This is a genomic window from Tessaracoccus caeni (assembly GCF_029211185.1).
GTDB lineage: Bacteria > Actinomycetota > Actinomycetes > Propionibacteriales > Propionibacteriaceae > Arachnia > Arachnia caeni.
The window spans coordinates 230,141-286,316 of the sequence record NZ_JARGDO010000002.1 but is presented as its reverse complement, the minus strand read 5'-3'; the positions used below and the strand labels follow the sequence as shown (position 1 = coordinate 286,316).

The following is a 56,176-nucleotide window of genomic DNA, read 5'->3' as shown; positions in this document are numbered from 1 at the left end:
ACCTCGGCTAGAACACGTTTGCCTACCTCAGCGACCAAGTCGTCGAACCGGATGCTCTCCCCGAAGCGGTCGAGCGCCTCGGTGCGGGCACCGACCCGCGTGACCCAGCTGTGGCTCGGCAGGTCGCCAAATGCAGAGTCGACGGCGAAAGCATAGGACGCGAGTGCCTCACAGGACGATGTCACGTACCCGTCCTCAGGCCGTACCGCTTCCTCAAAGGCCCCCACAAGGTTCACCGGTCGATCAGGCCGGGCGAGAACTACGACGGCATCGGGTGCAGTTCTGTTGGCGAAAGTGTTCTGCTTGCCGGTCGGCATGCTCGTTGCGAATGACCGAACAAAGGCCTCAGCTGCCCGCGCGGTGGCCGCGTCGTCCCCGAGGTTCTCGCGGAGCGTCTGGACGTTGATCGTCGCGTATCGGTACAGCGTGGCTGAGTCGAACTCAATCGTGCCGATCATGCCAGCTCCGGTGTCCTCATCTGCGTTCTCGTCGTCCACGGCCGTGTAGTAGTCGAACTCGGTCGCGACGGCATGGGTGCTGAGCGCGTGTGCCACCTGACATGCGGCATCCACGTTCAGCTCGGCATCGTTGGCAACCATCCGTCCGAAGAGCGAGACGTCAACGCTGTGCGCCTGGTCGAGGGCCTCCTTGGCTTCCTTTGCGCCGACCTTGCCGTCTTCGGAGGTCGCGGCCAGTGCCGCAAGACGGTCGAGCTGGATGTTGCTGAAGAACATGAGGTACTCCGTGAGTGGTTGGTCCCCCTCCTTCGGCTTGCGCCCGGCCTTCACCTTCAGCTTCGCGGCCTCCAAAGCGGCGATGGCGCGCGTGGTAGCGACCTCGGTTTCGAGATCCGGTGCGAGAGCCATGATGCGCTCCGTCAGCAACTTGACTGCGTGTTTTGTGCGCACGCCAAGCTCATTGGCGTCGAGATGGCTGTTGAAGTCGCGTCGTGTCGCGCGCTTCCAGGCCTGCGAACTCACCCGTGCCCGGCGTACGCCGCCGTAGACGGCAGTCTTCGGACTTCCCGTGTCGTCGCGGTTGATGTTGCTCGGCGGTACCGTCTGCAGGACGTGGATGTCGATGTAAAGGGTCATTTCGTCTCCTCGGTGGTGGTTGTCGTGGGGGCGGCGCTTCTGCGGCGCTCGTGGAGATCGCGTCCCCAAGCTGCTAGTACCCAACGGGACTCCAACCGGGGGCTGGCCAACTGCCAAAGGTCAGTGGCCAAGCGTGCGTAGTCGAAACCGATCGTGGGCTTCTCCGACCTCATCATCTGGACCAACCCGCGCAGATAGTGCACGTGTCCGTCGAACGTTTCTGCTAGCGCTGCTTGATGCAACCGAGAAACGGTTGCCTTGTCGAACTCCTCATCCTGTTCGGCTCTTGCTCGGGCGAGGGTACCTACTGCTTGGCCGAACCGGACACCGGGACGATGGACTCCTTCATCTTTGCTTTGCTGGTGCAGGGCGTAGAGGACGAGAGTCGCATGGAGGGCCTGCTCGGCTGGCGTCGGTTTGTCGGACTTCTTGTTCCCAATATGTGTAAGGGAATCGGGCAGATCGCCAAGGGTTACCTCCCACACGAGCGGCTCGGCACCGACGTCCGCCGGATCGCAACGACGGAGGCGGGCCAGCGTTGCAACAGCAGTCGACTCATCTTTGAGGACCCGCTCCTGCAAACCCAGTACTCGAGCGTTCGCGGTTTGAAAGAGCGCCTGCCTGGTGCTCTTAACAGATGAGTCACTCATGGTTGTACCTCGTCGTCTTTGTATGGGAGAGCTTTGTTCAATCCGTTTCGGAACCAGATCTGTGCACGGCTAGCGTCGAGCCAGATCGTCTCGCCATTCTGCTGGGTGACGTCGCGCCCGATGATCGCCGCTCTGCTCGCGTCCGTTAGGAGGTTGTTGCCAGCCCTCAGGAGGGTATGGAAGGCAGCCTTATCCCACAGGGTCTCGTAGTTTGCTGTCTGATCCTCATCGAGGAGCGAACGAACCCAGCTCCTGAATGGGGCATCCAGGAGCGAGTAGCCACGCTCGAAGGCGGCCTCACGGGCATTGCCATCCCCGCCCGCCGCACGATCGAGGTTGCCGGCGAGATTCGCCAGGGCAATCACACCTTGGGCCGCGCGTCGAGCGGAGTCGATTGCTGTCTGCACCAAGATCGGGCTGGTAAGCGCCGCGACTGGGGCGGTCAAGCGGTCATCTACCGCTCCGTCGATGACCGAGTTCTGGGTGCCGTACTCGAAGCCGACGATGCGAAGGTCAACGAGGAACGCGTCATCCAGGATCTCGTTGTCGCGGAGGCTGGCGAGCCACTCGACGACGAACGCCGGTTTGGTTGCTCCTTCCGGCGTCGCTTGGCTGAGGAGAGGGTCAAGGCCTTGCCATACCCGTCTAGATGGCTGATGTGTGACCGGCATGTAGACCTTTTGTGAGCCCTTTGACTGGTTCTTGCTGTGGCGCCATGCGCTCATCGGCTCGTGAAGGAAGCGATCTTGTGGCGTGAGTTTGTCGCCGTTGGAGATCTGGACGTCCACCACGCGATCGCCGTCGAGGAACAGGCGCAGTCGTCGTGACGGCCAGGTGAACAGGTCAGCGGGGCCCTGCGGGTGATGTTCTGGATCCTCGACGCCGGGCCCCAGTGCTGGACGTTCCCACGCTGGAAGATCATCAGGGCCGGACAGCAGCCAGGGAAGATTGAGCATGAGAGTCTCGAAGAGATTGGCCCCCTCCGCGATCACCAGCCCTAGGTTGCCTGCCCAGGCTGGGTAACCGAACGGATAGCCCTTCCCGCCCTTCACCCGCGGATCTCCCAGCGCTCCCGACTTGATCCCGGAAGGGTCGAATGCCTGGCAGTGGATCAGCCAACGAGCGGCCTCCGGCAGGGACAGTGAGGAAGTTTCGAAGCCCCCGCGCGTCGTGAAGAACGGGTGTCCGTCCGGAAAATCGGCGATCAGTTTTGTTAGCCCTGAGTGCTTGCCACTCGACGTGGTGAGCTTGGCAACCTGATAGAAGGGGGCCGTTTCGTGAAGTAGGTCGAAACGGGAGTGCATGAGGTCGAGGTAGTGGTTCAGGAGATCCATGGGGAAAGCTCCATGCCTCCACCAGGCCTCCCAGAGGTCTAGCGTCTCGTTCGGGTTTCTGGGTACGTTGGGTCGGCTGGCTCCCAGGATCGATGCTTCGAGGACACGAAGGATCGAGAGATCTTGAGTGGGCAGTTCTCCCGCTAGCCTGCGGATCTCGGGCGCTCTTGACAGGACTTCGCGCAGCGAGAATTCCCTTACCTCCCCGCCCTGCATCAATGCTCGGATCCAAGGCTCGTCGATCAGATTGAACGAATCAGGCGAACTCATTCCGCACTCTCCGAACGCGTGATGAGGAGGCCTTCGGCGGCGTCGTACTGCAAATCAAACCCCCCAAGAGTTACCTTGTCCACGTCGTCGAAGACGAGGATGAGCTGGCCCGCCACCCATGGTGACCTTTGCCAACCCGAAGCATCGACTTGTCGTTCCAACTCGTCGATCACTTGGTCAATGAGCTTATCGTTGGTCAGCTGTATCGGCAGGGAAAGGGTGCAACTCGCCATTGCTTTCGCTATGGATAGCTCTGTACCGGTGGTACCCCAAGGCAAGCCCTCCGGAACAAGTGCCCCGGCGTGGGATCTTGCGTAGGAGGGGACACGCAGCTGGCCGCTTGAGTCTCGCCAGAGAACAAGCACCTCAAGCGAGTCCTCGGAGTCTCGCACCTGCGAGCGGCCCTTCTCTTCTGCCCGCTCCGGATCTGACTCTGCGACATCGAGCCAGCCTGTCAGGCTGCTGAGGGACTCCGGTGAGGCGAGCATGTAGGTCTGAGCACGGCTACGGGCTTGCGCGCTCTTGCTAGCTGCTGCTGCCTCGGCTTCGTTCCAGCGCTCCTCCCATCCGGCGGGTGCAACGAGCGTGGGGTCGTAGGCAGTCCTCACGAGGGTGGGGATGTCCTTCGGCAGATGGATGCTCGTGCGCGAATCGAGGACCGCAGCAGAGCGAAGCAGAGGAGCCTCTCCATAGACAGACCGTGAACTGCGGACAGATACGGGGGGCTGCTCAGCCCAGTCGATGACTCCCCGGATGTACAGTGCGGGACTTGTCAGCAGGGGAGGTCGGCGGCGAGTCGTATGCCGATGGAGCCGCCCCACTCGTTGTAGGAGAAGGTCGATCGGTGCAAGGTCGCTGATCATGACATCGAAGTCGATGTCCAGTGATTGCTCCAGAACCTGAGTTCCGACGACGATCAGTCGCTGTGGGCGCTGGCTGTCTCGGCCGAGTTGGTTGACCAGGGTAGCCTCCTTCGCCGCACGATGCGGTGCTAGGAAGCGGCTGTGCAGAAGAACGACATCCTTGCCGAAGTGCTCCTGGAGCGTGTGATAGATGTCCTGGGCCCGCCGTACGGTGTTGCAGATGATGCCGGCGCATCCGCCGTCGGCGAGAAGGTCGTCCAGTAGCGCGATGGTGGTGATCGGGTCGTCCGCGATCCGCTCGAGCTGCACCGGTGTGTGGCTCGTAGTAGTCACAACGGGAACGTTTGACCTGCTGCCGTCGTAGCGGGTGATCCGCGGGTAGGCATCAGTGCGATCCGTAGGCGGTACGTTCTGATCCCCTCGACCTGTCGCGTAGGCTGCGACGTACTCGTCGCGCTGATCAGGCGGCAGAGTGGCCGACATCAGGATCACGGGGGTGTGGTGCGCGCTCAGCCAGGTCAGTACCCGCTTCAGATACTGGCGCATGTAGGTGTCGGCCGCGTGAACCTCGTCGATGACCACCACCTTCGCGGCCAGGCCGAGATGACGCAGGACGACGTGCTTCGCCTTGAGGCCAAGGAACAGGGCTTGGTCGATCGTGCCAACGACGAAGCTCGAGAGGCCTGCTTTGCGGCGGCCTCGTAACCAGGCGTTGACGACGGCTTGACCCCTGCTGCCATCCGTGTCGTCGTCGTAGACTTCACCAAATCTACTTGAGCGCAGCATTCCGGTGTACTGCTCGTTCAAGGCAGCCTTACCGTGTGCGAGTGCGACGCTAGCGTCCTCTGTCCCTACCGCGGTGCTGAGCCACTCAAGGGTGCGGGTGAACATGGGGTTGGCCGTCGCCATCGTCGGCAAACCGAAGAAAACCCCACCCAGACCGAATCGAGCGGCGAGCACTTCGGCGGCGAGGTAGGCGGCTTCTGTCTTGCCTTGCCCCATGGCCTCCTCGACGATCAGGAGCGGAGGGGCTTTGCAGGAGAGCGCCGCCTCGACGAGCCCGACTTGAATGGCTCGAGGTGCCGAACCACGAAGTGTCGGGAAACGCTGGTCAAACAGGGCGGTCACATCTGTGGACTGCTTGGGTCGCCAGGGTCCAGGGAGCGCGAGTCGCTCGTAGGCATCCTCTGCCCGCTCTCGCGTGTCGAACTCGTCTTGGTAGGGGAAATAGTCCTGATTCGAAGCGATCCAGTCGGCCACGATGACGATTGAGGTGAGTAACGTCTGTGCAGGGACAGGGAGGTAGTTCTGTGTCCAGACGGCGAGGTTGAGATGCGGTCCTGACAGCGACGCCATCGCATCCAGAATCTCGTCACGAACGTCGCTCCAGCGGCCCGTTCCGATGGAGTTTGGAGTATTCGCTGCTGCACGAACATCGAGGTCGGAGGGGTTTCGGCCGTGATGACCGCCGACCACACTGGCCCAGGTTGTCCCTACCCTGATCGGTGTCCCGTACTTGTCCTTGAGCCAGGTGCGCAGCACGGCCTGCCCGACGGTGGCATGCCCGATCTTCGTGTCCGCGTGGTGTATGAATAGCCCGGCGTCCCGCATCCGATCGAGTACGGCGGGTGAGCCAGCGGCTTCGGCCTTGAAGGCGAACGCCGGTGACGCTTTCCCGATGTCATGGACTCCTGTGAGCCAGGACACAAGTGCTCGGCCCTCGTCGTGCGAGAGCCCCATCGAGGTGCAGATAGCTGACTTGATGGAGTCAGCAAGGAAGTTGTCCCACAACAGCCCGGCGACGGCGTGTGCGTCCGTGAGGTGGGTGGTCAGAGGTAGCCACGAACTGCTCTCGCGGTCGAGCTTCCCCCATATAGATCGTGCTGCTTCTGACCACATCTTCGGCGCCCCTCGCGGTTCTGTCAGTGCTACGCGGTTGCATTGACTGATAGGAGCAGGATAAAAGCCGCCTCAAGGGCGTTCGGTACTTTGCCCAACAGCTATACGGCTTAGGGCCCCCGTTCGTGGATTGTGCATGCCACCGTCGGTGTGGGGCGGGAGCAAACGGAGCCGCATCCCCGCGCCGGCAGGGAAGAAGGTCTCGGGTAACGAGACGCATCACACTGTAGTGCGGTTCATCCCGGCGTGGCCCGACGGTGGCTTGCGGTCGAGAGCTTATCATTGAGGTATGCACATATTCGTACGACCCGCATTACACTATAGAGGTTATGAAAAAACCTGGCGGTGTTTGATTGGGTGGCAGGAAGCGCAACCGGGGGGATCGCGAAGCGGAGGCAGCGCAGCTTTCCCGAGAAGCTCTGCGCAGTCTGGTCTTCGAGTAAGCATGCTGGGGGTTGCGTGGAGTCCGGCTCACGGCTTCGGGCTTGGGAAAGCTATTGCTACTTGCCTTTGTAGGGCAAGAGGGGGTGTCGTACGATGATGGTCAAGCCGCAGAAGTACCGAGATGTAACCAGGTTTTTGAGTTCTCAAGGGTGGAGGCTCCTTCGCTCTGGCAAGGGGTCGCACGAGATCTGGGGCGACACCGAGAGTGGGGCATGCATCAGCGTTCCTGCTCACGGCGAGGTCAGTGCGGGCGTCATCCGGCAGATCGTGAGGGAGTTTCCCGATGCTCCGAAGGGATGGAGGTAGTGACGATGAGCACCAGCTATGACGTCGTCGCCTATCGCGATGGGAAGTGGTGGGGGTTTGAGATACCAGCTCTCACGTCTCCCTCGCCACGCGGTGGTGACCATCGGATCGTCGCGATGGGGCAGGCTCGGGCGGTCGCTGAGATACCGGACGAGGCGCGACGTCTCGTGGCCTTGTGGCTGGATGTCGACGAGGCCGACGTTGACGTCGAGGTGGCTTTCCGTCTTCCTGATGATGTGAACGCAGATCTCGCTCGGGCTCGGGAGCTAGACGCTGCCGGCCGGGCAGCCCTTGAGGAAGCAGCTGCTCTGCGGCGCCGTGCGGTCCACCAACTGCGCACCGCCGGTGGGCTGAGCCAGGCCGATTCGGCCGCAGTCCTCGGCGTTTCCCGCCAGCGCGTGCAGCAGTTGGAGCGCGCGGGCTGATGCCTGTGGGCTATCACCAACCACCGGTCTATGTTGACGACCGCCCCTAGCGTGAGCACTCCCTCGCCAATACCGATCCACAGGCGGCCGTGCTGCGGTCATTAGGGGGAGTGGTTGCTTTCGAGATGCGCCACTTTTCCACAGAAGCGGCTGTCGCCGGGAAAACGAGGCCCCTGGCTTCTATCACGTGGCATGGGTTGGCAGGCGGAAGAACATGAGGAACCAGTTGTGTATGACACAACTGGTGTAGCATGGTCTGGAGAAGTGCGGGTTACGAGTACCGCGAGGAAACATCAGTTGTCGAGCGGCCGGATCCGGGAGGCGTTGGTGTCGGCGGTTTTCGTCGAGATGGATGGAGATGTCGCGATCTACGTCGGGACGGATCTCCGTGGTCTGGAGATCGAGTCGGGGATCGTCCGCGATGACCGTGGGGTTGGTTTGCAGTGATACACGCGATACCGAGAGGGTGGAGACGATGAGTGGGAAGCAGTGTCCTGACGGGTTCCCGGGCGCTTTCGCTCCTGACGTGTCGCTGCGTGACATTGATCTGGATGCCGAGGAGTTCGTCATCGGAGGTAAACCGCTCACCGAGTCGCATGCTGCGGAGATTGCTGAGCGGCTGGAACGCAGGGTCGGGCGTCCGGCGCTGGGGGAGCCGGGTAAGCGGTCGCCGGCGTTGAGCCTGCGGATTGCGCGGGCTGACAAGGATCAGCTGGAGGTGTTGGCGCGTCAGCAGGGCAGGCGGACATCCGATCTGGTGCGTGACGCCCTGCGGGAGTATCTGGACCGGCACGCGTCGTAAGCCGAACGTGCCGTGTCAGTGAGCTGACGGACAAGTGCGGCCAGAACGACTTCTTGGTGCCCTAAATCGCGGACTCTCGTTCTGGCCGCACTTTTCCGGCAGCGGGATCAGCCAAGGGCGATGTCCAGGGCCTTCCAGTCCACACCCGACGGCGCCAGGGACAGCACCGCGGCGAGCAGGCCGTGGCGGGCGGCGCGCACGTCGGCGTCCTCAGCGTTGACCAGGATCTCGTCGAAGAAGGTCGAGGCCTTGGCGACGACGTCGGCGGTGCGATCGAGGATCGTGGCGATGGGCTCGTCGGCAGTGCCGGCGGGGAGCGCGTCCACGGCCGCGGCCAGAGCGAGTTCGGCGGGCTCGGCCAGTCCCTTTCGAGGCTCCGGCTTCTCCTTTCGAGGCTCCGCTTCGCTCCGCACCTCAAGGAGCGCGGAGGCCGGCAGGATGCGGGTGATGCGAACCAGGGTGGCGACGAGGTCGCGGAGACGCTGGTCGTCGGACGACGCCGACAGTTCCGACAGCAGGCGTGAGGCGCGGCCCGGGGCGTTGGCGGCCGGCAGGATGGCGTTCACCAGATCGGCCGAGGTGCCCTCGTCGCGGAGCAGCTGGGCGAAGCGGCCGATGGTGAACTCCAGAGCGGCGTCCACCGCGTCGGCGGCCACGTCCACTCCCTGCTCGGCGAGGCGCGCGACGGCGTCCTCGAGGCCGGCGCGGATGGTCAGCGACTCCAGCGGGGTGCCCGCCGACTCGCGCAGGATCCGCACCACGCCGAGGGCCGCGCGGCGCAGGCCGAACGGGTCGGACGAGCCGGTGGGCTTGGCGCCCAGCGCGAACATCGCGGCCAGCAGGTCGAAGCGGTCGCCGAGGGCCAACAGGGCGCCCGGCACGGAGGCGGGCACGGGATCGGCGGAGGTGTGCGGCTGCTCCATCTCGAACAGCGCGTCGGCCACAGCCTGGGTCTCGCCCATGCGGACGGCGTACTCGCGGGCGATGAAGCCGGCCAGCGAGCTCATCTCCACGACCATCTGGGTGGCCAGGTCGAACTTGGCCAGCTCGCCGGCCCTCGTCAAGGTGACCAGCTCCTCACCGGAGACCCCGACGCGCTCGCCCAGCCGCAGCGCCACGTCGGCGATGCGACGGGCACGCATCCCGACGGAACCGAGGCGGTCCTCAAAGGTCAGCTGGTCGAGCCCGGGCACGAATTCGTCGGCCTTCGGGGTCTGCAGGTCGGCGTTCCAGAAGAACAGCGCGTCCTCGTAGCGGGCGCGGATCACCGACTCGTTGCCGGCGCGCACCGTGTCGTCATCGCAGAGGCCGTTGGCCATGGTGACGAAGTGCGGCGCCAGCTTCCCGTCGCGGTACACCGGCAGGTAGCGCTGGTGCTTGCGCATCACGGTGGTCAGGATGCGCTCGGGCAGGTCGAGGTAGCGCTCGTCGAAGTTGCCCAGCACGCCGTGCGGATCCTCGACCAGGTTGGTGATCTCGTCGACGACGGCCGCCTCGGCCTCGAACGCGATCGTGCCGCCCACGCCGGCGGCCAGAGCGGTGGCCTGCTCGACGACGCTCGCCCGGCGCTGCTCGGTGAACAGCTCGATCGAGCCGGCGGCGATGGTCGGCAGCAGCTCGGCGGCGGACGGCACCTCGACATGGCCGACGAGGGCCCCGTCGGAGCGACGACCCGACTCCTCACCCGCAACCGGACGCTGCAGGTAGGTGGTGCGGCCGGCGTTCAGGCCGGATACGGTCACGGGCACCACGGCCTCGCCCCACAGCGCCAGCAGCCAGCGGATGGCCCGCGAGAACGACAGGTTGGCGTCGTTCCAGCGCATGTTCTTCTCGGCGCGCAGCCCGGCCACGACGGAGGCGAAGATCTCGCCCGCCACGTCCAGCACGTGCCTGCCCTCGACCTTCACTTCGACGGCCGCGTGCTCGTTGCCGCCGATGGTGGCCTTGACCACCTGCTCGACGGTCGCGCCCTGGCCGCGCATGAAGCCCTGCAGCGGTTTGGTGGGGTTGCCGTCGGCGTCGAAGGCCGCAGCCCACTTGGGGCCCTTGCGCAGCTGGGTGGCGTCGGGCTCGCCGACCGCCACGTCCTCGATCACCGCGACGATGCGTCGTGGGGTGCCGTCGACGGTGATCGCGCCGTGGGCCAGGCGGGTGGCGCCCAGCTTCTCGGTGAGGGCGGCGCGCACGGCCTCGACGGTCTGCGGCACGACGTGAGGGGGCAGTTCCTCGACGCCGATCTCCAGGGCGAGGGTCTGGGGGTCGGCGGGCAGCGCGGAACGATCCGACACCTCGACGTCAGCCTGGGAGACGACGGGCTCCCGGTTCAGCGGGAAGCCCAGCTCCTCGCGTCGCTCGATCCAGAGGGCGGCGGTGTCGCGCATCAGACGGCGCATCGTCGCGAAGGCCTTGGCGCGCTCGGTGGTGGAGATGGCGCCGCGCGCGTCCATCACGTTGAACGCATGGCTCGACTTCAGGATGTACTGGTGAGCCGGCACGGGCAGGCGCTGCTCCACCATCCGCGTCGCCTCGCCGACGTAGGTCTCGTAGAGCCGACGGTTGGCGTCGACGTCGGCGTCGTCCAGGTAATAGCGGCTCATCTCGTACTCCTGCTGGCCGAAGGCCTCGCCATAGGTGACGGGGCGACCGTCGGAGGCGATGGAGTAGACGATGTCCTTGAAGTGCGTCACGCCCTGCTGTGCCATCAGGATGCGCTCGACGCCGTAGGTGAGCTCGACGGGGATCGGGTCGAGGTTCTGCCCGCCCACCTGCTGGAAGTAGGTGAACTGGGTGATCTCCATGCCGTCCAGCCACACCTCCCAGCCGAGGCCCCAGGCGCCGATGGCCGGCTGCTGCCAGTTGTCCTCGACGAAGCGCACGTCGTGCTTGGACAGGTCGATACCGAGCGCCTCGAGCGAGCCGAGATACAGCTCCTGCGGGTCGCCGGGCTCGGGCTTCAGGATCACCTGGAACTGGGTGTGCGTCTGCAGACGGTTGGGGTTCTCGCCGTAGCGGGAGTCGTCGGGGCGCACCGACGGCTCGACGTAGGCCACGTCCCACGGCTCCGGACCGAGCACCCGCAGCACCGTGGCGGGGTTCATCGTTCCCGCGCCCACCTCCGTGTTGAACGGTTGCCAGGTGAGGCAGCCCTTGGAGGTCCAGTAGTCGGAGAGTCGTCGCAGAGCGTCTTGCATGGTCAGCACCCGGGCATTCTAGCCCGGCTGATCACATGCTTCTGCGTCCCCTCTGGTTCCGAAAATCGGCCATTGGCCGATTTTCCTGGATTGGCCGGGACGGGGAAGTGGCAGGGAAGGTGAGCGGGGGCTACAGGCGGTCGCGGAGCCAGGCCAGGTCGGCCAGGCGTTCGTCGACGCCGCCGGGGGTTTCCAGCATCACCGGGGCGCCGGCGGTCTTCACCAACTCGACGATGGCCTCGCCGTCGGCGAAGCCCTGGCCCAGGTTGGCGTGACGGTCGCGACCGCTGTCAGCGGCGTCGCGCGAATCGTTGCAGTGGATCAGGTCGATACGGCCGGTGATGGCCTTGATCCGGTCGGCGATTCCGGCCAGCTCCAGGCCCGCGGCATGGGCGTGGCAGGTGTCCAGGCAGAAACCCACCTGGTCGATGTTGGGCGAACCTGACAGCGCGTCCCAAAGCCGAGCGATCGACTCCTCGTAGCGAGCCATCGCCTTATTGCCACCCGCCGTGTTCTCGATCAGCAGCGGCACCTCGATCTTCAGACCGTCGATGCACTTGCGCCAGTTCTCGACGCCCTTTTCCGGGTCGTCGTTGGCGGTGACGTGCCCGCCGTGCACGACGACGCCCCGAGCGCCCACCGCGGCGGCCTCGTCGAGGGTCTGCTGCAGGATCTTGCGCGACGGAATCCGGATGCGGTTGTTCGTCGACGCCACGTTGATGATGTACGGCGAGTGGATGAAGATGCCGACGCCGGCCTCCTCGGCTGCGGTCTTCAGAGCCGCCGCGCCCCCCGGGTAGAGCGTGCCGGGCTTCTTCCAACTCTGCGGGTCTCCCAGGAAGAACTGGACGATGTCGGCCCCGATGGCCGCAGCTTCTCCCAGCGGATCGACGGAATCGACGTGTGCGCCCAGTTCATATGCCATGCGGCCAGCCTATCCGTCCGGCCCGACAGCGAGGCGGAGCTATGGATAGGCGATCGAAGTATGAGGTCGATCGGAGAGGGCTCAGGCAGCCAGGCCGAAGACGACGTTGACCGTGCAGGCGAGCGCGACGGTGCCGAGGAAGTAGGACAGCAGGGCGTGCCCGAGTTGGGTCTTGCGCAGCAGGCTGGTGTGCAGGTCGGTATCGGAGATTGCGTATGAGATGCCGACGCAGAACGCCATGTAGGCGAAGTCGGAGTAGACCGGCCGGTCGTCGCCGAACTTGATGGGCGGCTTCGGCGCGGAGAAGTACAGGTCGGCGTAGCGGATGCCGTAGATGGTGTGCACCAGCAGCCAGGAGGCCAGCACGCTGGTGGCGCCCAGGCCCGCTGCGACGATGTCCGAGCGTTGGCTCGCGGCCAGCACGAACCCCACTCCCACCACGCTGCCGACGGCGGCGAGGAGCAGGACCGCGTCGCTCGTCGCCCGGCCGGGATCCTCGGCCAAGGCATGGGAGGCGGTCTCATCCGCGTCGAGCCGCCAGAGCAGGGCCCACGTCCAGAGGCAGTAGACGAACACGCCGACGGTCCAGGCCAGGGCGATGGCCACGTCGATGCGCGTGAGCATGGCAGCCCCGGCGCCGACGATGACGGCCAGCATCAGGCTGATCAGCAGCCTGGCGCTGCGATGCTTGGCTCGCGTTGTGCGCATGGCCTCAGGCTAGACCTGGCTGGCCCACCCCGTCACCACGTCGACGCGTGCATAGATCTGCGTATACGCCACGACCTTCCCTATAGGCGAGGTCTCGACGCATACGCAGATTTATGCACGCGAGCGGCGGCCTGCCGGGGGAGCGGCCAGGAGAACCGAATACACTTGGCCTCGCTCACGACCTAAGGGGGGCCCAATGTCGGACCACATCGCGCAGCGCATCCGCGAGACCATCGCCCAGCACGGCCATCGCCCGGCCACTCGCATCCGGGAGGGCGAAGGCTGGCGCACCCAGACCTACGCCCAGTTCGGCACGCGGATCGACGGCTTCGCGCAAGGCTTGATCGACCTTGGCCTCGAGCCCGGCGACCGGATCGGCCTGTTCGCCAACAACTGCCCGGAATGGTCGGAGATCGACCTCGCCGCCGCCACCGTGCGCGTGGTGCCCGTCCCGCTCTACGCCACCTCGACGCCCGAGCAGATCGAGCACATCGTCAACGATTCCGGCCTGCGAGTGATGTTCGTCGGCAGCAGGTCCGAGGCCGAGCGCGTCTACGAGGCGCGCCCGAACATGCCCGGCCTCGAGGTCGTCGTCATCATGAGCCCCTACGACGGGCAGCCCTCCGACGCGCTCAGCCTCAAGGATCTGCAGAAGATCCCCGGCCCCGACGTGGCCAAGCGGCTGTCCGAGGTGCGTGGCGACGACCTGGCGTCGATCATCTACACCTCCGGCACCACCGGCAACCCCAAGGGTGTGATGATCACCCACGGCGCGCTCACCTACCAGAGCGACGCCCTCGACCAGTTCTTCGAGATCACCCCCGACGACTCGTCGCTCTGCTTCCTGCCGCTCTCGCACGCGTTGGAGCGCGCCTGGACGGCCGTGGTGCTGATGCACGGCTGCCTCAACACCTATGTCGCCAACGCCCGCACCGTCGCCGAGCAGATGCCGCTGGCCCAGGCGACGATGATGGTCTCGGTTCCCAAGCTCTACGAGACGGTGTTCACCACCGCGCACGCCAAGGTGTCCTCGTCGGCGGCCAAGAAGAAGATCTTTACCTGGGCGCTCAAGGTGGGCCGCCACGCGCAGTACGCCTACCGTTCGGGACGCCAGCCGTCGGCCGGGGTGAGGGCGCAGCTGAAGATCGCCGACAAGCTGGTCTACAGCAGCATCCGCGACGCGATGGGCGGGGCGAAGTCGGTGCTGGCGTGCGGCGGCGCGCCGATCCGGCCGGAGATCGAGGAGTTCTTCTCCTCGGTCGGCCTCCCGATCCAATGCGGCTACGGCCTGACCGAGGCGTCGCCGCTGGTCACGTTCAACTCGCGCAGCGAGTTCAAGATCGGCACCGTCGGCAAGGTGCTGCCCGGCGGCGAGATCCTGCTGGGCGACCTGGGCGAGATCTGTTTCCGCGGGCCCAACGTGATGGCCGGCTACTGGAACGACCAGGAGGCCACCGACGAAGTGATCGAGGACGGCTGGCTGCGCACCGGCGACGTCGGCTACATCGACACCGACGGCTTCCTCACCATCACCGACCGGCTGAAGGATCTCATCGTCACCCTCGGCGGTAAGAACGTCGCCCCGCAGCCCATCGAGGGCCTGCTGCTGGCCGACCCGCTCATCGAGCACGCCGTCCTGCTGGGCGACAACCGACCGTTCCTGACGCTGCTGGTGAAGCCCTCGCTGCCCGCCGTCGAGGAGCTGGCCGCCAGCTTGAAGTGGCCGGGGTCGCTGCAGGACTGGCTGCACAGCCATGAGCTGTCCGCGGAGCTGAAGAAGCGCGTCGCGGCGATCACGGAGAAGCTGCCCAGCCAGGAACGCCCCAAGGACACCCACGTCCTGCACGAGGAGTTCACCATGGAGAACGGCCTGCTCACGCCGACGCTCAAGGTGCGCCGTCGCGAGGTGGAGAAGCGCTTCAAGGAGATCGTCGACGAGATGTATGCACGTCTCGAGAAGCTGCGCCACGAGCGGTGATGGCTGCGGTCAGGAGACCTTGGTGGGCGACGTGGCCCGGCGCGCTCGGCTGCGGGGTGGCGTCGCTGGTGCTCGGCGGGGCGGGCACGATCAGCCTGCTGGTCTATGTGGCGCTGCCTGTCGACAACATCGCCGGTACCGACATCGTGACCGACACGGCCCCGTCGACGGTGTCGATGGTCGTGGCGTTGATCGGGGCGGTCGTGCTGCTGGCGCTGCCGGTGCTGACGACGGTGTGGGCGCGACGCATCTGGCTGGGATACATGCTACTGGGCTTGACGCTGAGCGCCGTCGGCGGCATCGCCGGGCTAGTCTGGATGGGCATCCTGTGAGGATCAGCGACGAGGGAAACGAGTAGGGACGAGATGGGACTGTTCGACTTCTTGAACAAGCGCTCCACGACGGGGCTCAGCATCGACGAGACGTTGATGGCGCTGAGCAAGGGTGCGGTGCTGATCGACGTGCGCACCAAGGCGGAGTACGAGGCCGGCCACGCGCCCGGCGCGATCCCCGTCGACCCCAAGCAGCTGCACGAGAACCCCCTCGACGCGATCCACGGCGACAACATCCTGGCCGACCGCGACGCCGCCATCGTCGTGATCTGCGACAACGGCCTGCGTTCGTCCATCGCCGCCGCCGAGCTGCGCGAGAAGGCGCTGCTGGCCGAGTCCGTCGCCGGAGGCCTGCTGGCCTGGGGCAGGGACGGCAACCCCATCCTTCCCGGGCCCTATCGCCCGCGCTGACGGAGATGACACCCATGCGGTTGTCCCTGCGCAACATGTTGCTGGGCGCCGGGCTCGCGGGACTCGGGGGTGCGATCGGCTATTACGTCGGTGGGCATCGCAAGGTGAATCGCGACGTGCCCGACTACTACCGGCATTGGTCGGTGCAGGCCAAGCGTCACATCCGGCGCGACCTCCCGCCGCTGAACTACGTCGCGCTGGGCGATTCCGCCGCGCAGGGCGTGGGCGCCTCGTCCGCGTGGCGCGGCTATGTGGCGCTGATCGGGCACCTGATGTCGGAGGCCACCGGACGCGAGGTGATCGTCACCAACCTGTCCGTGTCCGGAGCGGTGAGCGGCGACGTGGTGAAGGACCAGCTGCCCAAGTTGGCCGCTCTCGAGTTCGAGCCCGACCTCGTGACGTTGGACATCGGCGGCAACGACGCGGTGTTCTTCATGGGCAACACCACGGAGTCGTTCAAGGCCAGCTTCGACGCGATCCTTGCGGCGTTGCCCGAGGGTAGCTTCGTCGCCGATGTCCCTTGGCTGATGTGGCCGGGGCTCGCGCAGCGCTCGTCCGGGATGGCCGTCGCATCACGCGAACTGATCGAGAGCCGTGGTCATCATCTGGTGCCGATCCACCAGTCCAGCCGCGAGACGGGGCTGTTCGGATACCACCGCCACACCGCCGGAGACCTGTTCCACCCCAACGACCGAGGCCACGCCGCCTGGGCGCAGAAGTTCTGGGAGCAGATCGTCGAGACCGGCACGTTGAATCAGTGGCTGTCCGTACCCGGTCGTTGAGGTGCGACGAAGTCGCCTCGAAGCGACCCAGCTGGCAGTCGAACAACAGCCTCTGCCCAAGGTCGGGCTCTTTTCGAGGCTTCGGCCCTGGGGCTCGTTCCTCGCCCTCAGCCTTCGCACCTCAAAGAGCGTGAACTCAAAGAGCGTGGGGTCAGGCGGGGGATGGCGGCGATCAGGGCGGCGGTGTAGGACTCCGAGGGGTTGGCCAGGACGTCGAGGGTGGGGCCGGTCTCGACGACGCGGCCGTCCTTCAGCACGGTCATCTCGTCGCACAGGGCGGCGACGACACTGATGTCGTGGGACACCATGATCAGGCTCAAACCGTGACTCTCCCGCAGCCGGGCGAGCAGCGCGATCACGTCGATCCGGGTGGACACGTCGAGTGCGCTGACGGGCTCGTCGGCGATCAAGACCCTCGGGTTTGTCACCAGGGCCCGGGCGATGGCGATGCGCTGACGCTGTCCGCCGCTGAACTCGTGGGGGTAGCGGGTGAGGGCGTCGGCGCCGAGCCCGACCTCCGACAACACCGCAGCGGCGCGATCCCGACGGCCGCGCGGATCCTTCTCCACACCCAGCGACTGCAGCGGCTCGGAGACGATCCGGTCGACGCGCATGCGCGGGTCGAGCGAGGTGTACGGATCCTGGAAGACCGGCTGAACGGCGCGTCGCAGCTCACGAATGCGGGCCCGGCCCACCAAGGGGGAACCGTCGAACAGCACCTGACCGGTGCCCGGCTGGCGCAGGGCCAGCAGCATGGACAGCGCCGTGGACTTGCCCGATCCCGACTCCCCGACGATGCCCAGACTGCGTCCGGGTTCGACGGCGAGGCTGACGTCGTCGAGGGCCAGCTGGTCGGCGCCGCGATACCGGAATCCGACGTGGTCGAGGGCGAGGAGGGCGGTCATGCGGACCTCCCGGCTTCGGTCTTCCGGGCAACGGTCGTAAGGGCGGTCCCGCGGCTGGACCGGGGATGGATGCGTCGGGTGACGCTGGTCATGCGGACCTCCCGGCTTCGGTCTTCCGGGCAACGGTCGGGAGGGTGGTCCCGCGGGCGGACCAGGGGTGGATGCGTCGGGCGAGGCTGGTCATGCGGTCCTCCCGGTGTCGATGGTTCCGGTGGTGAGGGCGCGGTCGAGCGCGCGGGCGCCGGCTACCAGGCGCTGCGTGTACTCGTGTTGCGGCGAGCGGACGATGGTGTCGATGGGCCCCTCCTCGACGATGCTGCCGTAGCGCATCACCAGGGCGCGGTCGACGGTGGCCGAGACCACCGCGATGTCGTGGCTGACAAGCACCAACGCCATGCCGCGCTCGTCGGAGAGCTTCCGCAGCAGGCCAAGGATCTCGGCCTGCACGGTGACGTCGAGAGCGGTGGTGGGTTCGTCGGCGATGAGGGTCTCGGCGCCGCAGGCGAGCGCCATGGCGATGGCGACGCGCTGCCGCTGACCGCCGGAGAGCTCGTGGGGGAAGGCGCGCAGCACGCGCTCCGGCAGCGACACCTCCTGCAGCAGTTGGCGGATGGCGTCCTGTGCAGCCGCGCCCGTCAGCGCGCGATGCCGACGCAGCGGCTCCGCGATCAGGGCGCCGATCCGGGTGAGGGGGTCGAGGGCCGTGGACGGATCCTGGAAGACCAGCGCCACCTTGCCGCCGCGGACGGCTCGCAGCTCACTCTCGCGCACTCCGATCACCTGATGGCCGGACACCCGGGCCGACCCCGACGCGCGCAGCGTCGGCGGCAGCAGCCCGAGCAGTGCCAGGCTGGTCACCGACTTGCCGGATCCCGACTCGCCGATGATGCCCAGCCGCTCGCCGCGCGCGAGCTGGAAGGAGATGCCGTCGACCAGCCGCTTGCCGGTTCCTCGCACCTCGATGGTGAGGTCGTCGACCTCCAGCCAGGGCGCGTCGTGTCGGGTGGCGGTCATGAGCGTCCCCTTCGGGTGGGATCGAGGTGCTCGCGCAGGCCGTCGGCCAGGAAGTTGGCGCCCAGCACGATGATGACGACGGCGACGCCCGGCGCGATCGCCGACCAGGGCGCGCCCAGCACCGTCGACTGGGAGTCGCGCAGCAGCCGGCCCAGCGAGGCGTTCGGCGGGGGAACGCCCAGGCCGAGGTACGAGAGACTGGCCTCGGCGAGCACGGCAGTGCCGAACACCAGGGCGGCGGTCACCACCAAGGTGGGCCACATGTTGGGCAGCAGGTGGCGCACAATGATCGAGAACCACCCGGTGCCGGAGGTACGGGCCGCCACCACGAACTGCTGGCGCAGCAGTCGCTTGGCCAGGATGCGGGTGAGGCGGGCGACGACGGCCGAGGCCGCGACGCCGATGGAGACGACGGCGGTGGTCAGGCTGGCGCCCTGGGTGGCGCCGATCAGCATGGCCAGCAGCAGGGTGGGGAAGGCGATCAGCACGTCCAGCAGCGACGACTGCACGTCGTCGAGCCATCCGCTGGAGTGCGCCGCGACCAACCCCACCACCAGCCCGATGGCCAGCGCGATGGCCGTGCTGCCCAGCCCGACGGTCAGCGCGATGCGCAGGCCGACCAGCACGAAGCTGGCGGTATCGCGGCCGAGGGTGTCGGTGCCCAGCCAGTGCGTGCCGTTGGGGGCTTCCAAACGTCCGCCGGAGGTGTCGGCCAAGTCGAAGGGCAGCCAGAACACCGACGCCACGCCGAGCACGGCCACCAGGCCCAGCAGGATCACGCCGGCCACCAGGCTCCGTGGCCAGCGGCGGGCGCCGGTGCGGGCAGCCGTCGCGCCGGGCGTCGTCGCGTCGATCCGGGCGCTCATGCGTCGGCCCCCGAGAGATGCGTGCGCAGCCGAGGATCGACGATGCGCTGAACGACATCGGCGGCGAAACCGATCACCAGCACGAACAGGGTGCTGACCAGCAGCACGCCCTGGATGTTGGGATAGTCGTGCTCGGCGATGGCCTTGGTGAGCATCGAGCCCAGCCCCGGCAGGCTGAACACGCTCTCGACGACGACCGCACCCAGCAGCGTCGACGCCAGCTCGATGCCGAGCACGGAGATCACCGGCACCGACGCGTTGCGCAGGCCGTGCCTCAGGAAGGCCTCGCCTTGGGAGGCGCCGAGGGCCCGGGCATTGCGCAGGTAGTCGGAGTCGAGCACGTCGAGCGTCGCAGAGCGCACGTAGCGGATCAGCGACGCCGACATCACGATGACGATGGTGATGATGGGCAGCGTCAGCGACCTCAGCGCCGCAGCCGGGTCTTCCCAGTCGGTGCGCGGGAAGCCGCTGGACGGGAACCAACGCAGCTGGAGCGCCAAGATCCACACCAGCAGGATGCCGATCCAGAACACCGGCACCGCGATGCCGAACTGCGCGATCCCGGAGAGCACCGTGCCCAACCGGGTGTGGGACCGCACCGCCGCGACGTAGCCGACGAAGGCTGCGATCACCACGGCTATCACGAACGCAATGAGGGTGAGGGGCAGCGTGATGGTGAGCCGCTGCGCGATCTCCGGCAGCACCGGGGCGCCGGAGGTGAAAGAGGTGCCCAGATCGAGGCGCAGCACGCCGCCGACCCAGGTGAGCAGCTGTTGCCCGACCGGCAGGTTCGAGCCCACCTGTTCCTGCGCTGCCGCGATCTGCTCCGGCGTCGCGTCCGCGCCCAGCAGGGCGTTGGCCGGATCGCCGGGGAGCAGACGCAACAGCAGGAAGATCAGCAGCATCGCGAGTGCGAAGCTGAGCAGGAGGAACCCGAACCTGCGGGCCAGGTAGCCGATCACGCCTTGGAGATTCCCGAGACGTAGAACTGCGAGTTCAGGCCGTTGACGGGGAAGCCGGAGACGTCGCTGCGGGCCACCACGATCTGCGGGAAGAGGAACAGCCAGTTGCTGGCGGCTTCAGTGGCGATGATGGTGTTGGCCTGCGTGAGCAGCTCGGTCTGCTGCTCTGGCGTCTCGGCCTGCTCGGCCTCGCCCACCAGCTTCTGCACCTCGGCGTTGTCGTAGCCCCAGTAGAAGTCGGGGTTGGCGTACCAGACGACGTCGCGGTCGTTGACGTGCTCCTGCAGCGTCGCCTCGAAATCGCGCTCCTTGAACACGGTCGAGTACCACTCGTCGGCCGTGATGATCTTGATCTCGACGGTGATGCCGACCTTCGCCAGCTCGCTCTTCAGGAACTCCGCCACCTGGGGGTGCGGGTCGTAGTTGGGCGTCTGCAGGGTGAAGGTGAAGCCATCGGCCTTGCCCGCCTCGGCCAGCAGCGTCTTGGAGAGCTCGGGGTCGTAGGGGTTGAGGCTGGTCAGATCCTCGTACCACGGGTCGGTGGGCGGAACCATCGACCCGATCAGCGTGCCGCGGCCGGCCCAGATGGCGTCGAGCAGCTTCTCGCGGTCGACGGCGGAGTAGATGGCGCGACGCACCTTGGCGTCGTTGAAGGGCTCGACGCGGTCGTTGAAGGCCAGCAGCTCCTTGACCGTCGAGGTGCCCTCGCTGATCTGGAAGTCGGGGTTGTTCTCGAACGGGGTGAGCGAATCGGGGCTCTGGAGGCTGGTGATCAGGTCGATCTCGTCGGTCAGCAAGGCATTGCCCAGGGCGCTGGCGTCGGTGAAGTAGTGGAACGTCACCTCGGCGTTCTTCGGCGCCTCGCCCCAGTAGGCGTCGTTGCGGGCGATGGTCAGCGTGCTGCCGCGACGCCACTCCTCGAAGGCGTACGGGCCGGTGCCGTCGGCCTCGGTCTTGGCGTCGGCCAGGTCGGGGTTGACGATCCAGACGTACGAGATCAGGTAGGGGAACGAGATGGAGCGCGACGACAGGGTGAACACCACCGTCTTCTCGTCGGGCGTCTCCACCGAGTCCACCACGGCGTAGCTCGCCTTGCGGGCCGCCTGCGAGCTCTCGGCGGTGACGCGCTCGAAGCTCGCCTTCACGTCGGCGGAGGTAAGGGCCTTGCCGGAGTGGAAGGTGACGCCGTCGCGCAAGGTGAAGGTGTAGGTGAGGCCGTCGTCGCTCACCTGGTAGTCCTCGGCCAGCAGATTGCTGAGGGATCCGTCGTCGTTCAGCTTGATCAGCGACTCGTAGACGTTGCCGTTGAAAGCCTCGACGACGCCCTGGCCGCCGGCGTCCACGTTGCTGAGGTTGCCGGGCTCGTACAGCGAGCCGATTTCGATCGCGGCAGCCGGATCGGCGGCGACGGAGGACTGGCCGGTGGTGCCGGGATCGGTGGACGGGCTCGAGGGGGAGGAGCAGCCGGCCAGAACCAGCCCGGAGGCGAGGAGGGCGGCGATGGTGCTCGCGAGTCTGCGGGAACGCATGGGTGATTCCTTTACTGACGATGTCGAGCGGTCAAACCTCGAATCGCGACGGTTTATTCCCGAAAACCGCGTCACGACGCGGAGTTCGTGGCAAACTCGCGCGCCCCGCGTGCATAGATCTGCGTATGCGCGCCGGCCTCGCTATAGGCGAGGCCTTCGCGTATACGCAGATTTATGTTCGGAACCCTGAGTCAGTCGCTGTGCATGGAGACGGGGGTGCCGGCTTCGACGGTGCGGGAGACCGTGCACATCCGGTCGTGGGCGCGCGTGATGGCGCGATCCAGCATGCTGCGGGCGCGGTCGCCGCCCTCACCTTCGGGGAAACGGAGCCGGAAGGTCACGTCGATGTTCTCGACGATGTTGCCGTCGGCGTTCTTGACGCGGTCGGCGGTGACCGAGGCCTCGGACGACTCCGGCTCGGCGTAGCGGGTGGTCAGCAGGTCTACGTCGATGGCGCCGCAGCCGGCGATGGCGGCCATCAGGAGCTCGACGGGGGTGAATTCCGGCGAGTCGCCGGGGCCGATCGGCAGGGTGCCGCCGCGTTCGTTGGTGGCCTCGAATCGGGTGGTGCCGACGCGGGTCAGGCTGACGGCGGTCGGGCGGCGGGTCTCTTCTGCCATGGTTCCTCCTGGACTTTTCTCTTGCCACCCTAATCAGGCGGACTAGATTTCGTCGCCCGCGCGAGCCCGGGTAAGGTTGGGCGAGCGGCTGGCCACAGGGTCGGCCGTGCCCTCCTGCCACGGGATCGACCCGCGGCCGTTAGTCCGAAGGAGGTGGGGCTACTCCATGCGCAAGTATGAAGTCATGGTTCTCGTCGATGCAGATGTCGACGATCGTAAGGTCCAGGGTCTCGTCGAGAAGCATCTCGAGACCATCACCAAGGGTGGTGGCACCGTCGACAGCACCGATTTCTGGGGCCGTCGTCGCCTGGCTTACGACATCAACAAGAAGTCTGAAGCCAACTACGCCGTCGTGCAGCTGACCGCTGAGCCGGCGCTGGTCTCCGAGCTGGACCGTCTGATGTCCATCGACGAGTCCATCGTGCGGACCAAGGTTCTGCGTCGCGACGCCTGAGTTATACACAACCACAGGATCCGGTGGGAAATTTGAGGCCTTTTCCGCAATAACGGTAGGCAACAGCGCAACACTTGATCCACTTAAGTACTCACACGGAGGCATCCATGGCAGGCGAAACCCCGATCACGATCATCGGCAATCTCACGTCCGATCCCGAGCTGCGGTTCACCCCCAGCGGCGCGGCCGTCGCGAACTTCACCGTCGCGTCGACGCCCCGCACGTTCGATCGCCAGACCAACGAATGGCGTGACGGCGATGCCATGTTCCTCAACTGTGCCGTGTGGCGCCAGTACGCCGAGAACGTCGCCGAGTCCCTCACCAAGGGTATGCGGGTGATCGTTACCGGCAACCTGAAGTCTCGTCAGTACGAGACCCAGCAGGGCGAGCGTCGTACGGTCTTCGAGGTCGATGTCAACGAGGTGGGTCCCGCCCTCCGCTACGCGACGGCCAAGGTCACCCGCACTCAGGGTGGCGGCGGCGGTGGCGGTGGTTCCTGGCAGCAGGCGCCGCAGGGGGGCAACCCCAACTATCAGCAGAACGCTCCTGCAGGCGATCCCTGGGCGAGCTCCGGCAACACCGGAGGCAACCGCGGCGGAAACGATCCGTGGGCCCAGCAGCAGTCTGAAGAACCCCCGTTCTGATCCACGCTTCGTCCAATCGGACGAGCTGGCACATTCCGTTCCTGGTGACAGGGACGGGCTTCCACGAAGGAGAGCACCATAATGGCCGGTCCACAGCGCAAGTCTGTGAACAAGAAGAAGATCATGCCGGTGAAGACGACTCGCGTCGCCAACATCGACTACAAGGACATCAACACGCTCAAGAGGTTCATCTCTGAGCGCGGCAAGATTCGCGCCCGCCGCGTCACTGGCCTTTCGGTCCAGGACCAGCGCAAGGTGGCACTCGCCGTCAAGAACGCGCGTGAGGTGGCTCTGCTGCCCTACGCCTCGACCGCTCGCTGATAAGGGGAAATACAGATGAAGATCATCCTCACCAGCACCATCGAGAAGCTCGGCATCGCCGGCGAAATCGTTGAGGTCAAGGACGGCTACGCCCGTAACTACCTCCTGCCCCAGGGCAAGGCCATCGCCTGGACCCGTGGCGCGGAGAAGCAGATCGAGGGCATCAAGCGCGCCCGCGACGCCCGCGAGATCCGTGGCGTCGAGCACGCGCAGGAGATCCGCCAGCAGATCGAGGGCCTGACGGTTTCCGTCGCTGCCCGCGTGGCTGACTCGGGTCACCTGTTCGGCGCGGTCACCGCCGCCGAGCTGGCTGTTGCCGTCAAGAAGGCCGGTGGCCCCGCCATCGACAAGCGTTCCGTGTCGTTCGCCAAGCCCATCAAGACCGCCGGCGCGCACACCGCGTCCGTGAAGCTGCACCCCGCCGTCACCGCGCGGGTGTCCTTCGAGGTCGTCGGCAAGTGAGCTGACGCTCGCCGCTAGACAACACTGAGCCCCGGTCCAGCTGGACCGGGGCTCAGTGCGCTCTTCGAGGTGCGAAACCGCCCGCGGCCGAGCCTCGAAAGGTGGCCGAGGGCTGGTGGTCGGGAACTGTGGTCTCGTTCGTCGTGTTACGGATGGGGTCCGCTCCTGCCCGGCCGCCTCACGGCGCTTCGCGCGTGCAGGACGGCTTTTACGCCCACCAAACCCACTCGCGAACCCCATCCTCCACACGACGTGGTGCGACCGTGATGACTCGTCAGTGGCCGGACTTGGCGCCCTTCCGGTGTGTGATCAAGTGGATGACGCCGGCGACGGCGGAGCCGACGACGAAGCCGATGATCGCGGAGAAGAAGGTGTTGGTCAGCCAGCCGAAGAAGCCGCTGGCGAAGGGCATGGCGTGGGCGACCGCCTCCTCGGCGTGATGCACGAAGCTGTAGATGGGGTGGAAGCCCAGATCATCGGTGCCGACCAGCAGGATGTGGCCACCCACCCAGAGCATCGCGATGGTACCGATGTAGGACAGGGCGGTCATGATCTTGGGCATCGCGGTGACGAGGCCTGCCCCCAGGCGCTGCGAGCCCTTATCGTCGCGTCGCGTCATGGCCAGGCCGATGTCGTCCATCTTCACGATCAGCGCCACCACGCCGTAGACGAGCGCGGTGATCATGATCGCGACGACGATCAGCGCGCCGAGCCGCAGCCAGAAGCCCTCCGCGGCCACTTCGTTCAGGGAGATCACCATGATCTCGGCCGAGAGGATGAAGTCGGTGCGCACGGCTCCGCTGACGAGCTTCTTCTCCTGGTCGCCTCCCACCTCCGACGCGGGGGCTTTGGCTTCGGGCTCGTGGCCGGTGATCTTCTCCCAGATCTTCTCGGCGCCCTCGAAGCAGAGATAGGTGCCGCCCAGCATCAGCAGCGGGGTCAGCGCCCAGGGCGCGAACTGGCTGAGCAGCATGGCGGCGGGAAGGATGAAGATCAGCTTGTTGCGCAGCGATCCCTTGGTGATCTTCCAGATGATCGGCAGCTCGCGCGCCGGCTGGATGCCCTGCACGTAGCGGGGAGTCACGGCGGCGTCGTCGACCACCACGCCCACGGCCTTGGCGCTCGCCCTTCCGGCGGCCGCACCCACATCGTCGATCGACGCGGCAGCCAGCTTCGCGAGCGTGGCGATGTCGTCGAGCAGTGCCGCGAGTCCTCCGGCCATGGCTGTCCCTTTCCCTGAAGTACGCGCCAACATTAGTGGCACCTCCCAACAGCACCCAGGCCTTTCGCTCCCGGTGTAAGACTGGAGCGGTGAGTGCTTTGTTGCTGGGTGGCCGACGGTTCGACGACGCGAGCCCGGCGGTGATGGGCATCCTCAACCGCAATCGCGACTCTTTCTATTCTCCGGCACGCCTGCTCGACGACGAACCCGCCTTCGCTCGGGTGGAGCAGATGATCGCCGAGGGGGTGGATGTGCTCGACGTCGGGGGTGTCCGGGCAGGCCAGGAGGGGGAGTGGGTTGAGGCCGACGAGGAGATCCGACGCGTGGCTCCCTTCGTCGCGGCGGTGCGCGAACGCTTCCCGGAGTTGCTGATCTCCGTCGACACCTGGCGTGCCGAGGTGGCTCGAGCCTGCGACGGTGCCGTCGACCTGGTCAACGACACCTGGCAAGGTGCCGATCCCGCACTCGTCGAGGCTGCCGCTGAACTGGGTGCCGGCTATGTGGTCTCGCACACAGGCGGATTGCCACCGCGCACGGATCCGCAGAAGGTGAGTTACCCGCCCGAGCCCGACGGCGTGGTCGTCGACGTGCTGCGAGTGCTGCGTGCGGGTGCCGAACGGGCCGTCGCCGCCGGGGTGGCGCCGACGTCGGTGCTGCTCGACCCCACCCTCGACTTCGGCAAGACCACCGCTCATTCGCTGCGCCTGGTTCGCGCAACGGCCGATGTGGTGGCGCTCGGCTACCCCGTCATGCAGGCCATCTCGCGCAAGGACTTCGTCGGGGAGACCCTGGGCGTCGAGATCGACGATCGGCTGGAGGGCACGCTGGCCGCCACGGCCGTCGCCGCGTGGCAGGGGGCGGTCCTGTTCCGCGCCCACGATGTGCTGGCCACCCGCCGCACCCTCGACATGGTCGCCTCGATCAAGGGTCGCCGCCCGCCTCTGAGGGCCGTGAGAGGACTCTGACGACGGGCGAAACCCCATTGTCAGAGTTGTTTGCTACGTTATTCCTTGCTGCCTGAACGGTCTGAGCCGGGACTCTCTCTCCGTCGGGCGAGCCAGCGTTGCGGCGCATAGCCGTCTAAGAGGTCCCGCCAGTAAGTGCCATCTACTGGCGGGATCTCTAAGGCCACGAAGGTGGCTCCCCTTGCCCCGTACTCCGGGGATCTGTTTGTTTCGAGAGGAAACCCATGCCTCCTGCCGAGCGATCGACGCGCGGCGTCATCCCGATCCTGCTCATCGCGGCCTTCGTCGTCATCCTCAACGAGACGACGATGAACGTCGCGCTGAGCAGCATCATGGCCGACTTCGGCATCACTGAGCGCAGCGCGCAGTGGCTCACCACGGCGTTCATGCTGACCATGGCCGTCGTGATCCCTGTGACCGGCTGGCTGCTCGACCGGTTGCCCACCCGCAAGGTCTACCAGCTGGCCATGATGCTGTTCAGCGCCGGCACCCTGGTGGGCGCGGTCGCGCCGACGTTCGAGCTGCTGCTGGTCGGTCGTGTCGTGCAGGCCTCCGGTACCGCGATCATGATGCCCCTGCTGATGACCACCATCATGGGCATGGTCTCGCCCAACCAGCGCGGCAAGGTGATGGGCAACGTCTCGATGGTGATCTCGGTGGCGCCGGCGGTGGGGCCGACGCTGTCCGGGTTGCTGCTGCAGCTGGGATCGTGGCGGTTCATCTTCGCGATGGTGCTGCCGATCGCAGTGCTCATGCTGGTGCTGGGCAGCAGGCGACTTGCCGACGTCGGGGAGCGCAAGGACACGCCGCTCGACATCCTGTCGGTGCCGCTGACCATGCTCGCGTTCGGCCCGCTGATCTACGGCTTCAGCCTGATCGGATCGGACGACGTCGAGTTCTGGGTGCCGATGCTGGCCATCGGTATCGGTGTCGGCGGACTGGTGGCCTTCATCGCTCGTCAGCTCGTGCTGCAGGGCCGAGGGGCGGCTTTCCTCGACCTGCGGACGTTCACCTACGGACCCTTCACCGTGTCCCTGACCATGCTCGCCATCGGCATGATGGCGATGTTCGGCACGGTGATCATGCTGCCCCTGCTGCTGCAGCGCGCCTACGATCTGGAGCCGGTCCAAGTGGGGCTGATGATGCTGCCGGGCGGTATCGCGATGGGCCTGCTGTCGCCGCTGGTGGGTCGCCTGTTCGACCGGTACGGCCCGCGGGTGCTCGTGGTGCCGGCTGCGGCGGTGGTGCTCGCCGTTTTTCTGTTCTTCTCGACGCTGTCCCTCGTGACGCCGTGGTGGGCGGTCATGGTGGGCCACGTTCTCATGAGTGCGAGTTTCGCGTTCATCTTCACTCCGCTGTTCACCGTCGCGCTCGGCTCGCTGCCGAAGCCGTTGTACTCGCACGGCTCCGCGGTGATCGGCGCCATTCAGCAGGTCGCGGGCGCGGCCGGCACGGCACTGTTCGTGACGGTGTTCGCCATGCAGACCGCTGCCGCCCAGCCCACGGCATCCTCCGAGGCCGAAGCCATGCTGGCCGGCTCGCACTGGTCGTTCCTCGGGGCGGGCGCCATCTGGACCGCCGCCTTGATCTGCAGCCTGTTCCTGCGCAAACCCGAGTCGTCCGGGCCGCCCGGGGGAGGACCGGCGCACTAGGTCGTCGCTCTCCTCGAGGCTCGGCCGCGGGCGGCCTCGCACCTCGAAGAGCGTGTGGTGGGTGCTCTGCGCTCGTCCTGAGTGTCGAGGCGCCGTACCTCGAAGAGCGTGTGGTGGCGACGCGTCGGGCAGACTGGGCCTGAACAGGCAGGAGGCGATCATGGTGCGCAGTGAAGACGTAAGCGTGGCCGTTGCGCAGTTCGCGCCGGGACCGGACTCGACAGCGAACCTCGGCCTCGTCGAGGCCCATGCACGATGGGCTCGCGAGCTGGGTGCCGACGTGGTGGTCGTGCCCGAGTACGCGTCCTACTTCACCCGCGATCTCGGCCCGGACTGGCTCGAGAACGCGCAGCCGCTCGACGGGCCGTTCGTGACGGGACTACGCGGGCTGGCTGACGAGTTGGGCATCTACCTCGTCGCGGGGGTCGTCGAAACCGGAGACGACGAGCGGGTGCGGAACACCACTGTGGCCATCGCGCCCGGGCGAGGGATCGTCGCGCGGTACCGCAAACTGCACCTCTACGACGCCTTCGGCTCCACCGAGTCGCGCTGGGTGCATCCGGGGGCGATCGAGGAGCCGGAGTTGTTCGAGGTGGCTGGCCTGAGGTTCGGTATCCAGGCTTGCTACGACCTCCGCTTCCCCGAGACCACCCGCCGCCTGGCCGTCGCGGGTGTCGACGTGGTGTGTTTGCCCGCCGAATGGGTGCGCGGGCCGCTCAAGGAGTTCCACTGGCGCACCTTGGTTACGGCGCGGGCCATCGAGAACACGGTCTACGTCGCGGCTGCCGGTCACACCCCGTCGATCGGCGTGGGCAACTCCATGCTCGTCGACCCCACCGGCATCTGCTTGGCCGGCCTCGCGGAGGAGCCCGACGTCGCCGTGGCTCGCTTCTCCGCCGAACGCATCCGCACGGTCCGCAAGACCAACCCGTCACTGGAGCTGCGCCGCTTCGACGTCCACCCACGAGCCTGACGAACTTCTGCGTAGAGACTCCGCCACCTACTGGCGGAATCTCTTACTCGCAGGCCACCCCATCTCCGTCTCGATCGAGCTTCCTGCTGTATCCCGGATCTCCGGTGTGCAGAGGGGCGGCGCCAGCCGAGCGGGCTTCCGAGCAGTTGGCGTAGTAGGCCGACGACGTGGATTCCGAAGTGTCGGCCAGTTTGCGGGTGCTTGCCTTGGCCTTCTTCTTTTTCTTCGGCTTCTTGGTAGCAGACTCAGCTGCTGTGGGGGTGGCGGTCACGGTCACGGTCGGCGCAGGTTCCGGGGTCATCGTCACCGTCATGGTCGGCGCTGGCTCCGGATCCATCGTCAGCGTCACGGTTGGGGCCGGCTCGGGAGCAGCAGTGACTGTCATGGTGACAGTCGGCGCTGGGCCAGGCACGGCGTCGGACTCGGTGGTGCTGGCTCCAATGCCGAGACCGACGAGTCCTGCGGCGACCGGGGCGACCCAGGCGCGCCTCCATAGGGGCTTCTTGTTGGCCTTGCGTGTTCGGGCCGAAGTCATCTCATCCTCGCTTCTCACCGGAACCTGGGTGATGCTGGGATGGTTCCGCAAGCGCTAGCACTCTATGGCGGACCTCGCCATCGGCGCATTGGTCTTTCGTAGTTCGTGAGGCCGCCGGATGTCCTAATGATTGAGACATAAGGACATCACGGGGTCAGAACCCGGCTGATCGCCGAGTTCCGACGTGGGTGGCGCGCATAACGATGGCTGAGCGGGGGCGACCTGTGCAATACGTACAGGTCACCCCCGCTCAGCCAGCGTTATGCGAGAGACAGGCCGCGATCAGCCCTTTGTTGCTCCCGCGGTCAGGCCCTCGACGATCCAGCGGCTCGCGAAGGCGAACAGCAGCATCGTGGGCAGGATGGTCAGCACGGCGGCTGCGGCCATCGGGCCCCATTCGATGTTGAAGCTGGAGATGAAGCCGTTGAGGGCGGTGGGGATGGTCTTGCGTTCATTGGTGTTGATCAACGTCACCGCGAGGAAGAGCTCGTTCCAGACGTTGACGAAGTTGAAGATGAACGTCGCGATGATGCCAGGCCCCATGACGGGGACGATGACCCGCCACAGCGCGGTGAAGCGCGTGCAGCCGTCGACCATCGCGGCCTCCTCCAGGGAGTCGGGCACGTTGTCGAAGAAGCCGCGCAGCATGATCGCGGAGAACGGGATGGTCATCGCGATGTAGATCAGCACCAGGCCGAAGCGGCTGTCGACCAGGCCCATGTTGGTGAACATCTGATACAGCGGACCGAGCGCGATGAACGCAGGGATCATCTGGGTTACCAAGAACGCCAGCATGACCGCGCCCTTTCCACGGAAGTGGAACCTCGACAGCACATAGGCGCTCAGCAAGGCGATCAGCGTCGCGACGCCGGCCGCCGCCATCGCGACGATGACGCTGTTGAGGATGGCGTGGCCGAAGACGGTCTTGCCGAACAGTTTCGTGTAGTTCTCCAGGGAGAACTCCCGGGGCCAGTACCGCACCGGGTACTCGGCGATCTGGTTCGCCGGCTTGAACGACGTCATCAGGATCCAGTAGAGCGGGAACAACGTGATGATCAGCCAGATGGCCAGGCCGACCACCTTCGTCACTTTCAACCATGCGGGGAGCTTGTTGATCATGAGTTGTTCTCCCTCGACAGCAGCATCAGGTACACCGCCGTGAAGGCCACCAGGACGCCCATCACGATGAACCCGAGCGCCGACGCCATGCCGTACTCACCCTGCTGGGTGTACTGGATCATCCAGGTGGTGGCGATCTGGGTCTGGTTGGCGGGGCCGCCGCCGGTCATCGCGTAGATGATGTCCGGGAAGTTGAAGATCCAGATCACGCGCAGCAGGACGGTGAGCACCAGGGTGGTGCGGATCGTCGGGATGGTCACCTGGAACAGGGTGCGCATGCGCCCTGCCCCGTCGAGCGCCGCGGCCTCGTAGAGCTCGTCGGGAACCGATTGCAGCGCCGCGAGGATCATCATCGCGAAGAAGGCGACGCCGTACCAGATGTTGGCGAGGATCACGGAGACCAGCGCCAGGTTGGGGTTGGCCAGCCAGGGCACGGGCGTCTCGGTGAGCCCCGAACGCATCAGCATGTCGTTGAACACGCCGAACTCCGAGTTGAACATCCAGCGGAACAGGATGCCGATCAGGAAGCCGGACACCGCCCACGGGTAGAACACCAGTGCCTGATACAGGCCGCGGAAGCGGAACCGCTTCTTGAGCGCCAGCGCGATCAGGAAGCCGAGCAGGAACTGGGGAATCAGGGAGCCGAGCACCCAGATCACCGAGTTCAGCATCACTTTGCCGAACAGCGGATTCGAGATGAGTGCGCGGAAGTTGCCTAGCCCGACGAACGGGGTACTGGTCAGATCCCACAGCGTCCACTGATGGAACGCCATCTGCCCACCCAGAATCAACGGATAGTAGGTGAAGACGATGACGAAGAGGAACGCCGGCGACAGGTAGGCAAGGATGGTCAGCGCCGTGCGTCCGCTGAACTGCCGCCCCTTGGGGGGACGGGCGGTGCGTCCGCCCGTCCCCTTGGCGGCCTTATCGGCCGTGGCCATGGGTTATCCCGCCCACTTTTCGGTCCAGAACTGGTCCCAGCCCTTCAGCAGGTCGGTGGTCGACATCTGGCCGATCAGCACCTGCTGGAGGTCGGTCTCGGACCGCTGCATCCACTCGGTCCACCAGGAGACGCCTCGTGGTTCCTCGACGCCGATGAAGACCTCCGGGTTGGCGGTCATCTCGACGTAGGCAGCCCAGGGGCCCTCGCTGAAGAAGGGATCCTCGCCGGCAGCGCTCTGGATCGGCACCAGCGAGTTCTCCTTGGCGAAGGTGGTCGACGCGTCGCCGGAGAGGAACTGCACCAGCTTGACGGCCTCCTCCTTGTGCTCCGACGCCTCCGTGACGCCCCAGCCTGCGGTGGCCATCGGCCAGGCGGCCTTGCCGGTCGGGCCGACGGGGTTCGGCGCGACGCTCCACTGGTCCTCGGTCAGCGACGAGCCGCGGACCACGGCGATCACTTCGGGATCCTGCAGCAGGAAGGCGGTGGAGCCGTTGGTGAACCCTTCCACCATCTCGGTGAAGCCCCAGGCGACGGAGGACTCGGGTGAACCGGTCTTGAACAGCTCGATGTAACGATCGAGGGCCGCCTGCGACTCGGGCGTGGAGAAGATCGTGGCGCCGCTCGTGACCTTGTAGGCGTTGGTCACGTCGAGGTTGTCGGCGTTCCAGGCCTCCAGGATGCTCATCAGCTGACCCGCGGAGTTCTTACCACCGCGGAAGGCGTAGCCGTAGCGGTTCTGCGTCGGATCCTGGATCTTGGCGGCCTGGGTGATCAGGTCGTCCCAGGTCGTCGGCGGGCCGTCGAAACCGGCGTCCTTCACCATGTCGGTGCGGTAGAAGAGGCTGAGCCCGTAGAAGCCGTAGGGGATGAACCACGACTTGCCGTCGGCGTTGACCGCGACCTTCTTGGCCTGGTCGGTGAGGGCTTCGAAGCCCTCCCACGCCTTGGTCTCCGCGGACATGTCGTAAAGCCACTTGTTGTTGCTGAACGGGCCGACCGTGAGGTCGCGCACCTCGAGGACGTCGACGCCCGAACCCGACTGCAGCATCTGCTGCAGCTTCTGGTCGGCCTGCTCGCTGGGTGGCGACACCAGATCCACCTTGATCCCGGGGTTGGCCGTCTGGAACTCGTCGAGGAGGCCCCTGATCAGCTCTGTTCGGGCTGGGTTGGTGAGGCTCTCCACCATCTGGAGTGTGACCTCGCCGCCTCCTCCGGTCTCTCCGCCCGTGGAGCCCTTGTCGCCGCCGCAGGCGGTCAGCGCCAGGGCGAGCGCCGAGACCGCTGCTGCTGCGGTGATGAACTTCTTGCGCATCGTTCCTCCTTCAAATGTGATGGTCATGATGCTCGGATTCCCCTGCCCTGGATGGCTGACCATTGGTGAAGCAGGGGAATTCCCACCGTGGCCAAATGGGTGAAATCGTGCACGGAGTTGTACACGTGAGATGAAAGCCTGAGATAGCCGGTGCCGTGGAAGCTGGTGAAAGAGACGGCCGCACCGGTTTGATCGCTGAAAGGCACCCGCATGGCGTCGGCGTCCTCCCGCGTCCGGCCGAGTCCTTCGGGGAGCCGGAACAGCCGCATGGGTCCGACGCTCTGTCCCACGACCGGCACCGGATCCTCGACGATGCCGCGCAGGGCCTCCGCGACGACGACGCTGCCCTCGTCGAGCACGCGCCGTGAGTGCTCGCGCACTGCCGCCCAGCCGACGGCCTCGTCGAGGTGCCGCCATGCGAAGGGGGCGGTGAGCCAGGCGGTGACGTCCATGGTGCCGTTGTGGTCGAAGCGTCGGGGGAACTCTTCGGTGGCCCCCCACGAGTCGATCAGCGGATAGAGCTCCCGGCCTCCGCCGCGAGCGACGAGCACAGCTGCCCCGCGGGGCGCGCACGCGAACTTGTGCAGGTTGGCCACCCAGTAGTCGGCCTCGCGGCAGACCGGGTCGGCAAGGACGCCCGGGGCGTGGGCGCCGTCGACCAGGGTGAGGATGCCGCGGGCGCGGGCTTCCCGGCAGATCTCGTCGACGGGGAAGGCGCGGGCGGTGGCCGAGGTGACCTGGTCGATCACGAGCAACGTCGGACGGTGTTCGTCCATCGCGGTGACGGTGAGGTCGAGCGCCTCGGCGTCGGAGGCCGCCAGTGGAATGACGACGGTGGCCGCGCGTCCGCCGGTGCGGTGCGCCACGCGCGCGGCTCCCATCGATACTGCGCCGTAGCCGTGATCGGTGAGCAGCACGTCGATCGGGCCGCGATCCATCAACGACTGGTAGACCACGGATGCGCCCGCCGAGACGTTGTAGACGAAGGCGAGGATGGCGGCGTCGACGTGCAGCAGCCCTGACAACTCTTCCCGCGCTGCGGCGATCCGCTCTGGGAGGGTGGAGAACCACCGCACCGGGTTCCACTCCATGAGGCGGCGCAGTCGTGCCTGCTCCTCCTGCACGGCGACGGGCACCGCGCCGAAGGAGCCGTGATTGAGGTGGCGCACCTGCGGATCCAGCGACCAGCGAGGCTGGGGATCGGCTGCAAGACGCGAACCGGCAGCGTCAGACGTCATCGATGCCAACCTCCTTGTCTGACAATTAGGCACCTCTCGCCGTCATTTCACCACATATGGCCGCGCAAAGACCATAAATGTCTGACAATCGTTACAATCCGAGCCAGACCTGGTTGGTAGGGCATCATGGGCGCATGACTGGGAAGGCCTCCGTGACGGCGGTAGAGACGGCGCGCCAGGGGCTGTGCCGGATGATCGCCACGGGCGAGTTGGCTCCCGGGGCGCTGTTGCCGAGCGAAGCGGAGCTCTGTGAGCGCTTCGGGGTGTCTCGCAGTTCCCTCCGGGAGGCGCAGCGCATGCTCGGAGTGGCTGGAGCGTTGGTCTCGAGGCCGGGCAGCAGTGCGGCGGTGTCCGATTTCTCCCCCCGGCAGATGCTGTCTGGGCTGGAGATGGTGATTCCCTTGCTTCCCCTGGAGAGATTTCTCGAGCTCTACACCCTGCGGGAGGTGCTCGAGGGACACGTCGCGTCTCAGGCTGCGGCTCGGATGTCCGACGATGAATGCGCCGCGCTCGTGGCGGTGGCGCAGGAGCTGGCGGACTCGGAGCCTTCAGATCGAGCCCAGCTTCTCGACGCTCAGTTCCATTCGTCCATCGTCCAGGCCGGCGGCGATGAGGTGATCGATGCCCTGCTGGAGACGATCCGACGCCGTGGCCGGGACTATCGGATCTTCGAGGAGGAGGCGCACCGCGCGCTCAAGGAGGTCAGCGACCAGGCCCACTTGGAGATCGCGCGCGCGATTCAGCGTCGCGACCCGGAGTCGGCCCGGTTCCTCTCCATGAGCCATGTGCGCGTCACCCGGACGTGGTTGGAAGGGATCCGTCCCGGTCCTGTCCTTTTCGAGGCGACGTAGCCTGAGCGGTGGGGCAGCGTCCGATGGGAGCGGAGCCTGTCGTCGCTGTCACGCACCCCGCGGCCGGCTCGGGACCGCAGATCGCAGACTAGCCAAAGATCCAATACGTATTGGCCAAAAGTAAGGGGTCGGGTGAACTATCGGTTAAATAATCGGGAGCACTATGGCCCGCAGGATTGGCGCATGTAAGACTGAATTCGGAAGACGTGCCCCGATCACGGATATGGGAAGGGTGCGTGACCAAAGGACAATCCGGTTGTTCGCCAGTTTGAGTCTTTCGGGTTGACCCGCTGCTTTGGGGTCAGCATGAGGCGCAAGGTGGTGAACGCCCCTCCGGGAGATATGAGAACCTCATGAGTCACGACACGACGATAGGCTGGCAGGGCTTCACCCGCATCGCCGGGCCCGTTGCGGTCGACATGGACCGTCTCGACCGGCAGGCGTTCACCGTGGGGCGCGAAGTGGTCCTCTTCGGGCGCGGACGTTCCCAGTCCTGCCTCTGCGGGTGCGACCTCTTCCTCGTTATCGGGCCTGAGCAGGTGCGATGCGTGGAGTGCCGGATGGGGTTCGCCTTCTAGTCGCTGAACACTGCTTCCCCCGGGGGCAGGATCCAGCGGATTGTCTCTGATTGGTAACTGTCCTGAAGAAGTTCTAGAATCGATGGCGTTGTGATCCCGGGGGGTGATTGCCATCGCACGCGGCTGCGACGTGTCTTCTCGTCTGCCGCGCCTGATCTTGTAGCCCAGACGTGGGAGAAACGAATGATTCAAATACCTGACGATGACCGACAGCTGACTGCTCAGACGGGCGGACTGGTTATGACGGTCGCGCAGTGGCCAGTGGCGCTACGGCGCGGCTTGCTGGTGCTCTGGGACTGGCTGGCATGGGTGCTGGCCGTGGTCCTCCTCCTTCTGGTTCGCTACGACTTCACTTTGAGCACGACCCAGTGGTCGTGGTTGGGCGTGTACCTCGTCGCCGCGATGGTTCTGCAGCTTTTTGTCGGCATCGGTCTCCAGGTGTATCTGGGACGCAGCCGGGTCGGCAGCTTCGAAGAGGCCACCTGGTTGGGCCGTGTGGTCGCGATCGTCGGTCTCCCGCTCGGTGTGATCTTCCCCCTGCTCTCGGTCCATTTCCCGCGGGGAATCGGCTTCGTCGCCCCGCTCGTGGCGTTGGTCTTCATCGCGATGGGCCGTTGGCTGCTGCGCGCCATCATCGATCGGGTGGTGACCCGTTCCGAGTCCGAGGACGGCATGCCGGTTCTGGTCTACGGCGCGGGCTACTCGGGCCACGATGTCGCCAAGCTGGTCGATACCTCCCCCGAGGCGCTCTACTCGATCGTGGGCTTCCTCGACGACTCGCCTGAGAAGCGCTTCCTGCGCATCGGCAAGTACAAGGTGCTGGGCACCGGCGAAGACCTGAAGAAGGCCGCCGAGCAGACCGGGGCCCAGGCCGTGATCTTCGCGATCACCGCCGCCACGCCCAGGATGATGCAGAAGGTCGCCGACGAGTGCGAGAAGGCGGGGCTTCGTCTCATCGTCGTGCCGTCGGTGAGGGAGCGTATCGGCGGCCGGGTCACCCTGGGCTCGCTGCGCGAGTTCAACGTCGCCGACCTCCTCGGACGGCGCCCGATCGAGACCGATCTTTCGGCGATCGCCGATTTCGTGCAGGGCAAGGTCGTGCTGGTCACGGGTGCCGGTGGATCCATCGGCTCCGAGCTCGCCCGACAGGTGTTCAGCCTCGGTCCCGACCGTCTGGTGCTCGTCGACCGCGACGAGACGGGCCTGCACAGCGCGGAGCTTTCGATCTACGGCACCGGCATGCTCACCTCCGACGACATGGTGCTGTGCGACATCCGCGACGAGAGCGCGCTGCGCGAGGTGTTCCAGGAGCACAAGCCGCACGTGGTGTTCCACGCCGCCGCGCTCAAGCACCTCCCGATGCTGGAGCGGTTCCCGGCCGAAGGCTGGAAGACCAACGTGCTCGGCACGGCCAACGTGCTGAAGTGCGCCCATGAGGCCGGCGTCAGCCACTTCGTGAACATCTCCACGGACAAGGCTGCGGACGCCTCCAGCGTGCTGGGCCGCACCAAGCGCCTGGCCGAGCGGCTCACCGCCTGGTACGCGGAGACCTACCGCCTGCCCTACCTCTCTGTGAGGTTCGGCAACGTGCTGGGCTCGCGTGGTTCGGTGCTGTTCGCGTTCCGCGAGCAGATCCAGCGCGGCGGCCCCATCACGGTCACCCACCCAGAGGTGACGCGTTACTTCATGACGATTCCCGAGGCCTGCCAGCTGGTGCTTCAGGCCAGCGTCATCGGGTGCCCCGGAGACGTCCTGGTGCTCGATATGGGCGAGCCGGTGAAGATCGTCGACGTGGCTCGGCGGTTGATGGCCGAGGCGGGCAAGCAGGTCGAGGTGCGCTTCACCGGACTGCGTCATGGCGAGAAGCTGCACGAGGTGCTGTTCAGTGGTGCGGAGAACGCACAGCCGACGGAGCACCGTCTGATCAGCCACGTCGACGTCCCCCGGTATGCGCCGCTCGATCTGCCCGTGATCGCCGACGACGTGAAGTTCCTCCCCGAGTTCCCCGAAGGACGCGCGATGCGCGAGCGCGCTCTGGCCAGCGTTTCCCCTGTGCGCGAGGTGCGGGCGGCTCACGAGGTCGCATGAGTGGCTCGGCAATAGCTGCGGACTCCGGTCCCCTGAAAGCCGCGCTCCGCCAGCGGAGCGCGGCTGTCGGTTGCGTGGCCGCTATCAGTGAGGTGCGCGGGGTCGCATGAACGCATCGCTATGGTCTGCGATCGGTATCGCGGCGGCGGTGGCTTTGGTCGCGCCGTTCCTGCTGCGACCAGTGCTTGGCAAGGTGGGGGCCTTCGACGTTCCCAACCATCGGTCGTCGCATTCTCGCCCGACGCTGCGTGGCGGAGGCATCGCGCCGCTCCTTGGTTTCGTCATAGGTGGCGGATGGGCGATCTTCGCTCTGTCGGGATCGAACGCGGTGAGCTTGGCCGTGGTCGTTGCCGCGGCTTTGGTGATGGGTCTCGTCGGGCTGACTGAGGATCTCGGAGGACTGCGCGTCGTGGTGCGCGCAGGCTTGCAGTTCCTGGTGGGTGGCGTGGCGGCCGGCGTGTTCTTCTTCGTCGACGGCGCCGGCTGGTTGTGGCTTCCCCTCGCCGCGTTGTTCTTCGCGGCGCATGTGAACTTCACCAACTTCATGGACGGTGTGAACGCGATCTCGGGGCTCCACGGGCTTGTCGTCGGCCTGTCCTTCGCCGCCCTCGGCGTGGTTCAGGGACTGACTTGGCTGGTGGTCGCCGGCCTGCTGATCGCCGTCGCTTTCAGTGCGTTCGTGCCATGGAATCTGATTCCGCCGGGTATGTTCCTCGGCGATGTCGGCAGCTATCTGTTGGGGAGCGCCGTCGCCGTCACCGCCATCGGCGCGCTCACGGCCGGTGTTCACCCCGTCGCCGCCCTGGCACCGGTTGCGATCTACTGGGCCGACACCGTCTTCACCCTCTTCAGGAGGGTTCTGCGGGGCGAGGCCGTCTTCGAGCCGCACCGTTCTCACGTCTATCAGAGGCTGACCAACACCGGGCTGTCGCATGTGGCGGTCGCCGTGCTGGTGGCCCTCTTCACAGCGGCCGTCAGCGGCGTGGGGATCTTCGTGGCGCGCTATCCCCAGTACTTCCTGCTCGGCGCGTTGGTGATCCTCGCCATCTGCGGCTGCTACCTCGGGTTGGCCCGCATGCGCGGCGATGTGCCGCCGGCGCCCCTCTCGCACGCCGATCTGACGTCGGTGCCGTTGCCGCGACGGACCGCTCACCGCACAGGCTGGGAGCCCCGGCGCTGGGCGGTGCTGGGCGGGAGCGGTTTCATCGGCTCCGCGATGGCTCAGCATCTTCGTGAGCAAGGCTATGAGGTGCGTGCTTTGAAGGCACCGCGTCTTGAGCTCGACCCCGACGCCTTCGACGGCGCTGACGTAGCCCGCATGGCGGGCGAACTCCCGGAGGTCGCTCAGCTGGCCGCGGCACTCGCGGGAGTGGACGTTGTCATCAATGCCGCGGGATTGGCGACCCCTGACGGACAGGCCTCGAAGGAACTGTACGGAGCGAACGCACTGCTTCCTGCCGTCGTGATCGCTGCCGCCGCGCAGGCGGGCTGTGGCCGGGTCGTGCACCTGAGTTCCGCCGCGGTTCAAGGCGATCGTCCCGTCCTGGACGCGTCCCCGGATGTGAGCCCGTTCTCGCCCTACTCCCGCTCCAAGGCTCTTGGCGAGCGCGGCTTCCTCGTGGCTGCAGGGCGCAGCCAGGAGGATCTCGACTGCGTGATCGTGCGGGCCACCTCGGTGCAGGGCCCGGACCGCCCGACGACCGTGTCGCTGCGTGCGGTGGCCAAGTCCCCGCTGGCGAGCGTCGCCGCGCCGGGCACCTATCCCACCGTGGTCAGCAGCGTCTCGGGGCTCGTCACCTTCGTGCGACGAGTCGGCGAAAGTCCTGCACCCATGCCGTCGATCCTGCTTCAGCCCTGGGAGGGACTCACCGTTCGCGAAGTCCTCGAGTACGCGGGGGGCCGGCGTCCGCTGGTGCTCCCGCGTTGGCTGTGCCGAACCGCTGTCATCTGCGGCAAGGCGGTCGGCAGAGTCTCGCCCCGAATCGCCGGGGTGGTGCGCCGGGTGGAACTCATGTGGTTCGGCCAGCGGCAGGAGCAGGCCGAGTTGGCGGGGGCCGATATCGGATCCGAACACGTGCGAGAGGCTCTGGCCGGCCGATCCGCGGCGGTGAGCGCGAACCTCGCCGGATAGCCGGGAGTCAGCAGTGTTTTTCCAGACCAACAAGCCGTCGATCCACCTACGGAACGCCCGGAAAGGGGCCGTCAAGTGACCCGAGATTCACGTCGTGGCGAGGAACGCGCCCGCAGCGTGCTCTACGGAGTCACGGTGGGCAAGAGCGCCTTCACCCTCTTGAGGGGACAGCTGGGGTGGTTCCGCGAACAAGGATGGGACGTTTCGCTGGCCGCCACCCCTGATGCCAAGGCAGAGGCGGCGGCGGAACGCGAGCAGGTGACGCTGCACGCGCTGCCCATGACGAGATCCCTGACTCCGTTGGCTGATCTCCGCTCGCTTTTCCGGTGGATCGCCTTGATCCGACGGGTGAAGCCCGACGTGACCAACGTCAGCACCCCGAAGGCGGGCCTGCTCGGGGGCATGGCCGCGGCCATCCTTCGGGTTCCTAAGCGGATCTATGTGGTGCGCGGGCTGAGGCTGGAGAGCACGAGCGGTGCCCTCTACAAGCTGCTGTGGGCCATGGAGAGGGCCAGCATCGCGTTCGCGACCGACGTGATCTTCGTCGGGCACGGGCTGGCGCGCGAGGCCGCGAAACGAGGACTCGGTGCGGCAGGCAAGGGCTGGGTGATCGGCGAAGGCAGCAGTAACGGCATCGACGTCGAGGGTCTGGTCAAGCGCGCGGGTGGTGCCACGCGTGAAGAGATGCGAACCGAATTCGGCTTTGAGCCCACCGATTTCGTGGTGGGCTTCGTCGGGCGGATCGCGATCGACAAGGGCCTGGACACACTCATCGCCGCCCTCTCGGAGGAGGAGTTTCCGCAAGAGGCGAAGCTGCTCATCGTCGGGGGAACCGAGGACGAGGAACTGGCAGACCGGCTGCGTGCGCTGGGGCGCCGCGTGACGATGACCGGCGACGTCGCGGACGTGTCGAGGGCGATGCTGGCCATGGACGTGCTGTGCCTGCCGAGCAGGCGCGAGGGTTTCCCGACCGTGGCACTGGAGGCGGCTGCCATGCGCTTGCCCGTCGTAGCGACGAGGGCGACGGGATGCGGCGACGCCGTACTGGATGGCGAGACAGGACGGCTCGTCGACATCGACGACCACCGCGGACTGGCGGATGCGATCCGCGATCTCCACGCCGCTCCGGAGGAAGCCCGGACGATGGGGGAGCGCGGGCATCAGCGAGTGCTGGCAGACTTCCGCCCCGAGGCGATCTGGAGCGGCATCCTCGCTGTGATGACGAACAGTTACGATAAGGCGGGGTTGCACCCGGTCGGATCTCGTCCGTCCACCGAAAGCGAAAAGGAACAGCCGTGAATAGTCCTGCGCCAGGCAACATAGCGTTGTTCCACGATCACCGTTTCCTGACCGATGGGCAACGGTGGTACACGGCGGGTGGATCATTCGTCCTCGACCGCTACACCTCGACCTTGGGTCCGGTGTCGGTCGTCGCCAGATGCCGGCCCATGCGGGAGACCGACGCCGGGTATAGCGAAGTGCCGGCCGAGGTGAGCATCTCGGCATCCGCGCGAGTCAGCCCGCGGAGGATCGCCGAGGCGGTTCGCGGAGCAAGGGGAGTCGTGGTTCGGCTGCCAAGCGTGACGGGGATCCTCGCCGCCCAGCAGGCTCTTCGCGCGGGTATTCCCGTGCTGGCTGAGGTCGTCGGCGACGCCCGCGAGGCCTTCCGGCTCCACAGCCGCGTCGGGACAGGGGTTGCGCCGGTGATGGACGCGCTCATGAAGCGAGTGGTGCGCTCCGCGTCGCAGGTCATCTACGTCACGACGCAGTACCTGCAAGAGCGGTACCCGACTGACGGCCGCGCCATTGCGTGTTCCAACGTCGAGGTCGACATCGACACGGAGGAGATCGCGGGGAACCGGGCGCGACGTGCGCAGGAACTGGCAGAGGGGGGCCGTATCCAGCTGGGTACGATCGGCCCGCTCGACGTTGCGTACAAGAACCAGGCGGTCGTGCTCAAGGCGCTCGCTCGCCTCATCGAGTTGCGGGGAGACCGCTACCTCTATCACTTGATCGGGCAGGGCGACAGCGGAACGCTGAAGGCGCTTGCTGAGGAACTGGGCATCGCAGACAGCGTTCGGTTCCACGGACGCCTGTCGCGCGACGATGTCCTGCGAACGCTGGACGACGTCGACGTCTACGTGCAGCCGAGCCTCACCGAGGGTCTCCCGCGCGCAGCCATCGAGGCCATGTCCCGTGGGTGCGTGGTGGTGGGCTCGCGGGTCGGCGGCATTCCGGAGATCACCCAGCCGGAGTTCCTCTTCGATCCGAGTGATGACGCGGCTCTCTTCCGGATCCTGTCCGACCTCGATGCGAACACCATCCCGGAGGCTTCCGCTCGTTGCCTGCAGGTCAGCGAGGATTTCTCGCGCGAGCTCCTCGACCAGCGGCGTGCCGATTTCTTGCGCGAGTTCGGCGAGCAGGCGCAGGGCCCCCGCGCTGCGACGAAGGGCACCTCCACGAGCAGCGCGCCGTGCCTTGAGGGAGAGCCGTGCCGCATCGTTCACGTGTTCGGGCAGATGGCGCGCGGGGGTGCGGAGTCCCGCACGATGGATCTGTACCGCAAGATCGACCGGACCCGCGTCCAGTTCGACTTCGTGGTGATGAAGCCCGGTGAGCACGACTATTTCCCCGAGATCAAGGAACTGGGCGGTCGAGTCTTCTACGTTCCCCCGCCGATGGCATCGAGCCCCGTCCGATTCGTCCGCCGAATGGCGGCGGTGTTCCGCGACAATGGGCCGTTCCATTCGGTGCACTCGCATACCGCGTTCAACTCGGGCCTCGTGCTGGCCGCCGCACGCCTCGCAGGGGTGGGCCGGCGGATATCGCACTCGAGGTCCGCACCCCGCGTGGATCATCTGTCGGTGGTGCGGAAGGGCTACCAGATGGCCTCGCGTGGTCTTCTCGACACCATGACCACTCGGCGAGTGGCGTGCGGTATCGCGGCGGCCGAGTATCTCTACGGCAAGCGTGCCGTCGAGAAGGGCGCCGTCGATATTCTGCCAAACGCCATCGAACTCGACGCGTTCGCTTTCGACGAGGCTGCAAGGCAGAGCGTGCGCAGCGAGTTCGGGGTCTCCGGGGAACAAGTGCTCCTGGGAACCATCGGCAACCTGCGGCCTGTGAAGAACCAGACCTTCCTCATCGATTTGATGGCTTCCGGTGAGCTTCCGACTCATCTTTCCCTCGTGATCGTGGGACAGGGCGACCAACGCGAGATCCTGGAAGCGAAGATCGCGGCGGCCGGCCTTGAGGATCGCGTCACGCTGGCCGGGCAGCGCTCCGACGTGCGCGACGTGCTCTCGGCCTTGGACCTGTTCCTGGTGCCGTCGTTGTACGAGGGCGTTCCCGGCGTCGTCGTCGAGGCGCAAGCCAACGGCTTGGACTGCCTGGTCTCCGACAGGGTCGCGCGCGACGTGGATGTCGGCACGGGGCGGCTTCAGTTCCTGTCGATCGAGCAGGGCGTCGAACCCTGGACCGCAGCGATCACCCGCGCCGTGAAGGATGCCCCTCAAGATGCAGGGGTGCGCGCGGAGAAAAGTGTTCGAGCTCGCGAGGTGCTCGCGGGTGCCGGGTACGACGTCTCCACCGCCGCGAACCTTTTGTTGACCATCCATGACTTGGGAGGAGGTCTGGCCGGTGAAGGGGAATGACCGTCAGAGTCTCTCGTACGCGTCGAGGAGAGGTCCGTCCGGCTCCGCCGCGATGGAGATGCCCGCGTACAAGAGCTCGCCGTCGCCGCTCGCGGTCGTGGGGTTCTTCACGGTCGGCGTGGTGCTCCAGGTCGTCGCAACTGGGATCAACAGCGGCGTGGGAGATCTCGAGTGGCAGATCAAGATGGTCGCACTGTTCGCCCTCGTGCTGCTTGTTTTCGCCGCGCGTGCCTTCCGTGAGCCCGGCCAATCGTGGGTCAACCCGCCGTCGCTGTTCCTGTGCTCGTTCCTCCTGTTCACGATGGGCCAGACCATGCTTTCGCTCTTCGGGGTGAAGGCGACGGGATTCGTCATCGAGGACAAATTCACCCACGAGGTCATCCTGCGGGCCTCCGTCTACACGGTGAGCTGCTTCTCGTACCTCGTGGCCGGTGTGCTGATCGCCATGCGGCGGGCCCGCAAGCCCCTGCCGGCCGAGGGCGAGGACGAGGACATCTCGCTCGCAAGCGAGGCTGCTCTTCGGCGATTCGGCTTCGCCGCGATGATCATCGGTGCCCCGTTCTTCCTTAACTATCTTGCGGAGATGGTGCCGTTGGCGCTGGCTCACGGATATGCCGGCATCAACGACGTCAGCCTCTATTCCTCCACCACACAGCTCAAGGTCTCGCTGTTGGGCGAGTCGGTCTTCAAGGCCGGCATCTTCTGCGCGCTGCTCGGTCTTCGGCGCCGGCGAGGGCCTTTCTGGTTCATCGCCCTCATCGTCATCGGCTACTCGAGCCTGCTGCTGCTCGCCGGCGAACGCACCGAGTCGACGGCGATGCTCATCATCCTCCTGTGGCTCGCTCGCCGCTACGGCGTGGGTAAGGTGAAGCCGCCGCGAATGCTGCTGGTCGTCCTCGTCCTGGCGCTCCTGGCCATCTACCCCGCGATCATGGCCGGACGCAACGAAGGCTTCCTCTCGGTGAACGATCTGTGGACCTCGGTCGTGTCCGAAGGCATCGTGCAGAGCATCACCGACTCGGTCAGCATCCTGGGGTACAGCATGTATCCGCTGATCGAGACGATGCGGCTCGTTCCCGACGACTACCCCTTCCGTTCGGGCATGACGTATCTGGCCGCCGTCACCGCCGTCATTCCCTACCAGCAGATCCCCAATCAGCATGCTCGGCTCGGCGTCTGGCTGCAAGACTCGCTCAGCCTGTCCTACGGACCCGGCTATTCGATCCCGGCCGAGGCCTACATCAACTTCGGCATGATGGGCCCGCTGATCGCGATGCCGATCCTGGGATACATCGTGGGTCGATTCATGTGCCCCAGGGTTCGAGGAGAGGGCTTCTCCTGGGTGGTCGCCGTTCCGGTGGTCTTCCTGGTGCTCAACCTGACGTTGCCCCGTCGCGAGATCCTCGGATCGATTCGAGACATCGGCTACATCATCTTGCCGATGTACTTTATTTTGAGAGGTTTTATCAATCGTGGACAAAAACGCTAGCCGTCGTCCTCGCGTCATGTTCTTCTCGTACCGCTTCCACACGAACGAGAAGGGCCTGGTTCAGGCATTGGTCGAGGCTGGGGCTGAGGTTCGCTACTTGGTGAACACCTCCAAGTACTCGGAGGATCACGATGTGGTCGTGCCGGAGGTGCTGGGCTTCGCGCGCAGCCTGATACCGCTCGACACGGACTCCGCCGAGCTGAAGTGGGGGCTGTTTCCGCTCTCCGCCTACCGGACGCTCCTCGTCTCTCGGCCGGACGTCGTCGTCATCAAGGGGTTCCGGTTCGCCGCGCTCCTCCTCTCGCTTTTCGCCAGGCTGATCCGGGTGCCGCTGGTCGCTCATGTGCAGCGGCCGCTGTACGCCAAGCCCGAACGTCTTCTCAAGAGGCTCTGGTACCGCTGCTTCGGGCGCGATGTCATCACTCCCATCGAGCGGGTCACGAGGCCGGGCGAGGTGGCCGGGCCGCAGGTGCGCGACCGGAACACCTTCATGCTGGGGCAGCGGTGGCGCTATCTGCCCTTCGTCGTCGAGTCGAATCCTGAGGCAGTGGCGCGCGAGTACCGCCGAGGTGGCCGAACCAACTTCCTGATCGTGGGCAAGTACGTGTCGCGCAAGATGATCCCGGAGACGATCCGGGCTCTGAAGAGCGTGGCCGACGGGCATCCTGTCTCGGTGACCGTCGTGGGGAGCTTCCTCGACGATTCCGTCTACCAGGAGGTTCAGGCCCTGGCTGCCGAGTCCGATGCGATGGAGATCCGCGTGTCGGGTCCCGTTCCGCACCACGAGATGACGCAGCTCTACCTCGACCACGACGTGCTGCTCATGACGTCGGTCGGGGAGCCGGCGTCGTGCTCGCAGCTCGAGGCGATGGCCCAAGGCGTGATGCCTGTGTGTTCCTCCGACAACGGCACGGCGAGCTACATCCGCGTCGGTGTCACCGGCTACGTGTTCGATGCCGGCGACTTCGACGCGAATCTTCGCGATGTGCTTGCCCGCATTCTCAAGGATCCAGCGCAGGTCGAGAAGATGGGACGGGTGGCCGCTGAGCGAGTCGGCCAGGACTTCTCCGCCGATCCGCATGTGCGCTACTTCTTCGAGCGCGCGGGGACGCGAGGCAAGACCTCGTAATGGGATTGCGGCAAAATCTCAGTGGCGCCATCGCACGTGTAAAGAAGTCCTCGTTCTGGAGAGGGGTTCTCGTCCTCTTCCGGGGATCGGCCTTGGGTCAGCTGGTCGTGCTTCTCACGACGCCCCTGCTGAGCAGGATCTACAGTCCAGATGACTACGCGACCCTGGCGATGTACACGTCACTGCTGCTCATGGTCAGCCTGCTCGGCACCTTCAACGTCGAGATGGGCATCCCCGCGGCGAAGACCGAAGAGGACGCATGGCGCGCCTACAGCGCGTCGTGGGTGCTGCTGGGGGTGAGCACGGTCGTCCTGCTCGGCGTCACCCTCGTGGGGGGAAGCCCCATCCTTCGGTGGCTGGATATGGAGGCGATGCTGCCGTACCAATGGCTGGTTCCGGTGGGATTCTTCCTCGTCGGCGTTCTTTCCATCTGGACGCACTGGGCCTACCGGCGCAGGGACTTCGGTTCCATCGCGCGGCTGAAGGTCACCCGTCCGCTGACCCAGGTGGCGCTCAGCCTTGCGCTCGGGCTGGCCTCGATCCGTCCTCTTGGCCTGATCCTCGCGCGCATGATCGGCCAGGGCGGCGGCCTGCTCTCGCTCGCGCGCATGCGTCCGAAGGCAGAGGGCGACGGGGCGACCTCCAGCATCCTGCTGCCGTGGGATCAGCTGAAGGCCACGCTGTGGGCCCATCGTCGGTTCATGACCTTCACCACCGTCCGCCGCTACCTTGGCGACCTGACGTCGGCTCTGCCCGTCCTGCTCCTGACCGCCCTGTATGCCCCGGGCCTGGTCGGCGCCTACGGCTTCACGATCGGCGTCATCCAGGCGCCACTCAATGTGGTGAGCGACGCCATCGCCGGCGTCTACTTCTCCGACGCCGCTCGCTTGAAGGACAAGGATCCGGCGTACCTCAGGCGACGTGCGCGCCACCTGCTGCTTGTTCTGGGAGCCGGCGCCGTCGTCGTCTGCCTGGCACTCCTGCTGCTGGGTGAGCCCGTCTTCAGCCTGATCTTCGGGGAGCGCTGGAGCTACGCCGGAAGCATCTCCGCTGCGGTGGCGCTCGGCGTATGTTCCCGGTTCGTGTTCAAGCCCGTCTCGAACATCCTGGACCTCCTGGAGGCGCAAGCCGCGGCCCTCGTCCTCGCGGTGCTCAGGATCGGCCTGATCTGCGTGACGATCCTCGGGGTCAGCCTGTTCCAGTGGGGGCCTGAGGCCGCTATCTGGGCCCTGGGTGGAGCCATGATGGTGGGCTATGCGCTCCAGTTCCTGCTGGCCGACCATCTCTTGGGCCAGCGGGCTGCGTCGTCCGGCTCCTCGCAGGAATAGCCGGCCAGCGATGCATCGACCAAAGACTCCGAACCCGGCCGGCAGCACCCGTTGCCGGCACCTGACACCGACTACCGGATGCGATCTTTTCGCCGCGTGCCCATGCGCTGTCGCGCACACAGATGGCCACGCCCAACCAACCTGGAGGCAGATATGAACAGTGCCAACGAGACCGAGAAGCCAAGCATTCTCGTCACCGGCGCGGCGGGCTTTGTGGGTTTCCACCTCACCAGGCGGCTTCTCGACACGGGGCACCGCGTGATCGGGATCGACAATCTGAACGACTATTACGACCCGAGCTTGAAGCAGGCGCGTCTTGCCCTGCTCGAGACCGATGAGCGGTTCGTGTTTCACCGGGTCGACCTCGCCGACCACGCCGCGCTCACGCGCGTATTCGACGAGGTGAACCCCGCCGTCGTGGTCCATCTGGCCGCACAGGCCGGGGTCCGCTACTCCCTGGAGAATCCCGGCGCCTACGTGCACAGCAACCTCGTCGGCTTCGCCAACGTGCTGGAGGCCTGCCGCTACGGACAGGTTCGGCATCTCCTGTACGCGTCGTCGAGCTCCGTCTACGGCGGAAACACGAAGGTTCCGTTCGCCGAGGACGACCCGGTCGAGCATCCCGTGTCCTTCTACGCGGCGACCAAGCGCTCCAACGAGCTGATGGCCGACACCTACGCCTACCTCTACGGAATACCGAGCACCGGGCTGCGCTTCTTCACCGTGTACGGCCCCTACGGCCGGCCGGACATGGCGTACTACAGCTTCACCGAGGGCTACTTCGCCGGGCGCTCGATCCGTGTCTTCCGAGATCTCGAGGAGGGTACCGAGCCGTCGCGCGACTTCACCTACGTCGACGACGTGGTCGAGAGCGTCACGCGCCTCATTGACCAGGCGCCGGAGGGTGCCCGTCCCCACACGGTCTACAACATCGGCGGCAGCCGGCCGGAGCCCCTCTCGCACTTCATCGCAACGCTGGAGGAGTCCTTGACGGAGGCCGTGGGCTCCGAGGTGGTCTTCGACAAGGTCGTCGAGGCCTTGCCGCCCGGTGACGTCCCCGCGACCTACGCCGACGCGACCAAGCTGCACGGCGCCACCGGGTTCACTCCGGTGGTTCCGCTCGAGGTGGGACTTCGCGAGTTCGCCAAGTGGTACGTGGCCTTCAAGGGGATCGACACGCGTTCCTGAGCCGACCAGGCTATAGAACGAGCCCCTCCCCGCCGGCCGGCGGGGAGGGGCTCGTTCTATGTCAGCGGCTCCGTGGAACCTCGTGGCACTCGATCAGACGGTGACCTGCTTCAGCCACTCCCAGGTGCGCTCGATGCCCTGTTCGAGGCCGACGGGCTGGACCTGCGGGAACAAGCCCTGCAGCACCGCGTTCGCGGCCTGGGAATGCGGCACGTCGCCCGCCCGGGGGTCGCGATGCAGGACGCTCGGCGAGAGGCCCGTGATCTGGGCGATCTTGTCGATCAGCTCGAGCAGGTTGGTGTTGGTGCCGAAGGCAAGGTTCACCGGCTCGTCGTGGCTCACCCGGCGCTCAACGGCGTCCAGCAGCACGCTGCAGACCGTGTCGACGTAGGTGAAGTCACGCGACTGGGTTCCGTCGCCGTTCACCGGCAGCGGCTGGTCGCGCAGGAGGCAATCCAGGAAGACGGGGATCACTGCGGCATACGCGTGTCCGGGACGCTGGCCTGGCCCGTAGACGTTGAAGAAGCGGAATGCCAGCGTCTCCAGACCGAAGGCCTGCTGGTAGGCGAGCATGTACTGCTCACCGGCCAGCTTGGTGACGGCGTACGGGCTCATGGGGCGAACCCACTCGCGCTCGTGCTTGGGTAGCGCCGGGTTCTTGCCGTAGACCGAGCTCGACGACGCGAACAGCAGGTGGCCGACGCCGACCTCCCGCGCCGCTTCCAGCACGTTCAGCGTGCCGTTGATGTTGACCTCGTGGGTGCGCTGCGGGTTCGCGATGCTGCGGGGCACGCTGCCGAGAGCACCGAGATGCACGATGGAGTCCTGGTCGCCACAGGCTTCCACGACGACGTCGCGCTCGGTGAGGCTGCCGCGGATGAACCGGACGGGCAAGCCGTCGAGGTTGTCTTCGTAGCCGGTGGACAGGTCGTCCAGCACGGTCACCTCGTGCCCGACGGCGGTGGCATGCCGAGCGAGGTTCGAACCGATGAATCCGGCGCCGCCGGTGATGAGAATCTTCATGTCTGTCTCCTTGCCGGCGTCAGAGACGCAGGTCGCTGTCGGACTTGGGCAGGACGGACTTGAGGTCGTACAGGACGGCTCCCGGCTTGCCGAAGGCCCGCAGATCGGAGGCGGAGAACTCCGCGTACTGCTCGTGCATCACCGCGAGCACGATGGCGTCGTAGGCGCCGGCCTCGGGGGTCTCGACGAGCTCGATGCCGTACTCGGCGCGGGCTTCCTTCGGGTCGGCCCAGGGGTCGCTGACGTCGACGGTCAGGCCGTAGTCCTGAAGTTCGTTGACGACGTCGATCACGCGGGTGTTGCGCAGGTCGGGCGTGTTCTCCTTGAAGGTCAGGCCGAGCACGAGAACGCGCGCGTCGCTGAGGAGAACCTTCTTGCGCAGCATCTCCTTGACCAGCTGGGCGGCCACGTAGGAGCCCATCGAGTCGTTGAGTCGGCGTCCGGCGAGGATGATCTCGGGGTTGTGGCCGACCGACTGCGCCTTGTGGGTGAGGTAGTAGGGATCGACGCCGATGCAGTGGCCGCCGACCAGGCCCGGCTTGAAGGGAAGGAAGTTCCACTTCGTGCCGGCTGCTTCGAGCACCTCGTTGGTGTCGATGCCGAGCTTGTTGAACAGGATCGCCAGCTCGTTCATGAGCGCGATGTTGACGTCGCGCTGGGTGTTCTCGATGACCTTGGCGGCCTCGGCCACCTTGATGCTGGGAGCCAGGTGGGTTCCCGCCACGACGACGAGCTGGTAGAGCTCGTTGACGAACCGGGCGATGTCCGGCGTGGAGCCGGAGGTGATCTTGGTGATGTTGGCCACCCGGTGGATCTTGTCGCCCGGGTTGATGCGCTCGGGGCTGTAGCCGACGAAGAAGTCCTCGTTGAAGGTGAGCCCGCTCACCTCTTCGAGCACGGGAACGCACTCGTCCTCGGTGACCCCGGGGTACACGGTGGACTCGTAGATCACGACGTCGCCGGGCGTAAGGGTGGCCGCAACGGTTCGGCTGGCGCCGAGAATCGCGGCGAGGTCGGGCTTCTTGTATTCGTCGATCGGCGTGGGCGTGGTCACGATGTAGACGTTCGCCGCGCGCAGGTCGTCGGGATCGGCGCTGAAGACGAGCTTCTCGGACTGCGCCAGCTCCTCCTCGGATACCTCGAGCGTGCGGTCGAAGCCGCGCTTGAGCTCGTCGATCCGGGAGCCGTTGATGTCGTAGCCGATCACGGGAATCTTTGTCCCGAAGGCCACGGCCAGCGGCAGGCCGACGTATCCAAGCCCGATTACCGCGACGCGCGCGTCAGAAGTCTGGTGCATGTCTCCTCATTCCCCATGGTCAAGGCACTGTGTCTGGAGAGGATCGCCGGGGTGGAACCGCGCGGCGCTCTCAGCGTGAATGGTGGGCGGCGCGGAAACCCCAGAAACGTAGGAGGTGTATTAAGGGCAGGACGCCGTTCCCGTCATAGCCTAGCCCGATACGGGTCGTTCACCGCAATCGATCTCGGTGCGCGGGCTCCGCGACACCTGCCGTGCATGCCATTCTGCCGCGATGGATGAGGCGGAATCGAGCACGATCCATGCCCTGTCACAGGTGCTGGGGCGTGTCGCCGCCGGCCCGGCGGTTGCGCACGATCGAGCGGACGACGTGGGGGAGCGCGCGGATTCCACTGATCAGGCGCTTGCGCCGGATCCGGTTCCTTGCTGCGGGGTCGCTGGGCAGATCGGGATGGTGCAGAGTGAGGTCGCTGTCGGTGGGCCAGATGGCTCGCCACAGCACGGTCGGCTTGTTGCTGAGCGGAGCGTCGAGGACCAGCTTCAGCCACGCGTACGCGCCGATGCCGTTCTCCCTCACATCCGTGCGGACCTTCCAGTCGCGCAGCGCGCCGATGTCCAGCGGCGCTTTGTCGCGATGGCTGGGGGCATTGAGCTGAGCCAGTATCGCTTCCAGTGGCTCGGTGCAGCCGGTCCGGCTGGCGAGCCGCCCCAGCTCTTGCAGTTCGCTGATGGTGAACGGGGCAGAGAGCAGATACTCGAGCTCCTGATTGTGGCGAGTGCTCTGCGCGAGGCTGCGCAAGGCATGCAGTGCGAGCACCAGGGCGCTGCCGTTTCGCCCGGTGGTCGTGCAGTCGTGATCGGCGTACCTCAGCACGGTTCGGTCTTCCCACAGGATCTCGAACACCTCCTCCTGGGCGGTGAGGAATCCGGGAAAGCGCCGGTGGATGTCGATGTCGCACGGCCAGCGATCCGAAAGGTAGGTGCGCGAGTGGTGGGCGATGTGGTCCAGCAGGAAGCCGGCCTCACGAGGGCGCCAGCCTGCCTTCTCCAAGGTGGCGCACATGCGAGGAAAGTCGTCGGGGTGAACCATGATGTCGACGTCCGACGAGATATGGAACGGGCGCAGGTCGAGGAGGTGCAAGGACGGGCCCTTGATGAACAAGACGCGTATGCCCTGTGAATCCGCGAGTCTCTGGATCCAGGCGTGAGCGAGTTCTATCGACTCGTCGATGCCTAGAGTCGGAGCCCGATGCTCCATGTATGGTCTCCCTGTCGTCGGCCCCATCGCGCCTGAGTTCGTCCCCCGGTCCGGGAATGATACACGTGATTTCGGCGGATGGACGCTAACGCTCCCCTGGTTGATCCATGGCGAGGCGCACCGTGCGGACGACGTGTTCGACAGCCGGGGTGAGCTGCGAGGCCATGAGTTGATAAGTCTCCCAGGGGTGACGATAGGGGTCGATCACGTCGTCGTCCTCGGGAGCCCTCGGGGCGGGGGCCGCTCCGCGGTGCGAGGAGACGACGGCCACCGCGGCACGGAGCCTCGCCGACGGGTCGTCGCCGGCTTCCGCGGCGCGGCGCTGTATCTCCGAGTCCGGGACCGACGCCGCGATTCGGGCGAACTCGCGGATCGTGAACGCGAAACGCATCCGCGCAGGAGCCAGCTGAAGGACGAGGCGCCGGTGGTCTCGGGTCATGGTGAGGATCAGGTCGGGGGTCTTCGCCATCGGCTCGAGAAGAAGGGTGGACCGGTGCTCCTTGGCTTCTTCCGGCGAGACGCCGCCTAGAACCGCCAGTCGTTGCGCGTCGGAGGTCATCCGGGACGCTCCCAGATCGTAGGTACCCGCGCTGTGGATCTTTGCGGGTAGGTCCTCGAGCTGATTGCGGAGCATCAACTCGGCTAGGGGTGACCGGCAGATGTTGCCGGTGCAGACAGTGAGGATCTCGAACATATGCACTCCTGGGCGTCCTGCGCCTGATGCTGGGGGATCTCGGTCTCCTGTTGTGGGATGGCCTGAGTGGAAGCGTTTCCGCTCGGCGCTGACCGTCCTAGGAGTAGAGTACAGCGCCAACGGTCGTCGCTGCCATGGAGGGACGCGGCGTGCGGAGCCGGCCGGGACCATCGGATCTAGCGAGTCGAGGGTGATCACGTGAAGCGAGTGAACACGGGCACGTCGTTCGGCACCGTCACCATCGACGTGCACAGATCCCCGTCCGGCGTCGTCGCCCCGCTTGCTAGAGACACTGAGTTGCGTCTCGTCGTGGTCATGAACGGCGACGTTCTGCTTCGCGGCGGAAGCTACGAGATTCCGCTCTCGCGGGGGGAGGCGGCCCTTCTCGGCGTGGGGGTGACCTGCGATCTGGCGACGCCGTCCGGGGGGAGCGTGACGGTGATCAAGGGGCCGGGCGAGTTGGCGCAAGACACGCCCGCGAGCTTTTGGGGCGCGTCGCCGATCCTGCTCTCGGACGTGGCGCTCGTGCGCCCGATCGTGGCGTTCGCTCTGCAGCTGGTGGCGAAGGATGCCGTGTCGCCCACCCGGCTCGGCGGCTATTACATAGAACGTCTGCTCCAGGAGATGCTGCAAGGCGTCCTCGCCGAGTTGAGCACCGGCGAGAGTGTCCTTCCTCAGGTCCACGATCCCTACCAGCGTGCATTGGCCACGCTGGCTGCGCAGCATGCCGACCTGGGCCTCACCTCGGATGCGGTGGCGGAGTCGGTGAACCTGTCGCGACGTCAACTCGAACGGGAGTTCGCCAGGCGCGGTACGACGATCCGCAACGAGCTCCGAAGGATCCGCCTGGATCGGGCGAGGGAGATGCTCACCGACCCCGGCTATGCGATGCTCGGAGTCGACCAGATCGCCCATCACGTCGGGTTCAGTGGGGCCTCCAGCTTGGGGCGGGCCATGGCCCAAGCTGGGTACGGTCGACCGTCATCGATGAGACCCTAGACGCATTGCGACGTGTCTTATGCAAAATGCGCCAGCGTGTCGAGATGGGTTTCTCAATTCCGTGGGACTGGTGCTGGTATAAGAAACGCAATCCCATCTGGGTCACACTCAGGTGGCTTGGGGCACAAGACAAGAAAGGACGGTCACGAGTTATGACCGAAAACAATATCGAGGGCCAGGGCGTCAAGCGTCGCTCTGTCGTCAAGGCCGCTGCATGGGCTGCGCCCGTCGTCGCTGTCGCTGCCGCGGCTCCGATGGCTGCCGCGAGCGCCGAGCAGGCCACCATTTCGGTGGGCACTGGCACTTCGATCGATGGCAACTTCGGCACCGGCGCGGTTTCCGGCACGCTCGGTGGCCACATCCAGATCAACAACATCGTCGGCTCTGCCTGGGAGACCGGTGTGCTGTCGTCCGAGTCCGACGTGCGTGACGCCAACGGCCTGACCGCTACGTGGAGCAATGGCTCCCTCGCCGGCCAGCCCGTCGCCGCGGGCAGCTTCGTCAACACCATCGGCGGCATCGCGTGGGCGGTCTCGGTGACCACCTCCGCCACCCGCTTCTTCATCCTCTCCACCGCGCCGTCGCAGACCGCTCAGGCCACCTTCCCGGTTCCTGCGGTCAGCTTCTCGGGCACGGCTCTGGGCACGGCTCCGAACTTCGACACGGTGCAGGCGCGTCAGCGCATCCGGGTTGCCAACGTCAACGGTGGCAACTGGTCGACCCGTACGATCCAGGAATGGCCCAGCGGCGACTGAGCGATGCTCAGCCACAAGGCCTGAATTGGGGCGGCTCCTCTCGAGGGAGCCGCCCCAATTTCGTGTTTCGGTATCGAAATCGAAATACCTAGACTTTTGTCTAGATAAAACCTCGACTTAAGTCGTAGTGGTTGAGGAATATATGAAACGGGCCTCTCCCGGCCGCCGCCGGAACGCCCGCTCGCCGGCCTTCTTGCCGAGTTCTTGTGGTGTTGGCTTCCTGCTAACATAAGGCGGGGTGGTGGCCGAACGTTGGGCTACGCCCTTGACCATGGGACTCAGCTCCCGTGCGTAGAGCTCTAAAGCGGTAAGGGAAAATGGAACTCCGAGATTATCTTCGTATCGCGCGTGCCCACTGGCTAGGCGCGTTGCTGTGTGTAGTGGCAGGCCTCGTGCTCGCCTTCGGGTGGACCCTGCTCCAGCCGAAGGTCTATTCGGCGGACGCCAATGGCTACGTGGCCTCCGCGGAAACCGGGAAGACGGACAGCAGCAGCACCTATCTCGCCGACACCCTGGCGAAGTCCAAGGTGAAGTCGTACGTCGAGTTGGGATCGTGGCGCTCCGTCGCAGAACACGCGATCAAGGAGCTCGGCCTCGACGTGTCGCCGGAGTCGCTGGTTGGGCGCGTGTCCGTGTCGAATCCCGCCGACACCGCGATCATTCAGGTGGAGGCCACGGGGCCGACCCCGGAGGCCGCCCGTGACCTGGCCGGCGCGTGGGTTCGCGGCATGCAGGCCGAGATCGAACGACTCGAGAGTGGCGAAGGGGAGAACGGTGTTGCCGCGGTGCGTCTCGACGCCGCCGACTCGGCGCGCCTGCCCACCTCTCCCTCGTCCCCCAACGTGAAGTTCGCGCTCCTCATCGGCGCACTGATCGGACTGGGCGTCGGCGTGGGCTACGCCTTCCTGCGTTACACCCTCGATCGGCGGGTTCGTTCGCCCGAGGCCGTGGAGAAGGAGACCGGACTCACGGTGGTCGGCACGATCCCCGAGGAGAAGGCCTTCACCGACGAGAGCAGGCTCATCCCCTACGGCGGCATGGCCCGCACGGGCGGCAAGGATGGCTACCGCCTCCATTCCATCTCCGAGGCGCTCCGCGAGTTGCGCACCAACATTCAGTTCATGGACGTGGACAACCCCCCGAAGGCAGTCGTCGTCACCAGCTCGTTGCCCGGCGAAGGAAAATCCACGACGGCCGCGAACCTTGCGATCACCATGGCTGCCAACGGGCAACGCGTGGTGCTGATCGACGGCGACCTTCGTCGCCCGATGCTGGCGACCATCTTCGGCTTGCCCGGAGACGTCGGTCTCACCGATGTTCTGGCTGGCCGCGCATCCATCGAGGATGTCGCCCAGTCCGTCGGCCCCCACGGCAACCTCCTGGTGGTGGCCGCAGGAAAGATCCCGCCGAACCCGAGCGAACTGCTGGGCTCCAGGCGCATGCATGACCTGGTGGCCGAACTCAAGAACGAGGCTTTCGTCATCGTCGATGCCCCGCCGCTGATCCCCGTCACGGATCCCTCCGTGCTGGCTCACAACACCGACGGCGCGATCGTCGTCGCCCGGGTGGGATCGACCACCATCGATGCCCTCCAGAAGGCGCAGAAC

At 66.0% G+C, this 56,176-nt stretch carries 50 protein-coding genes (2 of these 50 cut by a window edge); 27 read left to right on the top strand and 23 right to left on the bottom strand.

Translation table 11 applies throughout. The annotated features are described in order from the left end of the window. The 4 genes in view from cas7e to cas3 are tightly spaced (each overlapping or abutting the next) and all read right to left on the bottom strand, a layout consistent with a single transcriptional unit that may run on beyond the window. On the bottom strand, positions 1-1,094 hold the 5' portion of the coding sequence (cas7e, locus tag P0D62_RS03425) for a type I-E CRISPR-associated protein Cas7/Cse4/CasC (protein WP_275701216.1). Its footprint begins 16 nt before the window's first position; the window shows 1,094 of its 1,110 coding nt (coding positions 1-1,094); its start codon is at positions 1,092-1,094; its stop codon lies off the left edge, out of view. Then, entirely contained in the window at positions 1,091-1,744 is a 654-nt protein-coding gene (gene casB / locus P0D62_RS03420; protein WP_275701215.1) for a type I-E CRISPR-associated protein Cse2/CasB, read from the bottom strand. The genes cas7e and casB overlap by 4 nt, the downstream gene beginning before the upstream one ends. Continuing rightward, entirely contained in the window at positions 1,741-3,348 is a 1,608-nt protein-coding gene (casA, locus tag P0D62_RS03415) for a type I-E CRISPR-associated protein Cse1/CasA (protein ID WP_275701214.1), read from the bottom strand. Before casA ends, casB begins: the two co-directional genes overlap by 4 nt. Continuing rightward, on the bottom strand, positions 3,345-6,110 hold the full coding sequence (cas3, locus tag P0D62_RS03410) for a CRISPR-associated helicase Cas3' (RefSeq protein ID WP_275701213.1): 2,766 nt from the start codon (positions 6,108-6,110) through the stop codon (positions 3,345-3,347). The genes casA and cas3 overlap by 4 nt, the downstream gene beginning before the upstream one ends. Before the next feature lie 537 nt (positions 6,111-6,647). On the opposite strand from cas3, the gene P0D62_RS03405 reads away from it, so the two are divergent. The 3 genes from P0D62_RS03405 to P0D62_RS03395 all read left to right on the top strand — a co-directional run bounded on the left by P0D62_RS03405 (position 6,648) and on the right by P0D62_RS03395 (position 8,087). After that, a complete protein-coding gene (locus P0D62_RS03405; RefSeq protein ID WP_319946979.1) occupies positions 6,648-6,860 on the top strand; it encodes a type II toxin-antitoxin system HicA family toxin in 213 nt (70 codons plus the stop codon). 5 nt (positions 6,861-6,865) lie between these two features. Then, a complete protein-coding gene (locus P0D62_RS03400; RefSeq protein ID WP_275701212.1) occupies positions 6,866-7,285 on the top strand; it encodes a helix-turn-helix domain-containing protein in 420 nt (139 codons plus the stop codon). Positions 7,286-7,760: 475 nt separating this feature from the next. After that, positions 7,761-8,087, top strand: a complete 327-nt coding sequence (locus tag P0D62_RS03395; protein ID WP_275701211.1) for a ribbon-helix-helix protein, CopG family — start codon at positions 7,761-7,763, stop codon at positions 8,085-8,087. Between the two features lie 107 nt (positions 8,088-8,194). Here the strand turns inward: P0D62_RS03395 and P0D62_RS03390 are convergent, their stop codons facing one another. The 3 genes from P0D62_RS03390 to P0D62_RS03380 all read right to left on the bottom strand — a co-directional run bounded on the left by P0D62_RS03390 (position 8,195) and on the right by P0D62_RS03380 (position 12,911). Continuing rightward, a complete protein-coding gene (locus tag P0D62_RS03390) occupies positions 8,195-11,278 on the bottom strand; it encodes a glycine--tRNA ligase (RefSeq protein ID WP_275701235.1) in 3,084 nt (1,027 codons plus the stop codon). A gap of 130 nt (positions 11,279-11,408) precedes the next feature. Continuing rightward, positions 11,409-12,203 (bottom strand): deoxyribonuclease IV, encoded by a 795-nt coding sequence (locus P0D62_RS03385; RefSeq protein WP_275701210.1) that lies wholly within the window; start codon positions 12,201-12,203, stop codon positions 11,409-11,411. A gap of 81 nt (positions 12,204-12,284) precedes the next feature. Continuing rightward, positions 12,285-12,911 carry a DUF1345 domain-containing protein gene (locus tag P0D62_RS03380; protein ID WP_275701209.1) on the bottom strand — a complete coding sequence of 209 codons (627 nt, stop codon included), beginning with the start codon at positions 12,909-12,911 and terminating at the stop codon, positions 12,285-12,287. Positions 12,912-13,107: 196 nt separating this feature from the next. On the opposite strand from P0D62_RS03380, the gene P0D62_RS03375 reads away from it, so the two are divergent. The 4 genes from P0D62_RS03375 to P0D62_RS03360 are packed head-to-tail and all read left to right on the top strand — an operon-like array spanning position 13,108 to position 16,414. After that, entirely contained in the window at positions 13,108-14,889 is a 1,782-nt protein-coding gene (locus tag P0D62_RS03375; RefSeq protein ID WP_275701208.1) for an AMP-dependent synthetase/ligase, read from the top strand. Then, positions 14,889-15,221 (top strand): hypothetical protein, encoded by a 333-nt coding sequence (locus P0D62_RS03370; RefSeq protein ID WP_275701207.1) that lies wholly within the window; start codon positions 14,889-14,891, stop codon positions 15,219-15,221. Before P0D62_RS03375 ends, P0D62_RS03370 begins: the two co-directional genes overlap by 1 nt. A gap of 33 nt (positions 15,222-15,254) precedes the next feature. After that, the gene (locus P0D62_RS03365; protein ID WP_275701206.1) at positions 15,255-15,632 is read left to right on the top strand and encodes a rhodanese-like domain-containing protein; all 378 of its coding nucleotides are present in this window, start codon (positions 15,255-15,257) and stop codon (positions 15,630-15,632) included. A 14-nt stretch (positions 15,633-15,646) separates the two neighbouring features. Next, a complete protein-coding gene (locus tag P0D62_RS03360) occupies positions 15,647-16,414 on the top strand; it encodes an SGNH/GDSL hydrolase family protein (RefSeq protein ID WP_275701205.1) in 768 nt (255 codons plus the stop codon). Between the two features lie 107 nt (positions 16,415-16,521). Here P0D62_RS03360 and P0D62_RS03355 read toward each other — a convergent pair whose 3' ends face one another. From P0D62_RS03355 to P0D62_RS03330, 6 genes are all read right to left on the bottom strand, one after another. Then, entirely contained in the window at positions 16,522-17,319 is a 798-nt protein-coding gene (locus P0D62_RS03355; RefSeq protein WP_275701204.1) for an ABC transporter ATP-binding protein, read from the bottom strand. A 180-nt stretch (positions 17,320-17,499) separates the two neighbouring features. Continuing rightward, positions 17,500-18,333 carry an ABC transporter ATP-binding protein gene (locus tag P0D62_RS03350; protein WP_275701203.1) on the bottom strand — a complete coding sequence of 278 codons (834 nt, stop codon included), beginning with the start codon at positions 18,331-18,333 and terminating at the stop codon, positions 17,500-17,502. Continuing rightward, positions 18,330-19,199 (bottom strand): ABC transporter permease, encoded by an 870-nt coding sequence (locus tag P0D62_RS03345; protein ID WP_275701202.1) that lies wholly within the window; start codon positions 19,197-19,199, stop codon positions 18,330-18,332. Before P0D62_RS03345 ends, P0D62_RS03350 begins: the two co-directional genes overlap by 4 nt. After that, positions 19,196-20,161: an ABC transporter permease gene (locus P0D62_RS03340; protein ID WP_275701201.1), complete on the bottom strand. Its 966-nt coding sequence runs from the start codon at positions 20,159-20,161 to the stop codon at positions 19,196-19,198. Before P0D62_RS03340 ends, P0D62_RS03345 begins: the two co-directional genes overlap by 4 nt. After that, the gene (locus tag P0D62_RS03335; protein ID WP_275701200.1) at positions 20,158-21,690 is read right to left on the bottom strand and encodes an ABC transporter substrate-binding protein; all 1,533 of its coding nucleotides are present in this window, start codon (positions 21,688-21,690) and stop codon (positions 20,158-20,160) included. Before P0D62_RS03335 ends, P0D62_RS03340 begins: the two co-directional genes overlap by 4 nt. A 191-nt stretch (positions 21,691-21,881) precedes the next feature. Then, positions 21,882-22,310, bottom strand: coding sequence for an OsmC family protein (locus tag P0D62_RS03330; RefSeq protein ID WP_275701199.1), 429 nt, complete (start codon positions 22,308-22,310; stop codon positions 21,882-21,884). 166 nt (positions 22,311-22,476) lie between these two features. Between P0D62_RS03330 and rpsF the strand changes: the two genes are divergently transcribed. From rpsF to rplI, 4 genes are all read left to right on the top strand, one after another. Next, a complete protein-coding gene (gene rpsF, locus P0D62_RS03325; RefSeq protein WP_275701198.1) occupies positions 22,477-22,764 on the top strand; it encodes a 30S ribosomal protein S6 in 288 nt (95 codons plus the stop codon). A 107-nt stretch (positions 22,765-22,871) separates the two neighbouring features. Continuing rightward, the gene (locus P0D62_RS03320) at positions 22,872-23,408 is read left to right on the top strand and encodes a single-stranded DNA-binding protein (RefSeq protein ID WP_275701197.1); all 537 of its coding nucleotides are present in this window, start codon (positions 22,872-22,874) and stop codon (positions 23,406-23,408) included. Between the two features lie 81 nt (positions 23,409-23,489). After that, the gene (rpsR, locus tag P0D62_RS03315) at positions 23,490-23,729 is read left to right on the top strand and encodes a 30S ribosomal protein S18 (RefSeq protein WP_275701196.1); all 240 of its coding nucleotides are present in this window, start codon (positions 23,490-23,492) and stop codon (positions 23,727-23,729) included. A gap of 15 nt (positions 23,730-23,744) precedes the next feature. Continuing rightward, complete coding sequence (gene rplI, locus P0D62_RS03310) at positions 23,745-24,191, top strand: 50S ribosomal protein L9 (protein WP_275701195.1); 447 nt, start codon at positions 23,745-23,747, stop codon at positions 24,189-24,191. A 274-nt stretch (positions 24,192-24,465) separates the two neighbouring features. Here the strand turns inward: rplI and P0D62_RS03305 are convergent, their stop codons facing one another. Continuing rightward, complete coding sequence (locus P0D62_RS03305; RefSeq protein ID WP_275701194.1) at positions 24,466-25,413, bottom strand: DUF808 domain-containing protein; 948 nt, start codon at positions 25,411-25,413, stop codon at positions 24,466-24,468. A gap of 89 nt (positions 25,414-25,502) precedes the next feature. Here P0D62_RS03305 and folP point away from each other — a divergent pair, with 89 nt between their 5' ends. The 3 genes from folP to P0D62_RS03290 all read left to right on the top strand — a co-directional run bounded on the left by folP (position 25,503) and on the right by P0D62_RS03290 (position 29,003). Continuing rightward, the gene (gene folP / locus P0D62_RS03300; RefSeq protein WP_275701193.1) at positions 25,503-26,378 is read left to right on the top strand and encodes a dihydropteroate synthase; all 876 of its coding nucleotides are present in this window, start codon (positions 25,503-25,505) and stop codon (positions 26,376-26,378) included. Positions 26,379-26,602: 224 nt separating this feature from the next. Further along, positions 26,603-28,030, top strand: coding sequence for an MDR family MFS transporter (locus P0D62_RS03295; protein ID WP_275701192.1), 1,428 nt, complete (start codon positions 26,603-26,605; stop codon positions 28,028-28,030). A 160-nt stretch (positions 28,031-28,190) separates the two neighbouring features. Beyond that, a complete protein-coding gene (locus tag P0D62_RS03290; RefSeq protein WP_275701191.1) occupies positions 28,191-29,003 on the top strand; it encodes a carbon-nitrogen hydrolase family protein in 813 nt (270 codons plus the stop codon). A 43-nt stretch (positions 29,004-29,046) separates the two neighbouring features. On the opposite strand, the gene P0D62_RS03285 is transcribed toward P0D62_RS03290, so the two are convergent. The 5 genes from P0D62_RS03285 to P0D62_RS03265 form a co-directional block, all read right to left on the bottom strand. Further along, positions 29,047-29,538: an excalibur calcium-binding domain-containing protein gene (locus P0D62_RS03285; protein ID WP_275701190.1), complete on the bottom strand. Its 492-nt coding sequence runs from the start codon at positions 29,536-29,538 to the stop codon at positions 29,047-29,049. A gap of 282 nt (positions 29,539-29,820) precedes the next feature. After that, positions 29,821-30,657: a carbohydrate ABC transporter permease gene (locus P0D62_RS03280; protein ID WP_275701189.1), complete on the bottom strand. Its 837-nt coding sequence runs from the start codon at positions 30,655-30,657 to the stop codon at positions 29,821-29,823. Then, complete coding sequence (locus P0D62_RS03275) at positions 30,654-31,598, bottom strand: carbohydrate ABC transporter permease (protein ID WP_275701188.1); 945 nt, start codon at positions 31,596-31,598, stop codon at positions 30,654-30,656. The genes P0D62_RS03280 and P0D62_RS03275 overlap by 4 nt, the downstream gene beginning before the upstream one ends. Positions 31,599-31,601: 3 nt before the next feature. Continuing rightward, positions 31,602-32,912: an ABC transporter substrate-binding protein gene (locus P0D62_RS03270; protein ID WP_275701187.1), complete on the bottom strand. Its 1,311-nt coding sequence runs from the start codon at positions 32,910-32,912 to the stop codon at positions 31,602-31,604. A 23-nt stretch (positions 32,913-32,935) separates the two neighbouring features. Further along, a complete protein-coding gene (locus tag P0D62_RS03265) occupies positions 32,936-34,150 on the bottom strand; it encodes an aminotransferase class V-fold PLP-dependent enzyme (protein WP_275701186.1) in 1,215 nt (404 codons plus the stop codon). Between the two features lie 134 nt (positions 34,151-34,284). On the opposite strand from P0D62_RS03265, the gene P0D62_RS03260 reads away from it, so the two are divergent. The 10 genes from P0D62_RS03260 to P0D62_RS03215 all read left to right on the top strand — a co-directional run bounded on the left by P0D62_RS03260 (position 34,285) and on the right by P0D62_RS03215 (position 48,585). Next, positions 34,285-35,001, top strand: a complete 717-nt coding sequence (locus tag P0D62_RS03260; protein ID WP_275701185.1) for a FadR/GntR family transcriptional regulator — start codon at positions 34,285-34,287, stop codon at positions 34,999-35,001. Positions 35,002-35,354: 353 nt separating this feature from the next. Then, complete coding sequence (locus P0D62_RS03255) at positions 35,355-35,579, top strand: hypothetical protein (RefSeq protein WP_275701184.1); 225 nt, start codon at positions 35,355-35,357, stop codon at positions 35,577-35,579. Positions 35,580-35,762: 183 nt separating this feature from the next. Then, positions 35,763-37,667, top strand: a complete 1,905-nt coding sequence (locus tag P0D62_RS03250; RefSeq protein WP_275701183.1) for a polysaccharide biosynthesis protein — start codon at positions 35,763-35,765, stop codon at positions 37,665-37,667. 106 nt (positions 37,668-37,773) lie between these two features. Then, positions 37,774-39,798 (top strand): NAD-dependent epimerase/dehydratase family protein, encoded by a 2,025-nt coding sequence (locus P0D62_RS03245; RefSeq protein WP_275701182.1) that lies wholly within the window; start codon positions 37,774-37,776, stop codon positions 39,796-39,798. Between the two features lie 75 nt (positions 39,799-39,873). Continuing rightward, positions 39,874-41,097, top strand: a complete 1,224-nt coding sequence (locus tag P0D62_RS03240) for a glycosyltransferase family 4 protein (protein ID WP_275701181.1) — start codon at positions 39,874-39,876, stop codon at positions 41,095-41,097. Then, positions 41,094-43,451, top strand: a complete 2,358-nt coding sequence (locus P0D62_RS03235) for a glycosyltransferase (RefSeq protein WP_275701180.1) — start codon at positions 41,094-41,096, stop codon at positions 43,449-43,451. The genes P0D62_RS03240 and P0D62_RS03235 overlap by 4 nt, the downstream gene beginning before the upstream one ends. Further along, entirely contained in the window at positions 43,438-44,940 is a 1,503-nt protein-coding gene (wzy, locus tag P0D62_RS03230; RefSeq protein ID WP_275701179.1) for an O-antigen polysaccharide polymerase Wzy, read from the top strand. The genes P0D62_RS03235 and wzy overlap by 14 nt, the downstream gene beginning before the upstream one ends. Then, a complete protein-coding gene (locus tag P0D62_RS03225) occupies positions 44,924-46,069 on the top strand; it encodes a glycosyltransferase family 4 protein (RefSeq protein WP_275701178.1) in 1,146 nt (381 codons plus the stop codon). Before wzy ends, P0D62_RS03225 begins: the two co-directional genes overlap by 17 nt. Positions 46,070-46,161: 92 nt before the next feature. Continuing rightward, positions 46,162-47,397 carry a lipopolysaccharide biosynthesis protein gene (locus P0D62_RS03220; RefSeq protein ID WP_275701177.1) on the top strand — a complete coding sequence of 412 codons (1,236 nt, stop codon included), beginning with the start codon at positions 46,162-46,164 and terminating at the stop codon, positions 47,395-47,397. A 153-nt stretch (positions 47,398-47,550) separates the two neighbouring features. Next, positions 47,551-48,585, top strand: coding sequence for an NAD-dependent epimerase/dehydratase family protein (locus tag P0D62_RS03215; RefSeq protein ID WP_275701176.1), 1,035 nt, complete (start codon positions 47,551-47,553; stop codon positions 48,583-48,585). Positions 48,586-48,678: 93 nt separating this feature from the next. On the opposite strand, the gene P0D62_RS03210 is transcribed toward P0D62_RS03215, so the two are convergent. The 4 genes from P0D62_RS03210 to P0D62_RS03195 form a co-directional block, all read right to left on the bottom strand. Continuing rightward, entirely contained in the window at positions 48,679-49,608 is a 930-nt protein-coding gene (locus P0D62_RS03210; RefSeq protein WP_275701175.1) for an NAD-dependent epimerase/dehydratase family protein, read from the bottom strand. Between the two features lie 19 nt (positions 49,609-49,627). Beyond that, entirely contained in the window at positions 49,628-50,905 is a 1,278-nt protein-coding gene (gene tviB / locus P0D62_RS03205; RefSeq protein ID WP_275701174.1) for a Vi polysaccharide biosynthesis UDP-N-acetylglucosamine C-6 dehydrogenase TviB, read from the bottom strand. A gap of 268 nt (positions 50,906-51,173) precedes the next feature. Then, positions 51,174-52,121 carry a nucleotidyltransferase family protein gene (locus P0D62_RS03200; protein ID WP_275701173.1) on the bottom strand — a complete coding sequence of 316 codons (948 nt, stop codon included), beginning with the start codon at positions 52,119-52,121 and terminating at the stop codon, positions 51,174-51,176. An 85-nt stretch (positions 52,122-52,206) separates the two neighbouring features. Next, entirely contained in the window at positions 52,207-52,815 is a 609-nt protein-coding gene (locus tag P0D62_RS03195; RefSeq protein ID WP_275701172.1) for an arsenate reductase/protein-tyrosine-phosphatase family protein, read from the bottom strand. 198 nt (positions 52,816-53,013) lie between these two features. Between P0D62_RS03195 and P0D62_RS03190 the strand changes: the two genes are divergently transcribed. The 3 genes from P0D62_RS03190 to P0D62_RS03180 all read left to right on the top strand — a co-directional run. Next, on the top strand, positions 53,014-53,814 hold the full coding sequence (locus tag P0D62_RS03190) for an AraC family transcriptional regulator (protein WP_275701171.1): 801 nt from the start codon (positions 53,014-53,016) through the stop codon (positions 53,812-53,814). 152 nt (positions 53,815-53,966) lie between these two features. Then, a complete protein-coding gene (locus tag P0D62_RS03185) occupies positions 53,967-54,569 on the top strand; it encodes a hypothetical protein (RefSeq protein ID WP_275701170.1) in 603 nt (200 codons plus the stop codon). Between the two features lie 317 nt (positions 54,570-54,886). Further along, positions 54,887-56,176 carry the 5' portion of a polysaccharide biosynthesis tyrosine autokinase gene (locus P0D62_RS03180; protein WP_275701169.1) on the top strand. It continues 222 nt past the right edge of the window, so only the first 1,290 of its 1,512 coding nucleotides appear in the window; its start codon is at positions 54,887-54,889; its stop codon lies off the right edge, out of view.

What these genes read in the sequence shown, in the direction of transcription:
- casB (WP_275701215.1), bottom strand. Translation starts at nt 1,744, where the DNA reads ATGAGTGACTCATCTGTTAAGAGCACCAGGCAGGCGCTCTTTCAAACC.
- casA (WP_275701214.1), bottom strand. Translation starts at nt 3,348, where the DNA reads ATGAGTTCGCCTGATTCGTTCAATCTGATCGACGAGCCTTGGATCCGA.
- cas3 (WP_275701213.1), bottom strand. Translation starts at nt 6,110, where the DNA reads ATGTGGTCAGAAGCAGCACGATCTATATGGGGGAAGCTCGACCGCGAG.
- P0D62_RS03405 (WP_319946979.1), top strand. Translation starts at nt 6,648, where the DNA reads ATGATGGTCAAGCCGCAGAAGTACCGAGATGTAACCAGGTTTTTGAGT.
- P0D62_RS03400 (WP_275701212.1), top strand. Translation starts at nt 6,866, where the DNA reads ATGAGCACCAGCTATGACGTCGTCGCCTATCGCGATGGGAAGTGGTGG.
- P0D62_RS03395 (WP_275701211.1), top strand. Translation starts at nt 7,761, where the DNA reads ATGAGTGGGAAGCAGTGTCCTGACGGGTTCCCGGGCGCTTTCGCTCCT.
- P0D62_RS03390 (WP_275701235.1), bottom strand. Translation starts at nt 11,278, where the DNA reads ATGCAAGACGCTCTGCGACGACTCTCCGACTACTGGACCTCCAAGGGC.
- P0D62_RS03385 (WP_275701210.1), bottom strand. Translation starts at nt 12,203, where the DNA reads ATGGCATATGAACTGGGCGCACACGTCGATTCCGTCGATCCGCTGGGA.
- P0D62_RS03380 (WP_275701209.1), bottom strand. Translation starts at nt 12,911, where the DNA reads ATGCGCACAACGCGAGCCAAGCATCGCAGCGCCAGGCTGCTGATCAGC.
- P0D62_RS03375 (WP_275701208.1), top strand. Translation starts at nt 13,108, where the DNA reads ATGTCGGACCACATCGCGCAGCGCATCCGCGAGACCATCGCCCAGCAC.
- P0D62_RS03370 (WP_275701207.1), top strand. Translation starts at nt 14,889, where the DNA reads ATGGCTGCGGTCAGGAGACCTTGGTGGGCGACGTGGCCCGGCGCGCTC.
- P0D62_RS03365 (WP_275701206.1), top strand. Translation starts at nt 15,255, where the DNA reads ATGGGACTGTTCGACTTCTTGAACAAGCGCTCCACGACGGGGCTCAGC.
- P0D62_RS03360 (WP_275701205.1), top strand. Translation starts at nt 15,647, where the DNA reads ATGCGGTTGTCCCTGCGCAACATGTTGCTGGGCGCCGGGCTCGCGGGA.
- P0D62_RS03355 (WP_275701204.1), bottom strand. Translation starts at nt 17,319, where the DNA reads ATGACCGCCCTCCTCGCCCTCGACCACGTCGGATTCCGGTATCGCGGC.
- P0D62_RS03350 (WP_275701203.1), bottom strand. Translation starts at nt 18,333, where the DNA reads ATGACCGCCACCCGACACGACGCGCCCTGGCTGGAGGTCGACGACCTC.
- P0D62_RS03345 (WP_275701202.1), bottom strand. Translation starts at nt 19,199, where the DNA reads ATGAGCGCCCGGATCGACGCGACGACGCCCGGCGCGACGGCTGCCCGC.
- P0D62_RS03335 (WP_275701200.1), bottom strand. Translation starts at nt 21,690, where the DNA reads ATGCGTTCCCGCAGACTCGCGAGCACCATCGCCGCCCTCCTCGCCTCC.
- P0D62_RS03330 (WP_275701199.1), bottom strand. Translation starts at nt 22,310, where the DNA reads ATGGCAGAAGAGACCCGCCGCCCGACCGCCGTCAGCCTGACCCGCGTC.
- rpsF (WP_275701198.1), top strand. Translation starts at nt 22,477, where the DNA reads ATGCGCAAGTATGAAGTCATGGTTCTCGTCGATGCAGATGTCGACGAT.
- P0D62_RS03320 (WP_275701197.1), top strand. Translation starts at nt 22,872, where the DNA reads ATGGCAGGCGAAACCCCGATCACGATCATCGGCAATCTCACGTCCGAT.
- rpsR (WP_275701196.1), top strand. Translation starts at nt 23,490, where the DNA reads ATGGCCGGTCCACAGCGCAAGTCTGTGAACAAGAAGAAGATCATGCCG.
- rplI (WP_275701195.1), top strand. Translation starts at nt 23,745, where the DNA reads ATGAAGATCATCCTCACCAGCACCATCGAGAAGCTCGGCATCGCCGGC.
- P0D62_RS03305 (WP_275701194.1), bottom strand. Translation starts at nt 25,413, where the DNA reads ATGGCCGGAGGACTCGCGGCACTGCTCGACGACATCGCCACGCTCGCG.
- P0D62_RS03295 (WP_275701192.1), top strand. Translation starts at nt 26,603, where the DNA reads ATGCCTCCTGCCGAGCGATCGACGCGCGGCGTCATCCCGATCCTGCTC.
- P0D62_RS03290 (WP_275701191.1), top strand. Translation starts at nt 28,191, where the DNA reads ATGGTGCGCAGTGAAGACGTAAGCGTGGCCGTTGCGCAGTTCGCGCCG.
- P0D62_RS03285 (WP_275701190.1), bottom strand. Translation starts at nt 29,538, where the DNA reads ATGACTTCGGCCCGAACACGCAAGGCCAACAAGAAGCCCCTATGGAGG.
- P0D62_RS03280 (WP_275701189.1), bottom strand. Translation starts at nt 30,657, where the DNA reads ATGATCAACAAGCTCCCCGCATGGTTGAAAGTGACGAAGGTGGTCGGC.
- P0D62_RS03275 (WP_275701188.1), bottom strand. Translation starts at nt 31,598, where the DNA reads ATGGCCACGGCCGATAAGGCCGCCAAGGGGACGGGCGGACGCACCGCC.
- P0D62_RS03270 (WP_275701187.1), bottom strand. Translation starts at nt 32,912, where the DNA reads ATGCGCAAGAAGTTCATCACCGCAGCAGCAGCGGTCTCGGCGCTCGCC.
- P0D62_RS03265 (WP_275701186.1), bottom strand. Translation starts at nt 34,150, where the DNA reads ATGACGTCTGACGCTGCCGGTTCGCGTCTTGCAGCCGATCCCCAGCCT.
- P0D62_RS03260 (WP_275701185.1), top strand. Translation starts at nt 34,285, where the DNA reads ATGACTGGGAAGGCCTCCGTGACGGCGGTAGAGACGGCGCGCCAGGGG.
- P0D62_RS03255 (WP_275701184.1), top strand. Translation starts at nt 35,355, where the DNA reads ATGAGTCACGACACGACGATAGGCTGGCAGGGCTTCACCCGCATCGCC.
- P0D62_RS03250 (WP_275701183.1), top strand. Translation starts at nt 35,763, where the DNA reads ATGATTCAAATACCTGACGATGACCGACAGCTGACTGCTCAGACGGGC.
- P0D62_RS03245 (WP_275701182.1), top strand. Translation starts at nt 37,774, where the DNA reads ATGAACGCATCGCTATGGTCTGCGATCGGTATCGCGGCGGCGGTGGCT.
- P0D62_RS03215 (WP_275701176.1), top strand. Translation starts at nt 47,551, where the DNA reads ATGAACAGTGCCAACGAGACCGAGAAGCCAAGCATTCTCGTCACCGGC.
- P0D62_RS03210 (WP_275701175.1), bottom strand. Translation starts at nt 49,608, where the DNA reads ATGAAGATTCTCATCACCGGCGGCGCCGGATTCATCGGTTCGAACCTC.
- tviB (WP_275701174.1), bottom strand. Translation starts at nt 50,905, where the DNA reads ATGCACCAGACTTCTGACGCGCGCGTCGCGGTAATCGGGCTTGGATAC.
- P0D62_RS03200 (WP_275701173.1), bottom strand. Translation starts at nt 52,121, where the DNA reads ATGGAGCATCGGGCTCCGACTCTAGGCATCGACGAGTCGATAGAACTC.
- P0D62_RS03195 (WP_275701172.1), bottom strand. Translation starts at nt 52,815, where the DNA reads ATGTTCGAGATCCTCACTGTCTGCACCGGCAACATCTGCCGGTCACCC.
- P0D62_RS03185 (WP_275701170.1), top strand. Translation starts at nt 53,967, where the DNA reads ATGACCGAAAACAATATCGAGGGCCAGGGCGTCAAGCGTCGCTCTGTC.